The 55,263-nt window shown below is 70.6% G+C and carries 59 protein-coding genes (2 of these 59 cut by a window edge); 18 read left to right on the forward strand and 41 right to left on the reverse strand.

Going from position 1 to position 55,263, the window contains the following annotated elements:
• The 6 genes from ACQPZF_RS40685 to ACQPZF_RS40710 form a co-directional block, all read right to left on the reverse strand.
• Positions 1-41, reverse strand: the 5' end (the start) of a protein-coding gene (locus ACQPZF_RS40685; protein WP_433266372.1) for a hypothetical protein. Its footprint begins 304 nt before the window's first position; 41 of the gene's 345 nt are visible here — the first part of the coding sequence; it begins with the start codon at positions 39-41; its stop codon lies off the left edge, out of view.
• Between the two features lie 36 nt (positions 42-77).
• A complete protein-coding gene (locus ACQPZF_RS40690; RefSeq protein WP_433266374.1) occupies positions 78-455 on the reverse strand; it encodes a sterol carrier family protein in 378 nt (125 codons plus the stop codon).
• 28 nt (positions 456-483) lie between these two features.
• Positions 484-1,290: an ESX secretion-associated protein EspG gene (locus ACQPZF_RS40695; protein ID WP_433266376.1), complete on the reverse strand. Its 807-nt coding sequence runs from the start codon at positions 1,288-1,290 to the stop codon at positions 484-486.
• A 109-nt stretch (positions 1,291-1,399) separates the two neighbouring features.
• Entirely contained in the window at positions 1,400-2,701 is a 1,302-nt protein-coding gene (locus ACQPZF_RS40700) for a PPE domain-containing protein (RefSeq protein WP_433266378.1), read from the reverse strand.
• Between the two features lie 35 nt (positions 2,702-2,736).
• The gene (locus tag ACQPZF_RS40705) at positions 2,737-3,126 is read right to left on the reverse strand and encodes a transcriptional regulator (RefSeq protein ID WP_433266380.1); all 390 of its coding nucleotides are present in this window, start codon (positions 3,124-3,126) and stop codon (positions 2,737-2,739) included.
• A gap of 115 nt (positions 3,127-3,241) precedes the next feature.
• A complete protein-coding gene (locus tag ACQPZF_RS40710) occupies positions 3,242-3,832 on the reverse strand; it encodes a DUF3558 domain-containing protein (protein WP_433266382.1) in 591 nt (196 codons plus the stop codon).
• A 137-nt stretch (positions 3,833-3,969) separates the two neighbouring features.
• Between ACQPZF_RS40710 and ACQPZF_RS40715 the strand changes: the two genes are divergently transcribed.
• Together ACQPZF_RS40715 and ACQPZF_RS40720 are read left to right on the forward strand one after the other, a co-directional pair.
• On the forward strand, positions 3,970-6,672 hold the full coding sequence (locus ACQPZF_RS40715; RefSeq protein WP_433266384.1) for a glycoside hydrolase family 2 protein: 2,703 nt from the start codon (positions 3,970-3,972) through the stop codon (positions 6,670-6,672).
• Between the two features lie 84 nt (positions 6,673-6,756).
• Positions 6,757-7,824, forward strand: coding sequence for a glucose 1-dehydrogenase (locus ACQPZF_RS40720; RefSeq protein ID WP_433266387.1), 1,068 nt, complete (start codon positions 6,757-6,759; stop codon positions 7,822-7,824).
• A 142-nt stretch (positions 7,825-7,966) separates the two neighbouring features.
• Here the strand turns inward: ACQPZF_RS40720 and ACQPZF_RS40725 are convergent, their stop codons facing one another.
• Positions 7,967-10,126, reverse strand: coding sequence for a putative bifunctional diguanylate cyclase/phosphodiesterase (locus ACQPZF_RS40725; protein WP_433266389.1), 2,160 nt, complete (start codon positions 10,124-10,126; stop codon positions 7,967-7,969).
• A gap of 90 nt (positions 10,127-10,216) precedes the next feature.
• On the reverse strand, positions 10,217-11,038 hold the full coding sequence (locus tag ACQPZF_RS40730; RefSeq protein WP_433266391.1) for an SAM-dependent methyltransferase: 822 nt from the start codon (positions 11,036-11,038) through the stop codon (positions 10,217-10,219).
• Between the two features lie 194 nt (positions 11,039-11,232).
• Between ACQPZF_RS40730 and ACQPZF_RS40735 the strand changes: the two genes are divergently transcribed.
• The 4 genes from ACQPZF_RS40735 (at position 11,233) to ACQPZF_RS40750 (ending at position 15,125) form a co-directional block, all read left to right on the forward strand.
• Complete coding sequence (locus ACQPZF_RS40735) at positions 11,233-12,297, forward strand: pentapeptide repeat-containing protein (protein ID WP_433266393.1); 1,065 nt, start codon at positions 11,233-11,235, stop codon at positions 12,295-12,297.
• Position 12,298: 1 nt separating this feature from the next.
• Positions 12,299-13,306 (forward strand): pentapeptide repeat-containing protein, encoded by a 1,008-nt coding sequence (locus tag ACQPZF_RS40740; protein WP_433266395.1) that lies wholly within the window; start codon positions 12,299-12,301, stop codon positions 13,304-13,306.
• 89 nt (positions 13,307-13,395) lie between these two features.
• Positions 13,396-14,241, forward strand: coding sequence for an aldo/keto reductase (locus ACQPZF_RS40745; protein WP_433266397.1), 846 nt, complete (start codon positions 13,396-13,398; stop codon positions 14,239-14,241).
• 80 nt (positions 14,242-14,321) lie between these two features.
• Positions 14,322-15,125: a lysozyme gene (locus tag ACQPZF_RS40750; protein WP_433266399.1), complete on the forward strand. Its 804-nt coding sequence runs from the start codon at positions 14,322-14,324 to the stop codon at positions 15,123-15,125.
• A 42-nt stretch (positions 15,126-15,167) separates the two neighbouring features.
• On the opposite strand, the gene purL is transcribed toward ACQPZF_RS40750, so the two are convergent.
• The 4 genes from purL to ACQPZF_RS40770 form a co-directional block, all read right to left on the reverse strand.
• On the reverse strand, positions 15,168-17,429 hold the full coding sequence (gene purL / locus ACQPZF_RS40755) for a phosphoribosylformylglycinamidine synthase subunit PurL (RefSeq protein WP_433266401.1): 2,262 nt from the start codon (positions 17,427-17,429) through the stop codon (positions 15,168-15,170).
• Positions 17,426-18,097, reverse strand: a complete 672-nt coding sequence (purQ, locus tag ACQPZF_RS40760; protein ID WP_433266403.1) for a phosphoribosylformylglycinamidine synthase subunit PurQ — start codon at positions 18,095-18,097, stop codon at positions 17,426-17,428. Before purQ ends, purL begins: the two co-directional genes overlap by 4 nt.
• Positions 18,094-18,333 carry a phosphoribosylformylglycinamidine synthase subunit PurS gene (purS, locus tag ACQPZF_RS40765; RefSeq protein WP_433266404.1) on the reverse strand — a complete coding sequence of 80 codons (240 nt, stop codon included), beginning with the start codon at positions 18,331-18,333 and terminating at the stop codon, positions 18,094-18,096. Before purS ends, purQ begins: the two co-directional genes overlap by 4 nt.
• A gap of 246 nt (positions 18,334-18,579) precedes the next feature.
• On the reverse strand, positions 18,580-19,113 hold the full coding sequence (locus tag ACQPZF_RS40770; RefSeq protein WP_433266406.1) for a DUF3800 domain-containing protein: 534 nt from the start codon (positions 19,111-19,113) through the stop codon (positions 18,580-18,582).
• Positions 19,114-19,350: 237 nt separating this feature from the next.
• On the opposite strand from ACQPZF_RS40770, the gene ACQPZF_RS40775 reads away from it, so the two are divergent.
• On the forward strand, positions 19,351-20,319 hold the full coding sequence (locus ACQPZF_RS40775; RefSeq protein ID WP_433266408.1) for an NAD-dependent epimerase/dehydratase family protein: 969 nt from the start codon (positions 19,351-19,353) through the stop codon (positions 20,317-20,319).
• On the opposite strand, the gene ACQPZF_RS40780 is transcribed toward ACQPZF_RS40775, so the two are convergent.
• Complete coding sequence (locus ACQPZF_RS40780; RefSeq protein WP_433266411.1) at positions 20,303-21,454, reverse strand: trypsin-like serine peptidase; 1,152 nt, start codon at positions 21,452-21,454, stop codon at positions 20,303-20,305. The two genes, ACQPZF_RS40775 and ACQPZF_RS40780, sit on opposite strands and share 17 nt — an antisense overlap.
• Positions 21,455-21,564: 110 nt before the next feature.
• Here ACQPZF_RS40780 and ACQPZF_RS40785 point away from each other — a divergent pair, with 110 nt between their 5' ends.
• On the forward strand, positions 21,565-22,176 hold the full coding sequence (locus ACQPZF_RS40785; protein WP_433266413.1) for an MBL fold metallo-hydrolase: 612 nt from the start codon (positions 21,565-21,567) through the stop codon (positions 22,174-22,176).
• Here the strand turns inward: ACQPZF_RS40785 and ACQPZF_RS40790 are convergent.
• Together ACQPZF_RS40790 and ACQPZF_RS40795 are read right to left on the reverse strand one after the other, a co-directional pair.
• Positions 22,098-22,880 carry a DUF2334 domain-containing protein gene (locus ACQPZF_RS40790; RefSeq protein ID WP_433266415.1) on the reverse strand — a complete coding sequence of 261 codons (783 nt, stop codon included), beginning with the start codon at positions 22,878-22,880 and terminating at the stop codon, positions 22,098-22,100. The genes ACQPZF_RS40785 and ACQPZF_RS40790 overlap by 79 nt on opposite strands.
• A 178-nt stretch (positions 22,881-23,058) precedes the next feature.
• The gene (locus ACQPZF_RS40795; protein WP_433266417.1) at positions 23,059-23,949 is read right to left on the reverse strand and encodes a phosphoribosylaminoimidazolesuccinocarboxamide synthase; all 891 of its coding nucleotides are present in this window, start codon (positions 23,947-23,949) and stop codon (positions 23,059-23,061) included.
• Between the two features lie 63 nt (positions 23,950-24,012).
• Here ACQPZF_RS40795 and ACQPZF_RS40800 point away from each other — a divergent pair, with 63 nt between their 5' ends.
• The 4 genes from ACQPZF_RS40800 to ACQPZF_RS40815 all read left to right on the forward strand — a co-directional run bounded on the left by ACQPZF_RS40800 (position 24,013) and on the right by ACQPZF_RS40815 (position 26,986).
• Complete coding sequence (locus ACQPZF_RS40800; protein ID WP_433266419.1) at positions 24,013-24,864, forward strand: ABC transporter substrate-binding protein; 852 nt, start codon at positions 24,013-24,015, stop codon at positions 24,862-24,864.
• Positions 24,861-25,694, forward strand: a complete 834-nt coding sequence (locus tag ACQPZF_RS40805) for an amino acid ABC transporter permease (RefSeq protein ID WP_433266421.1) — start codon at positions 24,861-24,863, stop codon at positions 25,692-25,694. Before ACQPZF_RS40800 ends, ACQPZF_RS40805 begins: the two co-directional genes overlap by 4 nt.
• Positions 25,691-26,440 (forward strand): amino acid ABC transporter ATP-binding protein, encoded by a 750-nt coding sequence (locus ACQPZF_RS40810; RefSeq protein ID WP_433266423.1) that lies wholly within the window; start codon positions 25,691-25,693, stop codon positions 26,438-26,440. The genes ACQPZF_RS40805 and ACQPZF_RS40810 overlap by 4 nt, the downstream gene beginning before the upstream one ends.
• A 105-nt stretch (positions 26,441-26,545) precedes the next feature.
• Positions 26,546-26,986 carry a hypothetical protein gene (locus ACQPZF_RS40815; RefSeq protein WP_433266425.1) on the forward strand — a complete coding sequence of 147 codons (441 nt, stop codon included), beginning with the start codon at positions 26,546-26,548 and terminating at the stop codon, positions 26,984-26,986.
• 4 nt (positions 26,987-26,990) lie between these two features.
• Here the strand turns inward: ACQPZF_RS40815 and purB are convergent, their stop codons facing one another.
• The 7 genes from purB to ACQPZF_RS40850 all read right to left on the reverse strand — a co-directional run bounded on the left by purB (position 26,991) and on the right by ACQPZF_RS40850 (position 32,396).
• Complete coding sequence (gene purB, locus ACQPZF_RS40820; protein ID WP_433266427.1) at positions 26,991-28,421, reverse strand: adenylosuccinate lyase; 1,431 nt, start codon at positions 28,419-28,421, stop codon at positions 26,991-26,993.
• A gap of 306 nt (positions 28,422-28,727) precedes the next feature.
• Entirely contained in the window at positions 28,728-29,504 is a 777-nt protein-coding gene (locus ACQPZF_RS40825) for a hypothetical protein (RefSeq protein ID WP_433266429.1), read from the reverse strand.
• Positions 29,501-30,031, reverse strand: coding sequence for an RNA polymerase sigma factor (locus ACQPZF_RS40830; RefSeq protein WP_433266431.1), 531 nt, complete (start codon positions 30,029-30,031; stop codon positions 29,501-29,503). Before ACQPZF_RS40830 ends, ACQPZF_RS40825 begins: the two co-directional genes overlap by 4 nt.
• Positions 30,032-30,075: 44 nt before the next feature.
• Positions 30,076-30,663, reverse strand: coding sequence for a TetR/AcrR family transcriptional regulator (locus ACQPZF_RS40835; RefSeq protein WP_433266433.1), 588 nt, complete (start codon positions 30,661-30,663; stop codon positions 30,076-30,078).
• Positions 30,664-30,676: 13 nt separating this feature from the next.
• Positions 30,677-31,000: a DMT family transporter gene (locus tag ACQPZF_RS40840; RefSeq protein ID WP_433266435.1), complete on the reverse strand. Its 324-nt coding sequence runs from the start codon at positions 30,998-31,000 to the stop codon at positions 30,677-30,679.
• Positions 31,001-31,096: 96 nt separating this feature from the next.
• Positions 31,097-31,861, reverse strand: coding sequence for a hypothetical protein (locus ACQPZF_RS40845; RefSeq protein WP_433266437.1), 765 nt, complete (start codon positions 31,859-31,861; stop codon positions 31,097-31,099).
• 16 nt (positions 31,862-31,877) lie between these two features.
• The gene (locus tag ACQPZF_RS40850) at positions 31,878-32,396 is read right to left on the reverse strand and encodes a SigE family RNA polymerase sigma factor (RefSeq protein WP_433266439.1); all 519 of its coding nucleotides are present in this window, start codon (positions 32,394-32,396) and stop codon (positions 31,878-31,880) included.
• Between the two features lie 152 nt (positions 32,397-32,548).
• Between ACQPZF_RS40850 and ACQPZF_RS40855 the strand changes: the two genes are divergently transcribed.
• Positions 32,549-33,568, forward strand: a complete 1,020-nt coding sequence (locus ACQPZF_RS40855) for a threonine aldolase family protein (RefSeq protein WP_433266441.1) — start codon at positions 32,549-32,551, stop codon at positions 33,566-33,568.
• On the forward strand, positions 33,565-34,158 hold the full coding sequence (locus tag ACQPZF_RS40860; protein WP_433266443.1) for an HAD family hydrolase: 594 nt from the start codon (positions 33,565-33,567) through the stop codon (positions 34,156-34,158). Before ACQPZF_RS40855 ends, ACQPZF_RS40860 begins: the two co-directional genes overlap by 4 nt.
• A 104-nt stretch (positions 34,159-34,262) precedes the next feature.
• On the opposite strand, the gene ACQPZF_RS40865 is transcribed toward ACQPZF_RS40860, so the two are convergent.
• From ACQPZF_RS40865 to ACQPZF_RS40925, 13 genes are all read right to left on the reverse strand, one after another.
• On the reverse strand, positions 34,263-35,009 hold the full coding sequence (locus ACQPZF_RS40865) for a potassium channel family protein (RefSeq protein WP_433266445.1): 747 nt from the start codon (positions 35,007-35,009) through the stop codon (positions 34,263-34,265).
• 39 nt (positions 35,010-35,048) lie between these two features.
• Positions 35,049-35,219 carry a hypothetical protein gene (locus tag ACQPZF_RS40870; RefSeq protein WP_433266447.1) on the reverse strand — a complete coding sequence of 57 codons (171 nt, stop codon included), beginning with the start codon at positions 35,217-35,219 and terminating at the stop codon, positions 35,049-35,051.
• A gap of 37 nt (positions 35,220-35,256) precedes the next feature.
• Positions 35,257-36,402: a pyridoxal phosphate-dependent aminotransferase gene (locus tag ACQPZF_RS40875; RefSeq protein ID WP_433266449.1), complete on the reverse strand. Its 1,146-nt coding sequence runs from the start codon at positions 36,400-36,402 to the stop codon at positions 35,257-35,259.
• A 9-nt stretch (positions 36,403-36,411) separates the two neighbouring features.
• The gene (locus ACQPZF_RS40880) at positions 36,412-37,593 is read right to left on the reverse strand and encodes a transglycosylase SLT domain-containing protein (RefSeq protein WP_433266451.1); all 1,182 of its coding nucleotides are present in this window, start codon (positions 37,591-37,593) and stop codon (positions 36,412-36,414) included.
• Positions 37,594-37,597: 4 nt separating this feature from the next.
• Positions 37,598-37,903 carry a hypothetical protein gene (locus tag ACQPZF_RS40885; RefSeq protein WP_433266453.1) on the reverse strand — a complete coding sequence of 102 codons (306 nt, stop codon included), beginning with the start codon at positions 37,901-37,903 and terminating at the stop codon, positions 37,598-37,600.
• 50 nt (positions 37,904-37,953) lie between these two features.
• Positions 37,954-38,727 (reverse strand): ESX secretion-associated protein EspG, encoded by a 774-nt coding sequence (locus tag ACQPZF_RS40890; protein WP_433266455.1) that lies wholly within the window; start codon positions 38,725-38,727, stop codon positions 37,954-37,956.
• Positions 38,724-40,013 (reverse strand): hypothetical protein, encoded by a 1,290-nt coding sequence (locus ACQPZF_RS40895; protein ID WP_433266457.1) that lies wholly within the window; start codon positions 40,011-40,013, stop codon positions 38,724-38,726. Before ACQPZF_RS40895 ends, ACQPZF_RS40890 begins: the two co-directional genes overlap by 4 nt.
• A gap of 9 nt (positions 40,014-40,022) precedes the next feature.
• Positions 40,023-40,616, reverse strand: a complete 594-nt coding sequence (locus ACQPZF_RS40900) for a DUF3558 domain-containing protein (protein WP_433266459.1) — start codon at positions 40,614-40,616, stop codon at positions 40,023-40,025.
• Positions 40,613-41,065, reverse strand: a complete 453-nt coding sequence (locus ACQPZF_RS40905; protein ID WP_433266460.1) for a hypothetical protein — start codon at positions 41,063-41,065, stop codon at positions 40,613-40,615. Before ACQPZF_RS40905 ends, ACQPZF_RS40900 begins: the two co-directional genes overlap by 4 nt.
• 168 nt (positions 41,066-41,233) lie before the next feature.
• Positions 41,234-42,487 (reverse strand): phosphoribosylamine--glycine ligase, encoded by a 1,254-nt coding sequence (gene purD, locus ACQPZF_RS40910; RefSeq protein ID WP_433266462.1) that lies wholly within the window; start codon positions 42,485-42,487, stop codon positions 41,234-41,236.
• 28 nt (positions 42,488-42,515) lie between these two features.
• The gene (locus ACQPZF_RS40915; protein ID WP_433266464.1) at positions 42,516-43,496 is read right to left on the reverse strand and encodes a TAXI family TRAP transporter solute-binding subunit; all 981 of its coding nucleotides are present in this window, start codon (positions 43,494-43,496) and stop codon (positions 42,516-42,518) included.
• Positions 43,489-45,474, reverse strand: coding sequence for a TRAP transporter permease (locus ACQPZF_RS40920; RefSeq protein WP_433274946.1), 1,986 nt, complete (start codon positions 45,472-45,474; stop codon positions 43,489-43,491). The genes ACQPZF_RS40915 and ACQPZF_RS40920 overlap by 8 nt, the downstream gene beginning before the upstream one ends.
• 125 nt (positions 45,475-45,599) lie before the next feature.
• Positions 45,600-45,890 carry a UBP-type zinc finger domain-containing protein gene (locus tag ACQPZF_RS40925; RefSeq protein ID WP_433266466.1) on the reverse strand — a complete coding sequence of 97 codons (291 nt, stop codon included), beginning with the start codon at positions 45,888-45,890 and terminating at the stop codon, positions 45,600-45,602.
• Between ACQPZF_RS40925 and ACQPZF_RS40930 the strand changes: the two genes are divergently transcribed.
• A complete protein-coding gene (locus ACQPZF_RS40930; RefSeq protein WP_433266468.1) occupies positions 45,889-47,442 on the forward strand; it encodes a Na+/H+ antiporter in 1,554 nt (517 codons plus the stop codon). The two genes, ACQPZF_RS40925 and ACQPZF_RS40930, sit on opposite strands and share 2 nt — an antisense overlap.
• A gap of 126 nt (positions 47,443-47,568) precedes the next feature.
• Positions 47,569-48,678, forward strand: a complete 1,110-nt coding sequence (locus ACQPZF_RS40935; protein WP_433266470.1) for a glycerophosphodiester phosphodiesterase — start codon at positions 47,569-47,571, stop codon at positions 48,676-48,678.
• A gap of 73 nt (positions 48,679-48,751) precedes the next feature.
• Here the strand turns inward: ACQPZF_RS40935 and ACQPZF_RS40940 are convergent, their stop codons facing one another.
• The 6 genes from ACQPZF_RS40940 to ACQPZF_RS40965 all read right to left on the reverse strand — a co-directional run bounded on the left by ACQPZF_RS40940 (position 48,752) and on the right by ACQPZF_RS40965 (position 53,902).
• Positions 48,752-49,903 (reverse strand): LLM class flavin-dependent oxidoreductase, encoded by a 1,152-nt coding sequence (locus tag ACQPZF_RS40940; protein WP_433266472.1) that lies wholly within the window; start codon positions 49,901-49,903, stop codon positions 48,752-48,754.
• Entirely contained in the window at positions 49,900-50,847 is a 948-nt protein-coding gene (locus tag ACQPZF_RS40945) for an ABC transporter substrate-binding protein (RefSeq protein WP_433266474.1), read from the reverse strand. The genes ACQPZF_RS40940 and ACQPZF_RS40945 overlap by 4 nt, the downstream gene beginning before the upstream one ends.
• A complete protein-coding gene (locus ACQPZF_RS40950; RefSeq protein WP_433266476.1) occupies positions 50,831-51,547 on the reverse strand; it encodes an ABC transporter ATP-binding protein in 717 nt (238 codons plus the stop codon). Before ACQPZF_RS40950 ends, ACQPZF_RS40945 begins: the two co-directional genes overlap by 17 nt.
• A complete protein-coding gene (locus ACQPZF_RS40955) occupies positions 51,532-52,368 on the reverse strand; it encodes an ABC transporter permease (protein WP_433266478.1) in 837 nt (278 codons plus the stop codon). Before ACQPZF_RS40955 ends, ACQPZF_RS40950 begins: the two co-directional genes overlap by 16 nt.
• A gap of 43 nt (positions 52,369-52,411) precedes the next feature.
• Entirely contained in the window at positions 52,412-52,492 is an 81-nt protein-coding gene (locus ACQPZF_RS40960) for a putative leader peptide (RefSeq protein WP_376774397.1), read from the reverse strand.
• 120 nt (positions 52,493-52,612) lie between these two features.
• Entirely contained in the window at positions 52,613-53,902 is a 1,290-nt protein-coding gene (locus ACQPZF_RS40965; protein WP_433266480.1) for an adenylosuccinate synthase, read from the reverse strand.
• A gap of 86 nt (positions 53,903-53,988) precedes the next feature.
• Between ACQPZF_RS40965 and ACQPZF_RS40970 the strand changes: the two genes are divergently transcribed.
• Together ACQPZF_RS40970 and ACQPZF_RS40975 are read left to right on the forward strand one after the other, a co-directional pair.
• A complete protein-coding gene (locus ACQPZF_RS40970) occupies positions 53,989-54,666 on the forward strand; it encodes a hypothetical protein (protein ID WP_433266482.1) in 678 nt (225 codons plus the stop codon).
• Between the two features lie 107 nt (positions 54,667-54,773).
• Positions 54,774-55,263, forward strand: partial view of an HNH endonuclease family protein gene (locus ACQPZF_RS40975; protein ID WP_433266483.1) — the 5' portion only. 149 nt of this gene lie beyond the right edge of the window; only the first 490 of its 639 coding nucleotides appear in the window; it begins with the start codon at positions 54,774-54,776; the stop codon falls past the right edge of the window.

The raw sequence follows: 55,263 nt of genomic DNA on the forward strand, positions 1-55,263 counted from the left end.
CCGATCGCAGCCGCGATCACCCCGACCTTCAGCGCCTTCACCCGGCCGAGCTTAGCCACGTCGGGCCCGCCGGACGGCTAGAACCGCAGCACCGGGAGCAGGGCCGACAGGTCCGCCCTGCTCCCGGACGCGGTGACCTTCGCGTCCGCCACCGCCGCCGCCCAGTCGACCCGGCCGACCGCGAGCTCCAGCCACGTCCGGGGGTCGGTCTCGATCACGTTCGGCGGCGTGCCGCGGGTGTGGCGAGGCCCTTCCACGCACTGCACGGCGGCGAACGGCGGAACCCTGACCTCCACGCTGCGCCCCGGCGCCACCTGCTCCAGGGTGCGCAGGCTGAGCCGGACCGCCGCCGCGAGCACCGGCCGTTCGGGCTGGTCCGCGGTGCCCTCCAGCCAGGGCAGCACGGCGGCCACGGCGGCGCGCAACTCGTGGGGGTCGACCGGTTTCGACGGCATCAGGCCAGGTTAGCGGTGTGCGGTGGGGTCAGAACTTGGCCGCGCGCAGCGCCTCACCGAGGAGTTCCTCCACCTGGTGCGCGAGGCGCCGGGAATCCGTCGGCGAGAACGTGCTCCACGGCACGGTCCCGTTGGACGCGCGGCGCTGTTGCAGGTACCGGCCGTCCTCGGTGTCGAAGAACGCCACCACGCGGTCCGGGCGGCAGCGCTTCCCGTACTTGTCCCGGGCCGCCGCGCCGAAGTTGCCGGTGTGCACCAGGCCGGTGAACATCTTCACCAGCGTCGTCGCGTCCTCCTGCCGCACACCGTGGTCGCGCAGCGAGTTCTCCAGGCTCTTGGGCGAGCCGTCGGACTTCTTCACCGCCGCTTCCAGGTCGGCGCTCGGCATGGTCACGGAGTGCCCGGAACCCGCCGGGTGCGCCGGCAGCGTGCCCAGCACCGCGCTCGGCAGCCCGCTGCCCGCCGCGCGGCGGAACGTCAACCGGTTGTCGGTCAGCGTGGCCACCGCACCGTCGTCGCCGTTCGCCACGGCCAGCACCCGCACGCTCTTGCCCACCCACACCCGGCCGTCGACCTCGCGCTCCGGCCGGAAGAACAGCCGCAGCAGGTGGTCCAGCTCGGGGTGCAGGCCGGTCGGCCCGCCGAGCCCGCGCGCGCCGATGCCGTGCCACACCCGGCGTTCCAGCTCGGCCCGCTCCTGGTGGGTCTTGCCCGGTGACGGGACCTTGATCACCAATGGCATGGGGCCGAGGTCGAGGCGTTCCCACAGGACGTCGAACTCCTCGGCGGAAAGGGTGATCGGCTCCCTTTCGGCCTGCCCCCCGAAAATGGTCACTTGCTGCTCCAGGTCGAACAAGCTCCGGCCCCACCCCGACGATGGGGCCCACTTGCCAGTCCAGGCCAGGACCCGCGAGGGACCTGGCCTGGACGCCACACGTCCGAACCTACTGCGGGTTCTCCCCGATCACCGGCGGGGCGACCAGGCGGTCGTCGCCGAACACGTCGTCCGTCTCGACCAGGTAGTCGGCGGCCTTGTGCTCGATGTCGTCCTCGCCGTTCGCGCCGTGCCCGGCGCCACCGGCCATGCCGCCGGCGCCCGGACCACCGGGGCGGCCCGCCGCACCGGGACCACCGGGGCCACCGGGACCGAAGCCGCCGGCACCGGCCATGCCGCCACGACCGGGCATCCCGCTCGGGTTGCCGCTACCCGGACCGCCGGGCATACCGGGACCACCCGGCATGCCGGGACCGGGGCCGAACCCGCGACCGCCGGGACCGCCAGGACCACCGGGACGCGGACCGGGACCGGTGGGCACACCCGGACGGGGACCACCGGGGCCGTTCGGACCGCTCTTCGGCGGCACACCGGGACCGACCGGAGGCTTCCAGTTGGGCGGCGGCGGACCGACCGGGGGCGGCACGGGGCCGACGACGGGCGGCTTCGGCGGCGCGATCGGCGGAGGCGGCGGGGTGGGCGTGGGCGTCGGCGGCGCCCACGACGGGTTGGTGTTGCCACCACCCGGCGGCACGACGGGCGGCGGCGGCGCGACCGGGGGCGGCGTCGGCGTCGAGGGCGGGGCCCAGGACGGCCGCGTGGTGCCGTCGCCCGGCGGGGTCCAGGTCTGCGTGCTGGTGTAGTTCGCGCTGCTCTGGTTGTAGCTGCCCGCGCCGCCGGGCGGCGGGGTGTCGACCACGACCTGCGGCGGCGGGACGAACTCGCCCAGCGTGTCGCTGTTCCACTCGCTGCTGGACTGGTAGTTGTTCATCACCTCGACGGCCTTGGCCTCGGCGTTGTCCTGCGCCGCTTCCTCGGCCTCGTGGTCCTGCTGCTGCTTGATGACGTGCATCATGCCCGCCGGGCCGCCCAGCACGCCGAGGATCTTGTCCCCGGTCGACGGGGCCTCGGTGGTCACCGGCACCGGCTCGGGCATCTCCTTGCGGGCGTCCGCGATGTAGTCGCCCTGGAGCTGCGCGGACGTCTTCATGGTGTCCGAGCCCTGCTTGGCGTCGCCCGCCCACATGGCCAGCGGGGACAGCACGTTCTGCGTCTCCTCGGCGGTGGAGCCCTCCCACTTCGCGCCGAGCTTGGCCAGCGCCGTGTGGATCGACTCGTCGACCTCGGCCAGCGCGTCGGACAGGCCCTTCCAGCCGTCCTCCACGGGCCGGGAGGCGGCGACGCCGGGCCCTTCGTTGATCATGCGGTGCAGATCGGGGTGGGCATATCCGCGCCAGCGGTGGTCACCCATCGTGCTCGCCCCCCTCGGGTGCGTAGTCCGTCACGTCAGTCTTTGTTGATGCGTCCCCAGGACGCCACGTTGTCGCCCTCGACCCGGCGGTAGTCCGCCTCGATCGCGGTGAGCTGGTCGACCACGCCCTGCAACTGCTCGCGGTACGCCAGGATCGCGTTCAACGCGGCGGCGTCGCCGGCCTCGAAGGTCTCCCGGTTGAACGCCTGCGCGGTCTCCTTGCTGACCGGGTCGCCGGCCCAGGGGCGTGCTTCGACGGCGTCTATCGCGTTCTGGATCTGCGGCTCCAGCCGGTTGAGCGCGTCGGTGAACACCTTGCGCGCCTCCGGGATCGCCGTGGGGTCGACGCTGAGCTTCTGCTGCTTCCCGCTGTACTCGGGCGGAGTCTGCGTGGAGCCCCCACCACCACCATCCGCGATGAACACGGCACACCCTCCTCAGTCCTGCACATGCCCCATCGTGTGCATTCGGGACGACTCTAGCTCTGATGCACGACGCGGGTGGTCGGTTCCCTCAGCAAAGGGAGTAGTTCCACTCGTTCTACTTCGCCATGAGATTCGCGACCACCGCGCCCGCGACCTGGGGCACGAGTTGGCACAGCGCGTCGATGTCGGTCCCGTCGAAGCTGCTGACGCCCGCTTGCACCATCTGGCCGTCGGACACGTCGACCGCGATCGTGCACTTGGGCACGCGACCCGCGTTCTTGATCAGGACCGCCGGGAAACCGCCGACTTCGAGTTTCTCCGCCTTGTCCCGCTGAGCGCTCTCGGTGTAGAACTCGATGCCCTCGGTGACGATCACGGTCGTGCCGATGAGGTACTTGCGGTCGCCGCGGTTGAAGTGGCAGGTCACCCAGTTCAGCTCCTCCACGGTGCCTGGGGTCGGCGGCTGGTCCGCGCCGAACTGGGTTCGCTGGGCCTCGGTGAGCAGGGTGCACGGGTCGACGTCCCGGACGTTGATGGTCTTCGGGCGCTTCGCCGGCTCCTTCGCGGTGGACGTCGGCTTGCCCGCCGAGGACGGCTCGCTCGCGGTGGAGCCCGGCGTGGAGCCCGACGTCGGCGAGCCGGTCGTGGTCGACGAGCAGCCCGCGAGGAGCAGTACGGCGGCGAAGAGCGGCACGGCACGGCGCATGAGGCCCAACGTATCGGATCACCGCGCACGGAGCGTCGCGAACGGGGCACTGGCGTCACTCGTTGGCGGCATTGCCGCACGACCTCGTTAAAGGAACCTTCCTTACTAAGAGCCGCCGCCTCGATTGGGGAGGAGCAATGCGCTCACGAGCAGTTCCGCTCGTGGCGGCCTTGGCGCTCGCGTTCGCCGTGCCGGACGCCGTCGCACAGCCCGCCGCACCGCCCGCCGCGCGATTCGCCGCACCGCCGGCCGCATCACCCGCCGCACAGTTCGCCGCACCGCCGGCCGCATCACCCGCCGCACGACTCGCCGCACCGTCCGACTTCACCGTCACCGCGTCACCCGGCTCGGTGACGACCGTCCCCGACTGGCGAATGCAGTCCAGCGCCCGCGCCCCGCAGAGCGGCGGCGTGATCTCGACCCCCGGCTACGCGGACACCGACTGGCTCACCGTGCCCGCCCGGTCCACCGTGCTCGCCGGACTGGTCGCCAACGGCCGCTACCCCGACCTCAACCACGGCGAGAACCTCAAGCAGGTGAACCGGAACGACTTCGCCGTGCCCTGGTGGTACCGAAAGGCGTTCACGTTCGCGCCGGAGAGCGGGACGCACACGTCCCTCAAGCTCGACGGCGGCGTGATCTCCCGCGGCGAGGTCTGGCTGAACGGCACGCTGGTCGCCGGGTCGGACCGGGTCGTCGGTGCGTACCCCACGCACGAGTTCGACGTGACCCCGCTGCTGCGCGCCGGGGACAACGTGCTGGCGGTCCGGGCGTCGTCCGCCGACCCGCAGAACGACCTGGTGATCCACTTCATCGATTGGGCGCAGTTGCCGCCGGACCGCAACCAGGGCATCTTCCGGGACGTGCGGCTGGCCACGTCCGGGCCGGTGTCGCTGCGCTTCCCGCGCGCCACGGCCGACCTGCCGCTGCCGAGCCTGGCGTCGGCCACCGTGACGGTGGCGGTGGAGGCGCGCAACAACACGGGCTCGCCGGTGACCGCGGAGGTGTCCGGGACGATCGGCCTCACGCCGTTCAGCTCGTCGGTGTCATTGGGCGCACGCGAGACGAAGACCATCGTCTTCACACAGACCGTCGACCAACCGAAGGTCTGGTGGCCGTTCCAAATGGGGGCGCAGCCGCTGTACACGGCCTCGCTGGAGGCGACCGTCGGCGGCGTCCGCTCGGATGCCGCGTCGACCCGGTTCGGCATCCGCGAGGTGTCGTCGTCGCTCGTGCAGGGCGCTCGGCAGTTCTTCGTCAACGGCGAGCCGTTCCTGGTGCGCGGCGGCGGGTGGGCGTCCGACCTGTTCCTGCGCACCGACGTGCGCCGGATCGAGGACCAGCTCAACCTGGTGCGCGGCATGGGTTTGAACACCATCCGGCTGGAGGGCAAACCGGAGAACGACGAGCTGTACGACCTCGCCGACCGGCTCGGGATCATGCTGCTCACCGGCTGGGAGTGCTGCTCGAAGTGGGAGAACTACGCGTCGTTCGACGCGGAGGACAACCGGGTCGCCGGCGAGTCGGCGGAGAGCGAGGCGCGCCGCGTCCGCAACCACCCGTCGATGCTGGCCTTCCTGATCGGCAGCGACGCCGCGCCCGGCGCGGGGCTGGAGAAGGTCTACCTGGACGCGCTGGCGCGGGCCGACTGGAACCTGCCGGTGATCTCGTCGGCGAAGGCGTTGGCTTCGCCGAAGCTCGGTTCGCCCGGCATGAAGATGGAGGGGCCGTACTGGTGGGTGCCGCCCAACTATTGGTACAACAAGCAATTGGGCGGCGCGTTCGGCTTCGCGTCGGAGATCGGGCCGGGACCGACCGTGCCGGAGCTGGACGAGCTGCGGAAGTTCCTCACCCCGGCGGACATCGCGAAGCTGACCGACTACAACGCCACGCAGTACCACCTGTCGCCGTCCACGACGTTCAACAAGTTCTCGTTCTGGGGCACGGCGCTGGACAGTCGGTACGGCAAACCGTCTTCGCCCGAACAGTTGGTGCGCAAAGCACAACTGGCGAACTACGAGACGAACCGCGCCCAGTTCGAGGCGTTCGGGCGGAACTCCTCGGACCCGTCCCGGCCCGCGACCGGTGTCATCTACTGGATGCTGAACAACGCTTGGCCGACAATCTATTGGCATCTCTACGATTACTACCTGGCCACAGCCGGGTCGTACTTCGGCGCCAAGACCGCGTTGCGGCCGTTGCACGTCCAGTATTCGTATGACGACAGATCATTGGCGGTCGTCAACACCGGGCTGGCGGACGTGCCGGGGCTGAGCGCGCAGGTGACGCTGTTCAACCTGGACGGGACCGTGAAGGCGGACGAGACCCGGCCGGTGTCGGCGCGGGGCAACGGGTCCGTGCGGGTCGGGACGCTGCCGACGCCGAGCGGGCTGTCCACGACGTACTTCGCGCGGCTGCTGCTGAAGGACGCGAGTGGCCGCGTGGTCGACCGGAACGTCTACTGGCTGTCGACGAAGGACGACAGGCTCAACTACGGCGGCTCGACCTGGTACCACACGCCGCAGTCCGCGTACGCGGACTTGAAGGGGCTCGACAGCCTGCGGCCGGGGACGGTTTCGGTGACGACGTCGTCTTCCGCCGGGGCCACCGAGGTGACCTTGCGGAACACCGGGAGTTCGGTGGCGTTCTTCGTGCGGGCGTCGGTGCGGAAGGGCGCCGGCGGGGCGGAGGTGCTGCCGACGGACTGGAGCGACAACTACGTCACGCTGTGGCCGGGCGAGTCGGTGACCCTCACCGCTCGATACCGACCGTCGGACCTCGGCGGTGCGACGCCGGTGGTGGAGGTGTTCGGGCACAACGTCGCTCGGGTCGTGCGCTGAGCGTTCGGATCGTGCACTGGGCGTTCGGATCGTGCGCTGAGCGTTCGGATCGTGCACTGGGCTTCGGGACCGTAGCCTCGCCCCGTGGCAGATTCGGGGCGAGGCACCATCAGGGCGGCGCGGGTTGTTCCGGGGAAGCCGGAGTCGGCGCGCGTGGTCGACATCGAAGTGGTCGAGCAATCGGGCCCCGGCGCGGGCATCGATGAGGTCGTGGTCGACGGGCTGCTGGTCGGGATGTGCGGGACGGACGTCGAGATCATCCGCGACGGGTTCGGCTCGCCGCCGCCGGGGCGGGACGAGATCGTGCCGTTCCACGAGTCGCTGGGGCGGGTGGTTTCCGCGCCGGACGGGTCCGGGCTCTCGGTGGGCGACCTGGTCGCCGGCGTGGTCCGGCGGCCCGATCCGGTGCCGTGTCCGGCTTGTGCGGTGGATGCCTGGGACTTCTGCTTGAACGGGCGTTACCAGGAACGCGGCATCAAGGAGCTGGACGGGTACGGGATGCAGCGGTGGAGTGTGCCGCCGAAGTTCGCCGTCCGGCTCGATCCGTCGTTGGGCGAACTCGGGGTGCTGACCGAGCCCGCGTCCGTGGTGGCCAAGGCGTGGGCGCAGGCCGAACTCCAGTGGAAGCGCTCTCACGTGGCCGGGCGGTCCGTGCTGGTGACCGGGGCGGGGCCGATCGGGCTGCTGGCGGCGCTGCTGGGCGTGCAACGGGGGTTCGCCGTGCACGTCGTGGACCGCGTGACCGACGGGCCGAAGCCCGACCTGGTCCGGGGGCTGGGCGCGGCCTACTACCCCGACCTGGCGCAGGTCACCGCCGAGGTGGACGTGGCGATCGAGTGCACGGGGGTCGCGTCGCTGATCTGGGAGACGGTGCGTCGGGCCTCCGTCACCGTGCTGACGGGTATCGCGGGCGCGCACGACCCGGTTCCGCTCGATCCCCACGTGTTCGACGACATCGTGCTGGGGAACAAGGCCGTTGTGGGGACGGTCAATGCTGGGTTGGCCGATTATCGGACCGCCGCCGATGCGTTGGCCGGGGCCGACCGGCAGTGGCTGGCAGGCTTGATCACGCGGCGGGTGCCGTTGGAGCGGTTCACCGACGCTCTCGAACGGCAGAAGGACGACGTGAAGGTGGTCATCGACCTCGGCTAGACCTCGGGCTCGCAGGTCCAGCGGGTCGAGCACGGCCAGCGGGTCGGGCAGGTCCGGCGGGTCGAGCACGTCCGGCAGGTCGAGCACGTCCGGCAGGTCGAGCACGTCCGGCGGGCCGAGCCGGGCCGAGGAAAAGACCAGGTCAGCGGCGGAGGAGTTCGTCGATCTCGTCCGGCCTCATGGGCTTGGCGAAGAACCAGCCCTGGCCGGTGTCGCAGCCGATCCGGTGCAGGCGCTTGGCCTGCGCGGGCGTCTCCACGCCCTCCGCCGTCACGCCGAGCTGCAACGCGTGCGCGAGCTGCACGAGGGTCGACACGATCTGCGCGTCGACCGCGTCCTCCTCGTCGGCCGCCCGCAGGCCCTCCATGAACGAGCCGGCGATCTTCAGCTCGTGCACCGGCAGGTGCTTCAGGTACGCCAGGTTCGAGTAACCGGTGCCGAAGTCGTCGATCGCGATCCGCACGCCCATCTCCGACAACGCCCGCAGCGCCTCCAGCGGCTCGTCGGCGGTGCCCATGATGGCGCTCTCGGTCAGCTCAAGCTGGAGGTGGTGCGGCGGCAGCGCGCACTCGTCCAGAATCCGCTTCACGTCCCGCACCAGCTCCGGGTCGCGCGACTGCCGCACCGCGAGGTTCACCGAGACGAACGGCGCGGCGTCGTCGAACTCCTCCAGCCACCGCCGGGCCTGCTCGCAGGCACGGCGCAGCACCCAGCGGCCCAGCGGGACGATCAGGCCAGTCTCCTCGGCCAGCTCGATGAACCGGTCCGGCGCGAGCCGCCCGAACTCCGGGTGCTGCCAGCGCACCAGCGCCTCGACGCCCACCACGGTGCTGTCCTCCAGCCGCACCAGCGGCTGGTAGTCGACGTAGAACTCGTCCCGCTCCAGCGCCGCCGGCATGGTCGCGGACAGGGTGAACCGGGCGACCTCCTTGGCGTTGCGCTCCGGGTCGTACAGCGCCCAGCGCGACTTGCCGTCGGCCTTCGCCCAGTACAGCGTGATGTCCGCGTCCCGCATCAGGTCGGCCGCCGTGGTGCCGGACAGCGCCCGCTCCACGATGCCGATGGACGCCGAGACGGTCAGCTCGTGCCCGCCGATCCGGATCGGGGACTCCAGTTCTCGTAACACCCGGTCGGCGACGTTCACGATGTCCTGGGTGTCCCGCGAGCCCTCCACCAGGATCACGAACTCGTCGCCGCCCATCCGCGCGACCAGCTTGCCGTCGCCGGACACCGAGTGGTCCAGCCGACGCCCGACCTCGACCAGCAACTGGTCGCCGATGTCGTGGCCGAGGCTGTCGTTGATCACCTTGAACCCGTCCAGGTCCAGGTAGCACAGGCCGGCGCGGCGGCGGGCCCGGTTGTTGAACACGCGGCCGAGGCGTTCCAGGAACAGCGCCCGGTTCGGCAGGCCGGTCAGCGGGTCGTGCAGCGCCTGGTAGCGCAGCCGGTTCTGGAGCAGGTGCCGGTCGGTGACGTCCTCGATCATCGCCACCTGGTACTGCGGCTCGCCGTGGTCGTCGCGGACCAGGGACAGCGTCAGGTGCGTCCACACCTGCTCGCCGTCGGCCCGCCGGAACCGCTTCTCCGCCCGGTAGTGGTCGCACTCGCCGGCGGTGAGCTGGTCGTAGAGCCGCCAGACGCTGGAGCCGTCCTCCGGGTGCATCAGGTCGCGGATGTTGTACTGCCGCATCTCCTCGACGCTGAACCCGAGCATGTCCTGCAACGCCTGGTTGACGTCCAGGATGCGGCCCTCGATGTCGGCGATGCCGATGCCGATCGCGGCCTCGGTGAACATCGCGCGGAACCGCGCCTCGGACGCCCGCAGCGCCGCTTCGGCCTGGTCACGGGCGTCCAGCACGGCCGCGCGGATCGCCTCCTGCTCGGCCAGCGTCCGTTCCCGCAGCGCCCGCGCGTAGCCGGCGGACAGCGCGCCCTGCAACGCGGCGAGCCGGGACCGCATCAGCTCGTCCGGGGCGATGCCCAGCTCGCTGAGCAGGTCGTCGCCGAGGAGCTGGATGGTCCGCCCGAGCGTGTCGGTTCCGGTGAAGTGCGCGTCCACCAGGCGCGCGCCGATCTCGTAGCCCGGCGCGGTGCGGAACGGGCTGGCGTGCAGCGCCTGGACCAGGATCTCGGTCAGCGCCTGGAGGTGCTCGGCGACCTCGGCCCGGGTCATCGGGACGTAGCTGCTGCCGATCACCGCGGTGGCCCAGGTCCGCGCGAACGACTCCGCCCCGGCCAGTACGGCGGGGTCGAGGTTCGATCGGCCTGGTGCCGCCACCCGATGGTCAACCTGTTCCGTCATGTCCGTCGGCCTACCGCCACAACGCAGAGGATACGGCCGGTTGCCGCACGAGGTCGACAGCCAAGGTACAGACCATTTCGCACGACACCATCACACCTTCCGCCCCATCGCGCCGAAGCCGAGGAACCGGGAGGAGTTCTCGTCGAGGTCGTCCGGCGACTCGGGGCGCCACAGCGGCAGCCGCGCCACCCCCGGCTCGACCAGCCGGAAGCCCTCGAACAGGGCCTCCACGTCCTGCTTCCGCCGGTACGTCATCTCGCTGACTCCCCGGTTGTAGACGCCCTTGGCCTCGTCCCACGCCGGATCCCAGTCGCCCTCCTCGTACCCGGCGTGCGACAGCGCCAGGTGGCTGCCTGGTGGGAGGGCGTCCCGGTAGGCGCCGACGATGCCGTGCGGGTCCTCCTCGTCCGACACGAAGTGCAGCAGGGCGATCATCAGCACGGCGATCGGCCGGTCGAAGTCGAGCAGGTTCTGCACCTCGGGCGCCTTGAGCACGCCCCGCGCGTCCCGCACGTCCGCCTGGAGCACGTTGACCAGCGTGTTCCCGGTCAGGATGGCCCGGCTGTGCGCGACCGCCACCGGGTCGATGTCGACGTAGACGATCTTCGAGGTCGGGTCCACCGCCTGGGCGATCTCGTGCACGTTGCCCACCGTGGGGATGCCCGAGCCCAGGTCGAGGAACTGCCGGATGCCCTGCGACAGCAGGTAGCGCACCGCGCGCCGCAGGAACGCCCGGTGGTTGAGGATCACGCTCCGGAGCACCGGCACGTCCGCCAGCACCTTGTCGGCCACCACCCGGTCGACGGCGAAGTTGTGCGCGCCGCCCAGCCAGTAGTCGTAGACCCGCGCGATGCTCGGGCGCGCCAAGTCGATGTCGCCCGGCGCCCAGTTCGGCCGCTCCACGCTGTCCACGGGTTCTCCTTCGGTTCCTCACCGTCGCGGTGACCCCACACATCATGGGCCAATCCGGTGAGTTGGCACACCGTCGGATTGCCTACCGTGCTGATTCGACCACCGTTTCGGCGGTCACCGGGAAGAATGCCCGCCTTGTGAACTACCTGTGGATCGGGGGCGCGGTAGGTGTTGCCGTCGCCGGGGTGTTGTTCGTGATTCGGCAACGTGCGGGGAAGAGCCTGCTGCTGCCCACCCTGGTGGGCTCACTCGGGGCGTTCCTGCTGGTCGGCGGTGGACTGCTGGTCATCGACCCGAATGCGCCGAAGAACGAGGCGATCAAAACCGGCGGCCTCGCGGGTGGCGCGCTGGTCGCGTTGTACGCGCTGTGGCTCAACGACCGCCGGCGGCGCACCGACGAGGAGCGGCAGCTCATCGAGGCGAAGCGGCAGGAGTTGGAGGACGCGCGCGCCGAACACGACCGGTCGCGGGTCGCCGACGAGCGGTTCGCCCGTTCGGTGGAATTGCTCGGGCACGACGCCGAACAGGTCCGGGTGGGCGCGATGCACGCGCTGGCCGGCCTCGCGCGGTCCCGCGCCGAGTACACGCAGACCGTGCTGGACGTGCTGTGCGCGTACCTGCGGCGGCCGTTCGCGCCGGAGACCGAGACGGCCTCGCCCGCGCTGACGCAGGAGAGCGAACGGGAGCTGGAGGTCCGGCTGACCGCGCAACGCCTGATCGGCGACCTCCTGCCGCACGACGACGAGGCCGACGCCGAGCACTACGACCTGAACCTGACCAGGGCGTACCTGGAGTACTTCGACATCTCGCACCGCCAGGTCGGCGAGCTGATGATCCGGGCGGCCAAGCTGCACCGGTCGAACTCGTTCCACCACACCGTCGTGCACGGCGGCGCGTGGTTCACCGACGCGGAGAGCTTCGGGCGGCTCTACCTGCACGACGTGGTGTTCCGCGGCAAGGGCTGGTTCAGCCGGTTCCGGTGCCACGACACGGCCGACTTCGCCCGCACCCGGTTCCTCGGGCCGAACAAGCTGGCCGGCGTGCTGTTCACCGGGCGGGTGACGTTCCAGGGCGCCGAGTTCGCCGAGCCGATCGACTTCACCGGCGCGGAGTTCCGGGGCGGCGTCGACCTGCGGCTCGCGCGACCGGCCGTGGCGCGCGTGCACGCGATGAAGGTGTCGCTGGAGCACGAGAACCACCTGCCCGAGGGCTGGGTGGTCGACCGGCGGGACGACCTGACCGGCCTGGTGAGGAGCTGACGTGCGGGGCGGGCGGGTGCTGCTCACGGCGAGCGTGGTGACCGCGGTCCTGGTGGCGGTGGCGACGACCGCCGTGCTGCTGTGGTCGGAGCCGAAGCTGTCCAAGTCGGAGGCGATCAAGACCGGCGGCCTCGCGGGCGGCGCGGTCGTGGCGCTCTACGCGCTGTGGCTCAACGACCGGCGGCGGCGCACCGAGGAGGCGCGGCACGAGCTGGAGAGCGACCGGGTCGCCGACGAGCGGTTCGCGCGGGCCGTGGAGCTGCTGGGCAGCGAGGCCGACCAGGTGCGGGTGGGCGCGTTGCACGCGCTGGCCGGGCTGGCGCGGACCACGCCCTCCCGGTACAAGCAGACCGTGCTCGACGTGCTGTGCGCGTACCTGCGGCGGCCGTTCACGCACGACGCCTACACCGAGCGGTCCGACGACCCGGAACAGGCGTACCACAACGAGGCGGTGAAGGTCCCGGCGGAACAGGACCGGGAGCGGACGGTCCGGCTCACCGCGCAGCGGCTGATCACCGATCTCCTGCCGTGGGGCCAAGACCCCGATCCGACGCTCTACCACCTGGACCTGACCGGCGCGCACGTCGAGTACCTGCGGCTGGAGGGCCGCCGGATCGGCCGCCTGGTCGCCCGGCGGACCCAGTTCTACGGGATCACGGCGTTCCACGACCTCCAGTGCGCGAAGCCGGCGCTGTTCTCCGGCGCGCGCTTCTGGGGCCGGCTGGACCTGCGCGGCGGGCGGCTCCTGGGCGGGATGTCCTTGCAGGCCACGACGTTCCTGAAGGAGGTCGACTTCCGCGACGCGGAGGTGGACCTGTTCCTGCACCTGCCGCCGACCCCTCCCGAGCAGGTCGGGACGCTGAAGGTGGCGAAGGCGACGCGGGTGAAGGAGGACCCGACCGGGTGGACCCTGGCCGGCGGCGAGCACGCGGTCTACGAGCACCGGGCCGAGCAGGCGGTTCCCTCGGTGGCGACGGCGACCGACCCGCCCGAGTCCACAAAGGACTGATCCGGCCGGCCGCCGGCCGTTTGGACAGCGCGAACCGACAGGCGCAGGCTGTGGGTGCCCAGCCGGAACCACGAGCGGAGGACGACGAGATGCAGCAGCGGCGGATCGCGGATGTCGAGGTCAGCGCCATCGGACTCGGCGCGTTGCCGATGTCGACGGATGGCCGCCCGCCGCGCGAACGGTCCATCGCCACCATCCGCGCGGCCGTCGAAGCGGGTGTCACGCTGATCGACACGGCGGACGCGTACTCCGCCGACGACACCGACTTCGGCCACAACGAGAAGCTGATCGCGGAGGCCTTGAAGGGCGTGGACGGCGTCCTCGTCGCCACCAAGGGCGGGCACACCCGCACGCCCGGCGGCGGGTGGGGCCTGAACGGTCGGCCCGAGTACCTGAAGGCCGCGTGCGAGGCGTCCCTGCGCAGGCTGGGCGTCGACGCGATCGACCTGTACCAGTTCCACCGGCCGGACCCGGACGTGCCGACCGCCGAGTCCGTCGGCGCGCTCGCCGAACTGCTGGACGAGGGCAAGATCCGGCTCGCGGGCGTGTCGAACTTCGACCCCGCGCAGATCCGGGAGGCGGACGGGGTGCTCGGCGGGCGGCTCGCGGCGGTGCAGAACCAGTTCTCGCCCGCCTTCCGGTCCAGCGAGCCGGAGTTGGCGCTGTGCGCGGAACTCGGCATCGCGTTCCTGCCGTGGAGCCCGCTCGGCGGCTTCGGCGCGGCCGGCGAGCTCGGCGACCGGTTCGGGTCGTTCGGCGAGGTGGCGCGGGACCGGGGCGTGAGCCCGCAACAGGTGTGCCTGGCGTGGATGCTGGCCAAGTCGCCGACGGTGATCCCGATCCCCGGCTCGTCGCGGCCGGAGAGCATTCGGGACTCGGCCGCCGCGGTGCACCTGGAGCTGTCCGACGAGGAGCTGAAGCGTCTGGACGGGTGACGTCCCGGATGCGGAAACCGGTGTGAGGGCCGACGATCTAGGCCGAAAGCATTATCGGCCTAGGCTCGTCGGGGGAGTCGATGACGAACAGTCTCCACACCTGGACCGCGTGGCTGAGCGCGGCGTTGATCATGCTCGCGGTCGTGCCGGCCCCCGCCCGCGCGCTGCCCGCGGGATCCGCCGACCACTTCGCCGGCTCGCAGATCGCCAAGCACGAGGGCCGGGGACGTTCCGGCGTGCCCCGGCCAAACTCGGCCGGCACCGTGCCGGGCATGGACGTCAGCAGCCACCAGGGTGACGTGGACTGGGCGAAGTCCTGGGCCGACGGCGCGCGCTTCGCCTACGTGAAGGCCACCGAGGGGACGGGGTACCTCAACCCGAACTTCACCCAGCAGTACAACGGCTCCTACCACATCGGCATGATCCGCGGGGCGTACCACTTCGCCCTGCCCGACCGGTCGGACGGCGCGGCGCAGGCCGACTTCTTCGCGGCCAACGGCGGCGGCTGGTCGCCCGACGGGAAGACCCTGCCCGGCGCGCTGGACATGGAGTACAACCCCTACGGCGACACGTGTTACGGGTTGAGCCAGGAAGCGATGGGCGGCTGGGTGAAGGCGTTCGGCGACCGGCTGTTCCAGCGAACCGGCCGCTACCCGATGATCTACACGTCAACGAGTTGGTGGAACCGGTGCGTCGGCACGACGGCGACGTTCGGCTCCACGAGCCCGTTGTGGGTGGCGCACTACGCCGAAGTGCTGGGGCCGCTGCCGAACGGCTGGACCTACCAGACCATCTGGCAGTGGCAGGCGGCGGGCCTGTTCCCCGGCGACCAGAATTTGTTCAACGGCGCCTACGACCGACTTCAGGCGCTTGCTGGAATTTAATGGCCGCTGCTCCGCGGACGGCGGAGCAGCGGCAATCCAAACTCAATCAAACAGGGCGGGGAGGGTGCCTTCCCAGGCGGCGCGCAGCTCGGCCAAGGGCAACTGCCCCAGCTCTTGGATCTCCAGCGAGTCGGACTCCGGGTCCACCACGCCGACCTTGCGCCACGGCAGGCCGCGCGCCGTGCACATGTCGGTGAACCGCAGCTCCTCCGTGCGCGGCACGGCCACCAGCACGCGGCCGGCGGACTCGCTGAACAGCTCGGTGAACAGGTCGCCCTCCAGGAACACCCGCGCACCGGTCTCGCCGATCAGGCAGGTCTCCACCAGCGCCTGCGCCAGGCCGCCCTCGGCCAGGTCGTGCGCGGCGGACAGCATCCCGTCCCGCGACCCGGCCACCAGGACCTCGCCGAGCAGCTTCTCGCGGGTCAGGTCCACCTTCGGCGGCAGGCCGCCCAGGTGGCCGTGCACCACGTGCGCCCACTCCGAGCCGCCGAACTCGGGCCGGGTCTCGCCGAGCAGCACGAGCGTCTCGCCCGCCTCCGCCCCGATCCCGGTCGGGATGCGGCGACGGACGTCGTCGATCACGCCCAGCACGCCCACCACGGGCGTCGGCAGGATCGCCGTCGCGCCGGTCTGGTTGTAGAAGCTGACGTTGCCGCCGGTCACCGGGATGCCGAGCGCGACGCAGCCGTCCGCGAGGCCCTTCACGGCCTGCTCGAACTGCCACATCACGCCGGGGTCCTCGGGCGAGCCGAAGTTCAGGCAGTTCGTCACGGCCACCGGGGTCGCGCCGCTCGTCGCGACGTTCCGGTACGCCTCGGCCAGCGCGAGCTGCGCGCCCGCGTACGGGTCGAGCTTGGTGTAGCGGCCGTTGCAGTCCGTGGACAGCGCGACGCCCCGGTTGGTCGACTCGTCGATCCGGATCATGCCCGAGTCGGCGGGCTGCGCGAGCACCGTGCCGCCGCGCACGTACCGGTCGTACTGCTGGGTGACCCACCGCTTGGACGCCAGGTTCGGCGCCGCGGCCATGGTCTTGACCAGTTCGAGCAGGTCTTCCTCGGCGGGCTTGGGCAGGGCGTCCGGCGTGTCCGCCTGGAGGTCGTCCTGGTCCGCCGGCCGCTCGATCGGCCGGCGGTAGACCGGGCCCTCGTGCGCGACGGTGCGCGGCGGGACGTCCACCACGACCTCGTCGTGCCAGGTGATCACCAGCCGGTCGCCTTCGGTGACCTCGCCGATCTCGGTCGCGATGACGTCCCACTTCGCGCAGACCGCCAGGAACGCGTCCACGTCCTCCGGCCGCACGACCGCGCACATGCGCTCCTGCGACTCGCTGGACAGCACCTCGGCCGGCGTCATCCCGGTGGCGCGCAGGGGAACGCGGTCCAGGTGCACGCGCATACCACCGTCGCCCGCGCTGGCCAGCTCGCTGGTGGCGCAGGACAGGCCCGCGCCGCCGAGGTCCTGGATGCCGACCACGAGCTTCTCGCGGAACAGCTCCAGCGAGCACTCGATCAGCACCTTCTCGGTGAACGGGTCGCCGACCTGGACGCTGGGCAGCTTCTTGCGCTTGCCCGCGGTGTCGTCGAACGTCTCGCTCGCCAGCACGCTGACGCCGCCGATGCCGTCGAGCCCGGTGCGCGCCCCGTACAGGATGATCTTGTTGCCGGCGCCGCTGGCGTGCGCGAGGTGCAGGTCCTCGACCCGCATCGCACCCACGCACAGGGCGTTGACCAGCGGGTTGCCCGCATAGGTCGGGTCGAACACGACCTCGCCGCCGATGTTCGGCAGCCCCAGGCAGTTGCCGTAGCCGCCGACGCCGGCGACGATGCCGGGCAGCACCCGACGGGTGTCCGGCGCGTCGGCCGGCCCGAACCGCAGCGGGTCCATCACGGCCAGCGGCCGGGCGCCCATCGCGAGGATGTCGCGCACGATGCCGCCGACCCCCGTCGCCGCGCCCTGGTACGGCTCGACGTACGAGGGGTGGTTGTGGCTCTCGGCCTTGAACGTGATCGCCCAGCCGTCGCCGATGTCGACGACACCGGCGTTCTCCCCGATGCCCGCGAGCATCTTGGCGCGCATCTCGTCCGTGGTGGTGTCGCTGAAGTACTTCAGGTGCACCTTGGACGACTTGTAGGAGCAGTGCTCGCTCCACATCACCGAGTACATGGCCAGCTCGGCGTCCGTGGGCCGGCGGCCGAGGATCTCCCGGATGCGGGCGTACTCGTCGTCCTTCAGGCCCAGCTCCTTGTAGGGCTGCTCCTGGTCGGGCGTGGTCTCGGCGTTCTTGACGGTGTCCAGGGTCATGCGCTTACCACCGCGTCGAGCAGGGACAGGAAGACACCCAGGCCGTCGTCGGTCGGGCCGGTGAGGGCGTCGATGGCGTGCTCCGGGTGCGGCATCAGCCCGACGACCCGGCCGTTGGCGCTGGTGATGCCCGCGATGTCGTTGCGCGAGCCGTTCGGGTTGCCGCCGGCGTAGCGGAACACGACACGGCCCTCGCCCTCCAGTTCGCGGAGGGTCTTCTCGTCGGCCTGGTAGCCGCCCTCGCCGGACTTGAGCGGGACGAGGATCTCGGCGCCCCGGTCGTACCGGGACGTCCAGGCGGTCTCGTTGTTCTCGACCTTCAGCCACTGGTCGCGGCACACGAAGTGCAGCTTGTCGTTGCGGGTGAGGGCGCCGGGCAGCAGGTGGGCCTCGCAGAGGACCTGGAACCCGTTGCAGATGCCGAGGACGGGCATCCCTTTCCTGGCCGCGTCGACCACTTCCTGCATCACCGGGGCGAAGCGGGCGATGGCCCCGGCGCGCAGGTAGTCCCCGTAGGAGAAGCCGCCGGGCACGATCACGGCGTCGACGCCCTTGAGGTCGTGGTCGGCGTGCCAGAGGGCGACGGCCTCGCCGTCGGCGTACTCGACGGCACGGGCGGCGTCGACGTCGTCCAGCGTGCCGGGGAACGTGATGACCCCGACCCTCATGCGTCGATCCGGGTGACGACCCAGTCCTCGATCACGGGGTTGGCGAGGAAGGTCTCGGCGATCTTGGCGAGAGCGGCGTCGTCGACGTCGTCGGCGACCTCCAACTCGAAGTGCTTGCCCTGGCGGACACTGGTGACTCCGTCGAAACCAAGGCGGGGCAGCGCGTTGGCCACCGCCTGTCCTTGCGGGTCGAGGATTTCGGGCTTCGGCATGACGTCGACGACGACTCGGGCCACGACAGGCTGCTCCCTGGTAGGAGAACTGGCGGTACTGTCAGAGCCTACCTGACCTGGGTGTTCATCAACTTCACAGGTGGCGGGCGGCACATGTTCACCTGATCGGGACACGTCTGGCGCCCGGTGGGGCTGCTAACCTGATCACAGCTTCGGCCCGTAAGCCGAGGAAGTGAGCGCGGTCCCCCTCCGGACGGTCGGCGACCGCGCTTCGCGCTGTCCGGGCTCAATGCTTCGCGCTGACCGGGCTCAGTCCAACCGGACCACCGAGCCGATCACCGGCGAAACCCTGCGCGCCCAATCACCACCCGCGCCATGGCACCACACCGCGATGTCCGCCAACCACAACAACGGCTCACCCGCGCTGTCCAAGTGCTCGTACACGACGCCCGTGTCCCGCGCCCGCTTGCCCAGTGCCCGCCGGATGGTGAGGTCGTCGTGCGCGTTCCGCTCCTGACGGCTGTCGAGGACGAGGCGGCGGCCGTCGATGTCGAGCATGTCGTCGGTCAGCCTCGCCAGGCACTGCTGTCGGGCGTGCTCCTCGCTGTTCCGACAACCGGCCCGGTAGATGTCGACCCGGAACGGCAGCTTCGACACCGTCGCGAGGATCAAGCGACGTCGAGCGGGTTTCTCCTTGTAGAAGTGCAGTTCCCGCTGACCGGGGAAGAGAAGACCACGCAACTGCGCTCGCAGAGCGCTCAGGTCCCTCGGTTGGACGACGGCCGCCGCCAAGTAGTACGTGTCGTTGCGGCGGGATTCGTCGACGAATGCGTGCACTGTCACGACTGCGCATCGGCACCGGCCCACACCGACTGGAACGACTCCGCCCGAACGTGTGTTCGGGGGGAACGGTCGTTCTGCACGAGACCGTTGCCGCCGAGACGGTGCGGCAGCGGCCCGAGGCGGCCTGCGCGGCCGGTGGTGAGGTAGGCCGTGGATTCCGGATGTCGCCGGAGCGCGCATGTTCGCCGTGGGCGGACGCGGTGGCGGGTGGGGCCGTTGCGATCCAGGGTGGGGATCATGCGGATGCTGGTGCTGGGTGGGACGGTCTTCCTGGGCAAGGCGGTTGCCGCGGAGGCGGTGCGGCGGGGGCACGAGGTGGTCTGCGCGGCTCGTGGGCAGTCCGGGCCGGTGGCTGACGGGGCCGTCCACGTCGCGGTCGACCGGAATCACGGGCTGGGGGCGTTGGGCGGCGCGGAGTTCGACGCCGTGGTCGACGTCGCCCGGTCGGTGACGTGGGTTCGGGAGGCGGTTCGCGGGCTGGGCGCCGCGCACTGGACGTTCGTCTCGACCTGTTCCGTCTACGCCGACCACACCACGCCCGGCAGCACCGCCACCCTCCCGCCGCTGGAGGACGACCCCGCCGCGCCGATGACGCCCGAGCGGTACGGGTCGGTGAAGGTGGCCAGTGAGAACGCGGTTCGGGACGTCCGCGGCGATGACGCGCTCATCGTCCGCGCCGGGTTGATCACCGGGCCGGGCGACACGAGCGATCGGTTCGGGTACTGGCCGAACCGCCTTTCACGTGGTGGCCGGGTCGCCGTTCCCGATGTGCCGGACCAGCCCACCCAGCACGTCGACGTGCGGGACCTGGCCGCGTGGATCGTGGACTCCGCCGAGAACCGCACCAACGGCACGTTCGACGCCGTCGGGCCGGCCAATCCGCTGAGCCTCGTGCTCGGGGAGATCGCCGGGGCCGTCGCGCCGCCCGGCACCGAGCTCGTCCGGATTCCGGAGGACGTCCTGCACCGGCACGAGATCGCGCCGTGGTCCGGGCCGAGGTCGCTGCCGCTGTGGCTGCCCGCCTCGCACCGCGCCCTGATGTTCCGGGAGGCCGGCCCGGTGCTGTCGGCCGGCCTGCGGGTCAGGCCCACGGCCGAGACCGCGCTCGACTCGTTGGAGTACGAACGCGGTCTGGGGGCCGATCGTCAGCGCCGCGCCGGTCTGCCGCGAGACGATGAGGACGCGCTGCTCACAGCAGTGGGCTGATCTGCGCCGCGATCAGGTCGACCCGCACGCCCTGGTTGGGACACCCGCCCCAGTGGTGCAGGCCGATCACCTTGTGCGTCTGCCGCGACAGCACCGGGGAGCCGGACGAGCCGCCCTCGGTGTCGCAGCGGTAGGCGATGTCGGACTGGGCCGAGTCGCCCGGCACCCGGACGGCCGACACCTTGCAGTAGCCGCCGGCGTTCTGGTCGTCGCGCAGGGACAGCTTCTTCAGCTTCCCGGCCGGGTGGCCGATGACGTACATCTCCTCGCCGACGGCCGGCACCCGCGGGTCGAGTTCCAGGTGGCCGAACTGGCTGACGGTCGGGAAGTCGGTGACGCTGAACAGCGTGTAGTCCAACGCGATGCTGGTCTTGAGGACCGACGCCACCAGCACCTTCGTGACGGTCGCGGACGTGGTGCCGCCGCACGTCGTGCACTGGTGGTTGAACCACACTTCGATGCCCGTGCCGCTGGTGAAGCAGTGGTTGTTGGTGAGCATCCTGTTGTTCGGCCCGACGCGCCACGCCGTGCACAGCGATCCGCCGTTGCGCAACAGTCTGGCGACCGCGTTTGTGCGGCCGAATTCCGTGGGGTTGCTGGTCCGGTAGCAGAGGGTGTCGCGGTAGTCGTTCGAGCCACAGATGCTCTTCGGCGCGATCTCCGCCGCCGCGGCCAGTTCGGACTCGGTGTAGCCGCGGGTGATCTTGTCGAGTTCCACGCGGGACGCCGGGTGCGCCCGGCCGCCGTCACCGCCGGTCAACGACACCACCGCGCGGTCGCCGGTGATGGACATCGCCCAGAAGCCGGTGGCATCGAGCGCCGCCGTGCCGGATGCGCGCACGTCGGACGTGTAGCGGTAGGTCTCCGTGCCTGCGGGGTCGGACACGGTGAGGACGTCGCCTGCGACCAGTCGCAGACCGGTGAAGTGGGTTTTCACGTACCAGGAGCCAGGGCGGTCGATGGTGGTCGTCGCGATCTCGCCACCGAGGACGGTCCGGACGACCTCGTCCTCGCCTACTTTCCGGGCTTGCTCGAAGTGGATCGGGGACTGCCCGTGGTCGGCCGCATTTGCGGTTCCCGTGAAGACGGGTACAACGAGCAGGGCGGCAGCGAGGAGGCGCAGGGTGCTCCGCACTGTTTTCACCTCACGTTGTGAGCAGAGATGGTCACACCACGTGAGAGTGGCTGACGTCACACGATCGTGTCAGCCGCCGAACGCCGCGAATCACGCAAAGGGGAGCAGGGATGCGGATCATCCACTTCGGACACTCGTGTGTGCTCGTGGACACCGGGACGGCGCGGCTGCTGTTCGATCCCGGCGCCTGGTCGACGGGCTTCGAGGAGGTGACGGGGCTCGACGCGGTGTTCATCACCCATCGACACCCAGATCATCTTGACCCAGATCGGCTGCCTAATCTGCTGGCAGACAATCCGCAGGCAGACTTTTTCGCGGCAGACGAACTCGACGGCGCGACGCCTGCCCGGCCCGGCGACGTGCTGGAGATCGCCGGCGCGACCGTGCACGTGGTCGACGCGCCGCACGAGCAGATCCACCCGGCCGTGGAGGTCCCGGCCAACGTCGGCTACCTGGTCGACCACGGCGCGTTCTACCACCCCGGCGACTCACTGACCGTGCCCGACCAGCGGGTGGACATCCTGGCCCTGCCGACCGCCGCGCCGTGGATGAAGCTCGCCGACGCCGCCGACTTCCTGGCCGCCGTCAGGCCCCGGGTCGCCGTGCCGATCCACGAGGCGATCCTGGCCCGGACCGAGCTGTACTACCGCGTCCTGGCGGGCACCGCGCCGGAGGGCGTCGAGCTGAGGGTGCTGCCGCGCGGCGAGTCCGCCGAGCTGTAGGTCGCGGGCGCGGCCCCGTGGTGCAGGGCCAGGTCGACGGAGTCCAGCACCATGTCCCGCACCCCGACCCGGTCCAGGTCGGCGGCGTCCACGCCGATCCGCACCAGCCCGCCGCGCCGGGCCGCGCGGCCCACGCTGTGCAGGTAGCTCCAGTGCTCGCCGGCCATCCGCACCCGGCCGGCCCGCACGTCGCCGGTGCGCAGGTCGCGCACGCCCGCCATGTCCGCGCACACCGCGAACCGGTGCCGGCGCAACGCGACCAGCGTGCCCGGCGACGCGAGCCAACTCGGCGGCGCGAACACGTCGGTGGCCAGCCCGAGCCGGTGCAGCGCGGCACGGGCCGCGACCAGCCGCAGGCCCGCCTCGTGCGCGGGCAGCGCCGAGAACTCCGCCTTCTTGCGCAACGGCACCGACTTCCCGCGCAACAGCACTGGCTTCCTGCGCACCGACGTCGGGTTCTTGTGCAACGGCACCGCCCGGTGGCACGGGTCGGCGTTGTGGTCGAAACCGTGCAGGACCAGCACGTCCCGGCCGCGCACGCGGTCGCGGACCCAGTCCAGCGCCTCGCCCGGCACGGCCTTGCGCGGGGCGAGGAGCAGCGACAACGGCACCTGCCGCCGGTCCAGCTCGCGAGTCAGGTCGGCGCACCGGGCGAGCGTTCTCGGCCCGATGCCGGACAGCGAAACCACCAGTGTGGCGACCATGTCGTCCAGTGCGCCGCACCGGCGTGTCGCCCGCTTGACGGCGAGGTGACGCGGCGAAACCCATCGCGCGAACTGTTGCGACGCAGACTATTGCGCGCTGAAGACTCGAAGTCTTCAGCTCGCCAACCTTCGGCCCACAGATCATTGGCTCACCAATGCTTGGCCTACCGATGTTCGGCTACCGCCCGCCGATCCAGTCGGCGAAGGACAGGCCGGTGATCCGCTCGTACGCCTCGATGTACCGCGCGCGGGTCGCCGCCACCACGTCGTCCGGCAGTGGCGGCGGTGGTGTGTCGGAAGACCGGTTCCAGCCAGAGGATGGGGAGGTCAACCAGTCGCGGACGAACTGTTTGTCGAAAGATGGTTGGACGCGCCCTGCCTCGTACCCGTCGGCGGGCCAGTAGCGCGACGAGTCCGGCGTCAACACCTCGTCGCCCAGGACCACCGCGCCCGAGTCGTCCACGCCGAACTCGAACTTCGTGTCCGCCAGGATCACCCCACGCGACCGGGCGAACTCGCGGGCTACCCCGTAGACCTCCAGCGTCGCGTCCCGCAACCGCTCGGCGAGCGGCGCCCCGACCGCCGACACGACGTAGTCGAACGAGACGTTCTCGTCGTGCGCGCCGATCTCGGCCTTCGTCGCGGGCGTGAAGATCGGCTCGGCCAGTTCCGACGCCTCCACCAGCCCGGCCGGCAGCGACACCCCGCACACCGCGCCCGACTCCCGGTACTCGGCCATGCCCGACCCGGTCAGGTACCCGCGCGCGACGCACTCCACCTGCACCATGTCCAGCTTGCGCACGAGCAGCGCCCGACCGCGCACCTCGTCCGGGATCCGCTCGTCGTCCCACGCCACGAGGTGGTTCGGCACCAGGTCGGCGAACTTCTCGAACCAGAACACGCTCATCGCGGTGAGCACGCGGCCCTTGTCCGGGATCTCGCTGGACAGCACGTGGTCGAACGCGGAGATCCGGTCCGACGCCACGAGCAGCAGCAGCTTGTCGTCCACCTCGTACAGGTGGCGCACCTTGCCTGCGGCGACCTGCCGGTAATCAGCGAGCTTGGGCACGGCCCGAAGCCTACTTGTCCCAGCTCATGGGCGGCCCTTCCCACCTGCGGCAAGATTCCACCCATGCGCGCACCCGCACTGATACTCACCGTGACCGCCCTCGTCGCGGTCGCCTGCGCCCCGGCCGACCAGACCGCGACCACGCCGACCGCGGTCAACGGCGTCGCCTGCACGAAGGACAAGCTGGCGACCCTGACGCCGGGCAAGATCACCTTCGGCACCGACCAGCCGGCCTACTCGCCGTGGTTCGTGGACGACGACCCGACCAACGGCAAGGGCTTCGAGTCCGCCGTCGCCTACGCGGTCGCCGAGGAGCTCGGCTACGCCAAGGCCGAGGTGGTGTGGACGCGGGTGCCGTTCAACGCGGCCATCCAGCCCGGCAAGAAGACCTACGACGCGGACATCAACGAGTTCTCCATCACCGAGGACCGCAAGCAGGCCGTCGACTTCTCCGCGCCGTACTACGACGTGGCGCAGACCGTGATCACGCTCAAGTCGTCCAAGGCGGCGTCCGCGAAGTCCCTGGCCGACCTCAAGCAGGTCAAGATCGGCGCCCAGGTCGGCACCACGTCGTTCGAGGCCGCCGAACGCCTGTCCACCGAGCAGGACGTGGCCGTCTACAACACCAACGACGACGCCAAGGCCGCCCTGCGGGCCGGGCAGATCGACGCGCTGGTGGTGGACCTGCCCACCGCGTTCTTCATCACGTCCGCCGAGTTGGAGGACGGCCAGATCATCGGCCAGATCCCCGGCGGCGACGGCCGGCCCGAGCAGTTCGGCATCGTGCTGGACAAGGGCAGCGCGCTGACCGGGTGCGTGTCCAACGCCGTCGAGGCGCTGCGCTCCAAGGGCACGCTGGCGAAGCTCGAACAGGAGTGGCTGCGATCGGCGGACAGCGCGCCCGAGCTGAAGTGACGGTCAGCAAGCTCCAGCGGGAACGCTTGGCCTACAAGCGTTCCCGCTCGCGGCGGTCCACCCTGGTCGCGCTGCTGTCGACCGCGGTGTTCGCGGTCGTCGGCTACTTCACCGTCACCCGCGCGCCGGGCTGGCCGAGGGTCCGGGAGTCGTTCTTCAACGTCGAGATCGCGTGGCGCTCGCTGCCCGCGGTGCTCGAAGGACTGTGGCTGAACCTGCGGGTGCTGCTGGTGTGCGGCGTGCTGATCCTGGTGCTGGCGCTGGGCATCGCGGCGGTGCGCACCCTGCGCGGCCCGGTGTGGTTCCCGCTGCGCGTGCTGGCCACGGCGTACGTGGACCTGTTCCGCGGCCTGCCGTTGATCATCCTGCTCTACCTGGTGGGCTTCGGCCTGCCCGCGCTGAGGCTGGCCGGCGTGCCCAACGACTACGTGGTCCTGGGCGGCGCCGCGCTGGTCATGGCCTACACGGCGTACGTGGCGGAGGTGTTCCGGGCGGGGATTGAATCGGTCCACCCCTCCCAGGTGGCGGCGGCGCGGTCGCTGGGCCTGGATCCGCGCAAGACGATGCGGCTGGTCGTGCTGCCGCAGGCGGTGCGCCGGGTGCTGCCGGCGCTGCTGAACGATTTCGTGGCGTTGCAGAAGGACTGCGGACTGATCTCCGTGCTGGGTGCGGTGGACGCGGTGCGGGCGGCGCAGATCGAGCAGGCGAGGTCCTACAACTTCACGCCGTACGTCGTGGCGGGGTTGCTGTTCGTGCTGCTCGCGGTGCCTTCGGCGCGGTTCGCCGACGCCGTGTCGCGACGGGCGGAACGCCGTCAGGGGGGACGATGACGTCACCGGTGCTGAGCGTCCGGGGGTTGGTCAAGCGGTACGGCGCGAACACCGTGCTGGCCGGCGTCGACCTGGACGTGCGGGAACACGAGGTGGTGGCCCTGATCGGCTCGTCCGGCTCGGGCAAGTCGACCTTGCTGCGCTGCGTGAACCTGCTGGAGGACCTGGACGACGGCCAGATCCTGCTGGACGGCGAAGACGTCTCGGACCCGCGGGTGAACGCCGACGTGGCGAGGCGCGGCATGGGCATCGTCTTCCAGGCGTTCAACCTGTTCCCGCACATGAGCGTGCTCGACAACATCACCCTGGCCCCCCGCGTGGTGCACGGCGTACCCCGCGAGGAGGCGGAGCGGCGGGCACTGGAACTGCTGGACCGCGTCGACCTGGCCGACCGGGCGGGCAGCTACCCGGACCGGCTCTCCGGCGGCCAGCAGCAGCGGGTGGCCATCGCCCGAGCGCTGGCGTACTCGCCGAGGCTGCTGCTGCTGGACGAGGTGACCAGCGCCCTGGACCCGGAACTGGTCGGCGAGGTGCTGTCGCTGGTGCGCGAACTGGCCGGCCACGGCCGGACGATCCTGATGGCCACCCACGAGATGGGCTTCGCGCGCCAAGTCGCCGATCGGGTCTGCTTCCTGGACGGCGGGCGGCTGATCGAGACCGGCCCGCCGGAACAGGTCCTCGGCTCGCCGGAACACGAGCGGACCAGGCAGTTCCTCCGGAGGATCATCGAAGCGGGCCGCCTGTGACCCCTCACCGACACACCCGCCGGCCGCACCGTGACGGCCCGCGCGCCGAGTGACCAGCCGACCGGCGCTTGGGGATCGGACCGGCTGCCCCTACCCTGGCTACCCGTGATGGCTCGGAAGGCACCCCGGACGCCCGTCGCGCTCGCCGCGGCGAGCGTCGGACTCGGGCTGCTGCTGGGCGCGTGCGGCAAGACCCAGGCGGCGCCCACGCCAGTGCCGATCCCCAGCATCTCGACGTCGCCGGTGCCGACGTCGCTCCCCGCCGTGGCGTCGATCTCCGTGCGCGCGCTCCCCACGACGACCCGGCCGGTCGTGGAAGCCACCACCGAGGAACCGCCGCCCCCGCCCCCGCCACCCGCCGAACCACCGCCCGCTCCGGTGCAGCCGACCCAGACGCAGGTGGAGCCCACCAAGCCGGACTTCGACGAAGTGGCGCTACAGGGCTTCCCGTGCGAGGAAGAGGGCGCGACCGCCGTCGACCCCGCCGGCCGCCCGCTGGTGTGCGAGAAGTCCCGACGGGGCCGGCTCTACTGGGGCCGTCCCTAGCCGACTAGAGGATCGGCTCCGGCACGTACCCGGCCGCGGCCGGGAACTTGGCGACGACCTCCTCCACCTGGGCGACGACACTCGCGACCTGCCGCCCGGCCACCCCGGTGAACGACAGCCGGTCGTCCAACAACGCCTGCAACTCGACCCGGTCCAGCGGAATCCGCTCGTCGGCGGCCAGCCGCTCCACCAGGTCGTTGCCCGCGCCCTGCTCCCGCATGGCGAGCGCGACGGCGACCGCGTTCTCCTTGATCGCCTCGTGCGCGGTCTCCCGGCCGACCCCCCGGCGGATCGCGGCCATCAGCACCTTCGTCGTGGCGAGGAACGGCAGGTACCGGTCGAGTTCCTTGGCGACGACGGCCGGGTACGCGCCGAACTCGTCCAGCACGGTCAGGAACGTCTCCACCAACCCGTCGAACGCGAAGAACGCGTCCGGCAACGCGACCCGCCGCACGACGGAGCAGGAGACGTCGCCCTCGTTCCACTGGTCACCGGCCAACTCGCCGACCATCGACAGGTGGCCGCGGAGGATGACGGCGAACCCGTTCACCCGCTCACAGGACCGGGTGTTCATCTTGTGCGGCATGGCACTGGACCCGACCTGGCCGGGCTTGAAGCCCTCGGTGACGAGTTCGTGGCCGGCCATCAGCCGGATGGTCTTGGCCAGGCTGGACGGCCCGGCGGCCAACTGGACCAGGCAGGACACGACGTCGAAGTCCAGCGAGCGCGGGTACACCTGCCCGACGCTGGTCAGCACCTTCTCGAACCCGAGGTGCCCCGCGACGGTCCGTTCCAGCTCGGCCAGCTTCTCGTGGTCGCCGCCGAGCAGGTCGAGCATGTCCTGAGCGGTGCCGACCGGCCCCTTGATGCCGCGCAGGGGGTAGCGGGCGATCAACTCGTCCAGGCGGTGGAAGGCGGCCAACGTCTCGTCGGCGGCGGACGCGAACCTCTTGCCGAGCGTCGTGGCCTGCGCGGCGACGTTGTGCGAGCGCCCGGCCATCACAAGATCGCCGTACTCGGCCGCGAGCCGCGCCAGCCGGGCGAGCACCGCCGCCACCTTGCCGCGGACGTGCTCAAGGGACCGGAGGATTTGGAGCTGCTCGACGTTCTCGGTGAGGTCGCGGGAGGTCATGCCCTTGTGGACGTGCTCATGCCCGGCGAGCGCGTTGAACTCCTCGATCCGAGCCTTGACATCGTGCCGGGTGACCCGCTCCCGGGCGGCGATGGACCCGAGGTCAACCTGGTCTACCACCCGCTCGTAGTCGCGTACGGCCCCGGCCGGGACGTCGATGCCCGACTCGGCCTGAGCCCGGAGGACCGCAAGCCACAACTGCCGCTCCAACACGATCTTGTGCTCGGCGGACCACAACGTGGCCAACTCGGCGGAGGCATAACGACCTGCGAGAACGTTGGCGATACGCGGCTTGCTAGTCACGACGCCAGAATAGCCACCCCGGCACGACCCTCAGGCCACACACCCGACCGCACCGCCCGCCCACCACCGCCAAAGCCGTCGCCCGACCGCCGCGCCACCACCGCCGCGCCACCACGAACGTGGCCGCCGGCCCCCACATCAATCATCCCACGGGACACCGACAATTCCGGCCTCAGAAGCTGAGAGCGTCGTGGCGCAGTGTCAACCCCGGGGCGGAAGCGCAGACAGATCCTCGGAACGGCCCCCCAGGACGGACGACGGGCACAGCGAAAGGGCAGCACCCGTCGCCCTGGGAAAAAAGCTCGACTACCAACGAACGACCAGATTGGGATCAGCAGCCAATCGGATCAACTGCTCAGTGGAAACCGGAACCGCGTCCCGAACCTTCCCGACCCGAGCGGGATCGTAATTGAACCCACTGACCTGCACCACCGACCCGTCAGTCCGAAAATGAGCCACCGAATGAGTGACCATGTCATGGTCGACAGAACTGGAAGTGGCGAACTCCAGATAACTGCCATCCGGCTGCCGCCGAGGAGCATCACACTTCACCCCGGCGCAGAACCCGTCCCGGGTGATCAGGAACGGCGGGCTGCTCAACTGGACGGCAACCCCGCTACTGCCCTCCCGATCGATGAAATAGACGAACCCGGTCACATATCCGGCGGCCATCTTCGCCCGGGTATCCGTGAACTCGGCCCGCACCGCGGACACCCCGGGCACGACCTCCTCGAACCGCTGGGCCAGATAAACCGCCAAGGACTCCGTCTGCCCGACCGACGGCTCACCCACCACGCCCGGCGACGCCGAAACCTCGGGAGCCGTCGGCCGACCGGCCGACGGCGGAGCAGTGGTCAACACCGACCCGTGCAGGGCATCAACCCCCCGGGAAGGCGAAAACGCACCGGGCAGCGAAAGCACGGTAGCGGTCAACGCCACCGTGGCCACGCCCACCGCCACCAGCGCCCGGCGTCTTTTCCGCACCACCTGGGCGCGGGAGATCAGGGCATCCGCGTCGAAGTTCAGCGGCGGTTCGTCCACGACCGCCGCGCGCAGGCGTTCCCGCAGTTCCGCCTCGCTCATGAGGCCACCACCGCCCCCTTTTCCAACTCCTCCACTGCCGTCCGCAACGCCACCAGGCCGCGCGCGGTCTGGCTCTTGACCGTCCCCTCGGTGCATCCCATGGCCACCGCGACCTCGGTGACCGGCAGGTCTTCGAAGTACCTCAGCACCAGCACCGCCCGCTGCCGGGGCGGCACGTGCAGCAGGGCGGCGTGCACCAGGTCGCGCGCCCAAAGCTGTTCGCTCGCCTGCTCGGGGTCCGCCGACGAGTCCGCCACGTCCGGCACCTCGCCGTCGCGCTGCTCCACCCGCCGCCACCGTCTGCGCTTCTCGTCCAGCCACGTCCGGAGCAGGATCTTGCGCGCGTAGGCCGACGGGTTGTCGCGCCACTCCACCCGTTCCCACGCCTGGTAGAGCTTGAGCAGGCTGGCCTGCATCAGGTCCTCGGCCGTGTGCCAGTCGCCGCAGAACAGGTACGCGGTCCGCCGCAGCGCGGCGGCGTGGCCCACCGCGAAGTCGCGGAACGCCTGTTCGTCGGCCTTGCGCATGCCCACCCCTCTCGGCCCTCCACCCCACTACACGTGGCGGGAGGTCAGCGGGGTTGCATCGCCTTCGCCAGCATCCGCCTGGCCGCCGCCCGGGGATCGGGGCTGATCTCGATGAGGGCGTTCACCACGGCGCCGTCGACCAGCGCGATCAGCTCCTCGACCCGTTCCCGGCCGACCGGCTGGCCGGAGCGGGCGAAGATGTCGAGCAGGAGCCCGTGGAGCTGGCCGCTGAGCCGGCGCATCAACGGCCGCAGGTAGGGCCGCCGGCCGGTGGCCACCAGCCGCTCGTACCTCAGCAGCACGGCCTCCGCGTCCCGATCGCCGGCGGGTGGGCCGAGCAGCAGGTCCAGCACGAGGTCGATGAACGCGTCCCCGCCGCACTCCGCGGTGTCCAGCTCGGCGAGCCGGGCCTTGCCGTAGGCCAGTTCCGCGCCGCCGTGGAACTCCAGGGCGGCGCTGATCAGCTCGTCCAGCGAGTCGAAGTAGTACGTGGTGGACGCCAGCGGCAGACCGGCGCGCTCGGCGACCGCGCGGTGCCGGATCGCGCCGAAGCCGCCGTCGACCAGGAGGTCCGCGGCGGCTTCGACCAGCGCCTGTCGGCGGCGCTCGCCCTTCGGCGTTGCGGCTGTCATTTCGGGAAAGGTACTAGTGCCCGCCGCCGGCCAGGTTGAGTCCGATGACACCGCTGACGATGAGCCCGATCGACACCATCTTCAGCGTCGACACCCCGTCGCCGAGCCAGATCATCCCGATGACGGCGGTGAGCGCCGCGCCGATGCCGGTCCACACCGCGTACGCGGGTCCGGCGGGCAACTGTTTCATCGCCCACGCCAGTCCCGCGAAGCTGACCAGCGCGAATGCCGCGAACGCGACCGTCCACCACAGCTTGCTGAAGCCGTCGGACAGCTTCAGCGAGACCGCCCAGCCGGCCTCGAACAGCCCGGACACGATGAGCACGGCCCACGCCATGACAGACCACCTCCACTAATCTGGCACGAGCGTACCTAATTAGTGGTACACCCGTTCCAGAATGAGGTGCGGCTCTCCATCGCGCGACTCGGCGGTTCAGAGCTTGGCCGAGATCCGCTGCGCCAGGACCGGCAGCTCCGCCTCGAACGGCCCCGCGGCCGAGCCCTGCGCGGGCTCGCTGAGCACGTACACCGTGCCGGCCGGACCGTCGCTGCGCCCCTCGGCGGTCGACGTCGACGCCAGTGGCTGCTGCCCCGGCGGCACCAGCACCACCGACACCACGCCGTAGACGCCCCGGTCGTCCCGCACCAGGTAACCTGCGCCCCGCGCGCCGGCGGGGCAGTTCGCCACCGCGTGCGAGGCCTGGAGTCCTTCGGCGGCCGGGAGCTCGCTGGCGAGGGCGACGGCGAGCTCCCGGTCCACCTCCTGGCACCCGGAGGCGCCACCGGTCGCCGATGGGCGACCGGTTGTCCCCGACGTTCCGTCCCCCTGCGTAGACGGGTCGCCAGGGATGCTCTTGGGCGGCAAGCCGCCGGTCAGGTCTGGTTCGGCACGCTTCTCGTGCTCCCCGCCGGGCTCGGAAGCCGCGAACGGCGATTGGGTGAGGTTAGGGGACAGGGAGTCCTCAGCGGAACCCGCGGACGTCGCGACCCCGGAGTTCTGCTGCGTCAGCAGGTTGGTGGACACCAGCACACCGCCGAACGCGAGCACCACGGCGAGGGTGGACCCGAGCGCCACCTGCGCCCGCCGCCGCGCGGTCGCCCGCGCCGAACCCGACCGGACGTCGCCCACGTCGAAGGACGCGGGCGGCGCGTCGTTCGCCGCGTCCCGGAACAGCTCCGCGATCCTGCGCTCGTCCACTACCTCCACCTCACCTTCACGACGCGGGCCGCAAATCGTCGAGCGTGTCGCCCAGCGCCTCGCGCAAGGCCTCCAGACCCCGTGAGGTCTGGCTCTTCACGGTCCCCTCGGAACACCCGAGCGCCTCGGCCGCCGCCGACACGTCCAAGCCCTCCAGGAACCGCAGCACGAGCACCGCCCGCTGCCGGGGCGGAACCCGCTTCAAGCCCGCGACCAGAGCTTCACGCGTCGCCACCGAGTCGGCGATCTCCCCGTCGTTCGAAGGCGTCTCCGGGACCTCGTCCACGAAGCGCTCCCGCCGCCAGGGCCGTCGCGACTCGTCGATCACCGCGCGCACCAGGGTCCGGCGGACGTAGGCGTCCAGGGCCTGCTTGTCCCGGACCTTCCGCCACCGGCGGTGCAGCGCGACGAACGCGGTCTGCGCGAGGTCGTCCGCCCGGTGCCAGTCACCACAGAGCAGGAACGCCGTTCGGCGCACGGCCTCCCGGCGAGCTGCGAAGTACTCCGCGAACTCCTGCTCGTCGCGCTGATCCACGCGGACTCTCTCCGCTCGTCGTGCTTGCACCTACCGGACGGAACCGGGGCGTCCTACGGTTGCACGCCCGTCGCCCGAGACTTGCGTCACCCCCATCGTGGTACGCCGGGCACGACTGGGTAAGGGCTTGCCGCATGTGATGTGATCCTTTCGTGACCCAGCTCGCGCCCCTGGACTTCCGCTCCGACACCGTCACCCGACCGGACCAGGACATGCGCCTGGCCATGTCGGCCGCCAACGTGGCCGATGACGTGCTCGAACACGATCCGACGATGCGGGCCCTGGAGGAACGGGTCGCCGACCTGCTCGGCGTGGAGGCCGCCCTGTGGGTGCCGTCCGGGTCGATGGGCAACCTCATCGCGCTCACCGTGCACCTGCGCCGCGGCGACCGGTTCCTGGCCGCCCGCGGCGCGCACGTGCTGGACAACGAACTCGGCACGGCCTCGTGGATCGCCGGCGGGATGCCGCACCCGCTGGAGTGGGAGGCCCCCGGACGGTTCTCGGCGGACGCGGTGCGCGCGGCGGCCGGCGCCGAAGGCCCGTACTACACGCTGCGGACCACGTTGCTGTGCCTGGAGAACACCCACAACGCGGCCGGCGGGTCGGTGACACCGCCCGACGAGCACGCGCTGCTGGTGTCGGTCGCCCGCGAGACCGGACTGAAAGTTCACCTGGACGGCGCAAGGCTGTGGAACGCGGCGGTGGCACTGGGCGTGCCGCCGGCGGCGTTGACCGTGGGCGTGGACACCGTGCAGGTGTGCCTGAGCAAGGGGCTGGGCGCACCGGTCGGGTCCATTGTGGCCGGTTCGTCCGGTTTCGTGGCCGAGGCGCGGCGGGTGCGCAAGATGCTCGGCGGCGGCGTGCGGCAGGGCGGGGTGCTGGCCGCGGCCGGGCTGGTCGGCCTGGACCGGATCGACGACCTCGCCGCCGACCACGTGAACGCCCGCACGCTGGCCGGAGGCCTCCGCGAACTCGGCTGGCAGGTGGACGAGCCGGAGACCAACATCGTGATGGCCGGTGTGCCCGACCTGGAGGTCACCCTGACCGGCCTGCGGCACCTCGGGGTCTACGCCGGGCCGATGGCGGGGAAGGTGCGGTTCGTGACGCACCGGGACGTGAACGCGGCGGACGTGGCCGAGGCGTTGAAGCGCATCCAGTCGGTCAGCTCATGAGCCGGTGGGTGGTCTTCGACTACGGCAAGGTGATCAGCGAGACCCCTGCCCTGGGTGCCCTGGCGGCCCGGCTCGGGGTGTCCGAGGACCGGTTCACGCCGGTCTACTGGGCTTCGCGGAACGCCTACGACCACGGCCTCCCGGATCTGGAGTACTGGCGGTCGGTGGCCGATGGGCTGGGCGTGCCGATGTCCGAGGAGCTGGCGGACGAGCTGACCGGGCTGGACGCGGAAGGGTGGCTGCGGCCGTCGCCGGCGGCGGTGGAGCTGGTGGTCGAGCTGGCGGCGGCGGACGTCCCGCTGGCGCTGCTGTCCAACGCGCCGTCGTCGTTCGGGCGGGTCGTGTCGGCGCAGCCGTGGACGGAGCACTTCCGGCACCTGGTGTTCTCCGGTGACCTCGGGGTCGCCAAACCCGAGCCGGCGATCTGGTCGGCGCTGGCGGCCATGCTGGGCACGCGGGACTGCGTGTTCTTCGACGACCGGCCGGACAACGTGGCCGGCGCCACGGCGGCCGGGCTGACCGGCATCCTGTGGCAGGACGCGGCGCACGCGCGGGAGGAACTGGTGCGGCTCGGCGTCTTACCGGCCTAGACCTTCGCCTCGCCCTCGCCCTGGCCTTGTCTGGATCTGGATCTGGGCCTGGGTCTGGGCCTGGGTCTGGGCCTGGGCCTGGGCCTGGGTCTGGGTCTGGGCCGTCAGCCCTCGGCCCGCGCCGCGCGGAGTTCCGCCCGCAGTTCCGCCAGCTCGGCCCGGACCGACCGGAGTTCGGCCACCGTCGTCTGTTCCGCCTCCACCACCTGCTCCTCGACCCCGCTCAACCGCTCCACCAGCCACGACGCGATCGTCCCGGTGATCACACCGAGCAGCGCGATCCCGCCGATCATGAGCAGCGCCGCGACCAGCCTGCCCTCCCAGGTGACCGGGTAGCGGTCGCCGTAGCCGACGGTGGAGATGGTGGTCAGCGTCCACCAGACCGCGTCGCCGAACGTGGTGATCGTGGCGTCCGGGTGGTGGCGTTCGGCGTCCAGCACGGCCAGCGACGCGCACAGGCCGACCAGCGCCGTGACACCCGCGACGTACACGCCGACCTGGTGCCGGATCTTGCCCGCGAACCGGCGGTTGAGCAGCTTCAGCACGGTCAGCAGCCGCAGCACCCGTAACTGGCGGACGACCGGCAACACGACCGCGAGCAGGTCGAACAAGTGCGAGACGAAGAACTTCCGCTTGTTCGCGGCCAGCTTGAACCGGGCCGCGTAGTCCAGCGCGAACACCAGCCAGACAACCCACAGCACGACTTCCAGGGCGGCGTGCAGCCCCGGCGTCGCCCGGTCGTCGAGCACTTCCCAGGCGTAGGCCACCAGGAACACGACGGCCAGCGCCGTCAGCGGCCACTCGGCGCGCCGCTCCCAGCGGGCCAGGCGACGTTCATCAGTCTCGAACACCGCCCCATGGTGAACGCCCGGCCTGCGGTTATCCAGCGATCAGGGGCCTTTGATGCCTTTCCGACCGTTGCTCTTGATCGCGCCGTACGCCGCGGTGCCGAGGAACAGCACACCGCCGATGATCGCGAGCCAGAACAGGCCCTTGACGACCGCGCCGACCAGCGACAGGACGAGCCAGGCTGCGAGCAGCCACAGGATTATCTTGACCATGTCCCCTCCAACGTGCGGTGTGACGTGCGGGTTCCGGTCAGACCCAGCCCTTGAGCCGGTGCAGCGCTTCCTCGATGTCGGCCGCCGAGCCCGCGAAGGACAGGCGGATGAACTCGTGGCCGTGCACCGGGTCGAAGTCTATGCCCGGAACGATCGCCACACCCGTGTCCGCCAGCAGTTTCCGGCAGAACGCCAGGGAGTCGTCGGTCAGGTGCGAGACGTCGGCGTAGGCGTAGAACGCGCCGTCCGCCGGGGCGACCTTGTCGATGCCCAGGTCCTTCAGGCCTTGCAGGAGGACGTCCCGGTTGACGCGGTAGCCGTCGACCAGGCGGGCGGTCTGGGCGTACGACTCGGGCTCGAACGCGGCGACCGCGGCGTGCTGGGCGAGCGTCGGCGGGCAGAGGGTGAAGTTGCCGGTCAGGCAGTCGACGGCGCGGCGCAGGTGCGGCGGCAGGAGCATCCAGCCGAGCCGCCAGCCGGTCATCGCGAAGGCCTTGGAGAACGAGTTGACCACGATGGCGTCCCTGGACGTCTCCCAGGCGCACGCGAGCGGCGTGCCGTAGCTGATGCCGTGGTAGATCTCGTCGCTGACCAGGCGGGTGCCGTGCTCGGCGCACCACTCGGCGAGGTGCTGGAGCTCGCGCGGGTTCAGCACGGTGCCGGTGGGGTTGGCGGGGCTGGCCACCACGAGGCCGTCCAGCGGGCCGGCCTCGTCCAGCATGGCGGCCGTCGGCTGGAACCTCGTCTCGGGGCCGCAGGGCAGTTCGACCACCTCGCAGCCGAGGGCGCGCAGGATGTTCCGGTAGGCGGGGTAGCCGGGACGGGCCAGGGCCACCCGGTCGCCCGCGTCGAACGCCGCGAGGAACGCGAGCAGGAACGCGCCGGACGAGCCGGTCGTGACCACCACGTCGTCCGGGGTGATGTCCAGGCCGTACTGGCGTGCGTAGTGGCCCGCCAGGGCGGTGCGGAGTTCGACGATGCCCAGTTGCTCGGTGTAGCCGAGGCTCTGCTCCCGGAGCGCGCGCTCGGCGGCGCGGAGGACCGGCTCCGGGGCGGGGCCGGCCGGCTGCCCGGCGGCGAGCGAGACGACGTCCCCGTGCGTCCGCTGCCGGCGTGCGGCGGCGGACACGATCTCCATGACGTGGAACGGCGGCACGTCCGCCCGTGCGGCTACACCAAGCATGTGCCCAGGCTAGTAGCCCTGGTACCCGCCCCCGCCCGCCATCGACTTCAGACCGGGGTGGCCCTCGAAGCCGCCGTAGCGGGAGAACGTGTAGCGGACGCCGGCGATGATGTTGTCCACCGGGTTCCAGATGTCGTCGTGGCCGGCCAGCTTGTGGGCCTGGAACGTCGGGTCGATGCACTGCATCAGGCCCTTCGACGGGGTGCCCTTCGCGGCGTTCGAATCCCAGTCGTTGAGCGCGTGCGGGTTGCCGCCGGACTCCTTCTCGATGATCGTCCAGATCTCGTCGATGTTCTCCTCGGTCACCGGGATGCCGTTGGCCTGGAGGATCTTGATCGCCTCGCGGATCCACTGCTCGACGTTGCCGGGCGGCGGGCCGCTGCTCGGCGGGCCACCGCTCGGTCCGAGCCCGCCCATACCGCCACCACCACCGCCGCCTGAGCCGCCGCCCTGGGAACCACCGCCTTGCGAGCCGCCGCCCTGGGAACCACCGCCTTGCGAGCCGCCGCCCTGCGAGCCGTTGCCCGAGGCTTGGGACGGCTGCGGCTCGGCCGACGACGGCTTGGTCTCCGGTTCGGGCGTCGGGTTCCAGGCGATCGGCTGTCCGGGCGCGGGCACGAACGGCTGCGTGCCGGGGTCGGCCATGGTCGAGAACGCGGGCGTGATCGAACCCGCCCGGCCCTTCAGCGCGCCCAACGCCCCGCTCAGCGCCTGCTCGGCCTGCGCGATCACCGGCTGCGCGTCACCGGCGGCCTCCGCGCACAGCCGCTGGATCGCGCTGTCGACGTCCGCCTGCGGCATACCCTGGTTCTGCGCGCGCAACTGCCGCACCCGGCCGAGCAAAGTCTCACAAATGCGCGTCATCGACGACTTCGCCGATTCCAGCGCCGCCGCCGCCGATTCCAGATCACCCGCCGCGCCGGTCAAGGCGTCGTTCAGCGCGGCGCCGCCCTTGGCGAATTCGCCCAGGTAGGCCACGAATCCGTCGGCGGAGCCGCCTTCCCACGCGCCGTCCAGCCGGCCGACGGACTGCTGGAGCGTGTTGCCCGATTCGGCGCTCTTCGTGGCGGCCTGCCGCCACCGGTTCGCGATCTCCCCGACCGCTTCCGGCCGGGCCTTCTCGACCTTGTCCGCGAGTTGCGCCAACGCCTGCCCGCCGGGCAGCCCCCGGACCTCGTCCACCGCGCTCATCAGTTCACACCGCCCGGAACGAGGCCGCGTTGGCGTCCTCGGTGTCGACCACGGCGGCCTGGACGGCGTCCAGCGCGCGTTCCACCTTGCCCAGCAGCGACTCGGCCGCCGCGAACTCCGCGCCGGCCGTCCGGTCGAGTTCGGCGGCGGCCGAGGAAAGGCCGCCCGAATTCGCCAACTTGCCGAAGATGTCCGGATCGGCGTAATGACCGGAGAACCCGTCACCCACCGCGCCGAATTGTCCCGCCTGCGCGCTCACCGTGCTCCGGCACTGCTCCATCGCCTCGGCGTTGAACTTCGCGACCGCCATATTCCGAATACTAGGGTTTCCGCGCCGCGCGCACCCCGGTTATGACCGGATCAGACCTCTTGGACCAGTTCCCACACGCAGGACGCGAGCCGCGCGTTGTCGATGGGCGTGATGGTGCTCCAGTTCCGCCCGTCCGAGCTGGGCCGGACCTGGTGCAGGTAGCGGCCGGACGGGGTGTCGTGCCACGCCACCACGCGGCCCGCGCGGACCGGCGGACCCCCGTGCTGCGCGCGCTCGGCCCCGAACTGGCCGCGGGTGCCCATCCCGTCGCACATGCCGGCCAACTCCTGGGCTTCGCTCAACGGCAACCCGTGCCGCTCCAGGGCGAGCACGAGCTTCTCGGCGTCCCGGCCGGACTCCTCGGACGCGGCCCGCAGCACCTCGTTGGGCAGGCTGATGGAACGGCCGTAGCCGGCGGGCATGTCCCCGGTGACCGACACGGCGGCCTCGGCGAGCGCGCTGGCCCGTGCCTCGATCAGCCACACCTCGTCACCGTCGACCACGGCGAGCATGGCCGCGTCCCCGGCCGCCGCCGCCAGCCCCTTGATCTTGCGCCGGTCCACCCAGATCCAGAGGTCGACGGAGACCTGCGGATTGGCCAGCAGGGCGAACGAATCCGCCAACTCGGGCGTCAACCGCCGCCCGCTCGCCAACCCGCGTGCCTCCAACGACCCCCAGGCCTGCTCGACGAACCGCGCCCGCTCGGTGTGCGTCACGCCGGGGCTCGGCACGTCCAGCGCGACGTTGCGCCTGGTGAGCCGCTCAGCCTCCCACGCGACGTCGAATTCGAGCGTGGACAGGACGACGGTGCCCGCCGCGGTCACTTCTGCTCGGGCTCGTCGCCGATGACGGACTGCACGACCATCCGCTCATCCCCGAAGACGTCGTCCGAGTCCACGCCGTACTTGCGGATGTGCTCGGCGTCGTCTTCGCCTTCGGCACTCTTGCCGGACGCGGCGGGCTGCAACATCGACCCGGCACCGGCCTTGCCGGCCGCCGAACCCGCCGCCGCCCCGGACCGTCCGGGCGCGCGCTCGTCGGGGTCGATGGCGCCGATGGTCGCGGAAATCCCGGCCTTGCCGGTCAACGCGCCGGGGGGAACACCGCCGACCCCCTTGCCACCGGGCGCCGCCGCCGTGCCCTTGGCAGTGCCCTGCGGCACTTCGCCGGGCTTGCCCGGCGTCGGGTTCCGCACGACCTTGCCACCCCGCGCGGTCGCCGCGGCCGTGCCCAACGCCAGCCCACCGGCAAGCCCGAGCCCGAGTCCGAGCCCGAGGTTCGACCCACCGGCCTTGACCGGCAGCGCGGGCCCGGCGGGAGGCGTGCCGGTCTGGCCCGGCAGCAGCGGGGTGATCCCCGTCGTGCCGCCACCGGGTAGCTGCGGCGGGAGGCCGGGCTGGCCGCCGGGCAGCGGCGTGCCGCCGGGGAGACCACCGGGGAGACCACCGCCGGGAAGGGTGCCCGGCACACCGCCGCCGGTGACGGTGGGCGTGCCGCCGCCGAACTGGTGGACGGGCGCGACGGGCGTGCCGACCGCGCTGGAGGTCGTGGTGACCTCGAAGTTCGGCGGCTTGTTGATGCTCTGGTACTGGTTGAGCGAGTCGCGGCTCGCCTCGACGTACTGGTCCAGGCCGCGGATGACCTGTTCCCGCGCCGCCTGGGTTTCCTTGACCTGCTGGGCGTGGTCGGTCTCGTACCCGACGAACCCCAGCGTGTCGTCCAAGAGGTTCGTCTCGGTGTCCCCGCGCAGCGCATCGGACTCGGGCAGCCCGTTGCGGGAGTTGCTGTAGTTGGCGCTCTGCTCCGCGGTGGCCTGCGAACTCCGCTGGCCCGCGTCGTCTGCCTCGCCCGCGTAGTCGGCCTGCGCGGTGATGGTCTTGCCCGCGTTCTCGCCCGCCGCACCCTGCCACTCGATGCCGAGCTTGGCCAGCTCGCGGCGCAGCACCTCGTCGGTGTCCGCGAGGCTCGCGGAGAGCCGGCGCAGGGCGTGGGACGCGTCGCTGAACTTCTGCGCGGCATCACCCTGCTTGAACTGCTCGACCAGGCCGGCCAGGGCAGGGTTGTCATACCCCTCGAAGCGGTGGTCGCTGATCTGCCGGAAACCGGTCATGACTCCCCCTTACTTCAAGGTCTGCAATGTCGTGAGCGCGAACTCGGCGCCCTGCGCCACGTTGCGGCACATCTCGTCCTTCGACGGCTTCTTGCTGCCCACCGGAAGGAAGTCGACATAGAGCTGTTGGCCATCGGCGACGTCGACGGCGACCGCGCAGTCCGCCTCGACACCGCTCAGGCTGATCTGCTTGGCGGCGAAGCCGGCGACCTCCGACTCACTCACGTCGGTGTTGCCCTTGCCGGTCCAGTAGTCGATGCCCTTGTCGGCGATGACCGCGACGCCGTAGTTGGTGCTGAGGTCACCGCGGAACTCGCAGGTGGGCACCTCGCCGGTCTTGACGATGTCGGTGTCGTTGCGGCTCGACCTGGTGACCTTGAGCTGTGCCATCTGGTCCGCGGTGAGCAGCTTGCACGGGTCGACGCCGTCGACCTTCAACTCACGCGGACGCGCCGCGCCGGTCGACTCGGTCGTCGTGGTGGCGGCTGCCGCGGTGGTGGTGGTCTCCGCCCCGGCCTTCCCGCCCTCCGTGCCGGTGCACGACGCCAGCACCGCACCGACGGCCAGCACGGGCACGAGGACGCGCAGAACTCGGAGATTCACTTAGCCGCTCCGAACGAGGCTTTCACGTCGTCTTCGGTGAACCCGTACTGCGTGGCCACGTCGCGAAGCTGCGTGGCCAGGTTGTCGAGGCTCTCGATGTACTGCTGGACGCGGCCCGCGTAGGACTCGTCGCCGTCGACCAGGCGCGAGTTCCACGCGTCCGCGATGTCCTGGTTGACCTTGTCGCCGTCGTCCAGCTCCACCCGCAGTTCGCGGTACGCGGTGGCGTAGCTGTCCAGCAGGGCTTCCCGCTGAGTGGTGATGATCTTGCCGGCCTGGAGGACGGTGTCCTTGGTGACGTTGAACTTCTGGCCCGCACCCGGGGCGGATGCCATGGTGGCGTTCAGGCGCTTCTCCGCCGCGAACATGTCGCCGACCGCGCGCCCGATGGCCCCGCCCACGCCGGCGACGGCTCCCAGTAGGCCGTTCTCCTCTGCCACGACGCCCATCCCCCGTACGGTCGGTAACGGATTGGTCCCGGTTCGCAGGCTACCAACGACCACGTGAGCCGGGTCTGAGGTTGGACGAACTCAGGCGCCGCGCGGTTCCGTCCTCGCTCGGATGTCGTAGCGGAGGGAGGTGCGCGGGCGTTCCACCGCGCACCTCGCGAAAAACCTTCAGACTTCGATCTCCCCGTTCGCCGCCCGCAACGCGATGTCCGTCCGGTGGTGGGAGCCGGTCAGGTGCACGGTCTCCACGCGTCGGTAGGCCTCGGCTCGGGCTTTCGCCAGGGACGGTCCGGTGCCCACGACGGACAGCACCCGGCCGCCGGTCGAGACCACGGCCCCGTCCTCGCGGCGACGTGTGCCCGCGTGCAGCACGCCCTCGGCGTCACCGCCGGTCACCACGTCACCTGTCCGGGGGCGACCTGGGTACCCCTCGGCCGCGACGACCACCGTCACCGCGTAACCGTCAGCCCATTCCAGCGGCTCGACGGAACTCAACGTGCCCTGCGCCGCCGCCAGGAACAGCCCGGCCAACGGCGTCCGCAGCAGCGCCACGACGGCCTGCGTCTCCGGATCGCCGAAGCGGCAGTTGAACTCGATCACCTGCGGCCCGGACGAGGTCAGGGCCAGGCCCGCGTACAGCAGCCCGGTGAACGGCGTGCCGCGCGCGGCCAGTTCGTCCACCACCGGCTGCACGCAGGTCGACACGATCGTGGTCACCAGGTCGGGAGGCGCCCACGGCAGCGGCGCGTAGGCGCCCATACCGCCCGTGTTCGGCCCGGAGTCGTTGTCGCCGACCCGCTTGAAGTCCTGCGCGGGCAGCAGCGGCACGACCGTCGAGCCGTCCACTAGGCAGAACAAGGACACCTCGGGACCGTCCAGGAACGACTCCAGCAGCACCGGGTGGCCGTGGTCGAGCAAGGTCATCGCGTGCGCACGCGCGACCGCGCGGTCGGATGTGACGACCACGCCCTTGCCTGCCGCGAGCCCGTCGTCCTTGACCACCCAACGGGGGCCGAAGTGGGTCAGGGCCGCGTCCAGGCGGGCCGGGTTGTCGACGACCTCCGACGTGGCCGTGGGCACGCCCGCAGCGGCCATGACGTCCTTCGCGAACGCCTTGGAGCCCTCGATGCGGGCCGCCTCGGCGGACGGGCCGAAGCACGGGATACCGGCGGCGCGCACGGCGTCCGCCGCACCCGCCACCAGGGGCTGCTCCGGCCCGACCACGACGAGGTCGGCGGTCCACTCCTTGGCCAGCGCGGCGACCGCCTCCGGGTCGCCCGCGTCGACCCCGTAGATCTCCGCCAGGCCCGCGATGCCGGCGTTGCCGGGCGCGCAGGCCAGCGCGATCACCGAAGGATCCCGCGACAACGCGAGGACAAGGGCATGTTCACGGGCGCCAGACCCGATGACCAGGACACGCACGGTGCGCCAGCCTAGATGACCCGGCCGGTCAGCCGCCGAACGCGTCCAGCGAACCGGCGTGCAGCGGCACGGGATCGGTCAAGGCGGCCTTCTCCTTCACGATGTCCCGCGCGGCCGGGTGGATCTTCTCCAGCTCGGCCTTCTTGTCGAACACCAGTTTGGTGATGGCGCACGCGTCGCCGTCCGGGAAGTCCGCCCGCACGAGCAGGACGTTCGGCACGACGACCGTCGGCACGTCCGCGGGCTGCCCGTAGGTCGCGGCCGGGATCACGCCCTTGTCGTAGACCGAGTTCACCTCCTTCAGCTTCGGCAGCAGCGGCGTGATGTCGATGAACCTGACCTGGTCCTTCAACGACGTGGTGAGGTCGGTGATCTGCGCCGTCGGCAGGCCGCCGGACCACACCAGCCCGTCGAGGCTGCCGTCCTTCATGCCGTCGGCGGTCTTGGCGAGGTCGAGCCGCTGCGCCTCGACCTCCGTCTCGGGGTTCAGCCCGGCGGCGGTCAGCAGCCGGTTGGCGATGACCTCGGTGCCGGACTTCGGCGACCCGGTGGAGATCCGCTTGCCCTTCATGTCGGCGATCGAGTTGATGCCGCTCGACGCCCGCACCAGGACCTGCGTGTAGTTCGGGTACAGCCGGGTCAGCGCCTGCACCTGCTGCGCCTTGCCCTCGAACGCGCCCTTGCCGTTCACCGCGTCGGCGGCGGTGTCGGCCAGCGAGAACGCCATGTCGTAGTCGCCGGCGACGAGCTGCTGGATGTTCTGCACCGACGCGCCGGTCTCGGCCGCGGTCGCCTTGAGCTTCGTGTTGTCGCTGATCAGCTTCGCGAGCCCGCCCCCGACCACGTAGTAGACGCCGCCGGAGTTGCCGGTCGCGATGGTGATCCGCCCGTCGGCCGCCTCACAGGCGGCCCCGGAACCACCACTGTCGTTCGCCGCCCGCTTCCCACCACACCCGGCCGCGACCAACGCGACCGCGAGGATGGCGACAGGGACCTTCCAGCTACGCATCTTGTTGTTCCTTTCCCCGCAAGAAAGTCTTCGGCAAGAGCAGGTGCACGGCCACCGCGGCGCCCAGGAGTCCCAGCCCGACGGCAACGGTGACCGGCTGCAGGTAGAGCAGGAGAACGGCGGCAGGCAGGCACAGCACCCGCTCCGGCCACCGCGCGGGACCGAACAGCCACCCACCGGTGAGCGCCGCCAACGCCGCGACCCCGACCGCCGACACGGCGAAAACCCATACCGCGTCGACCAAAGGCGCACGCAGCAACAACGCCGCCCCGTTGTCGGTGAGCACAAAAGCAAGCGGCACAAGGAAAGCGGGCAACGTGTACTTCCACGTCCGCCACATCGTCTTCATCACGTCGCCACCCGTGATCGCCGCGGCAGCCACCGCGGCCAACGCGGTCGGCGGCGTCACCTCGGACAACACCGCGTAGTAGAAGATGAACATCGCGGCTTCTTCCCGCGCCACCCCGAGTTCGATCAACGCGGGCCCGATCACGACCCACGAGATGATGAACGACGCGGTGACCGGCACGGCAAGCCCGAGCACACTGACGGCGACCGCCGCCAACACCACCGTCACGAACAGGACGACGGTCGGGTTGGTCGACACGAACCCGGCGATGCGCACCAACGCGGACGCAAGCTCCTGCCCCAACCCGGTCTTGGTGATGGTCGACGTGATGACACCGGCAGCAGCACACACCGCGATGACCGGCAACGCACTACGCACCCCAAGCGACAACGAGTCCGCAATCGCCCGAAGCCAAGCGCGCACGTCACCCCGTTGTGCCACAAGGGCGAACACCGCAGCGACCCCGGTCGCGTAGACGACGGCCGAGTACACCGGGATGTCCAACGCGAGGAAGACGACGATCACACCGAGCGACAGGAAGTGATACCCGCCGCGCTTGAGCAACACCCGGGGACTGGGCGCGTCGATGTCGACGGCCTTGGCCCCGAATCGCCGCGCGTCGATCTCGACGGCGAGCGCGATCCCGAGGTAGTAGAGCAACGTGGGCAGGATCGCCCAGATCAGGACTTGGAGGTAGGAGGTCTCCAGGTACTCGGCGATGATGAACGCCGCCGCCCCCAACGTGGGAGGAGAGAGGATCGCCCCGATCCCCGAAGCGGCGAGCAGACCGCCCGCGTTCTCCTTGGGATAGCCGGCCTTCTTCAACATCGGCCACGTCACAGCCCCCAACGAGACGGTGGTGGCAGTGCCGGACCCGGACACCGTGCCGAGCAGGAACCCGGCCGTCGCCGCGGTACGCCCCGGCGCGGTCCGCGACTTGCGGAAGGCGGAGAAACTGATGTCGACGAAGAAGGCCCCGGCCCCGGACGCGTTGAGCACGGACCCGTAAATCGTGAAGAGCACGATGTACGTGGCGGCCACGTCCAACGGCGTCCCGTAAAAACCGGTGGCATCGTTGTAGAACCCGTTGATGATCTGCCCGAAATCAACCCCGGCGTGGGAAACCTCCCAAGACGGCGGCAAGTACCCACCGTAGTAGGCAAAAGCGATGAACCCCAGACACACGACCGGCAACACCCACCCGGTCGTGCGACGACACGCCTCCAAGATCAATAAGAGGAGGACGGTGCCCGCGACAACGTCCAGCCCGGTCAACTGCCCTTGCCGGTCGAGAAAAGCGTCGAACCCGCCGAACAGCGGATACGAGCCGACCAGAAACGCCGCCCCGGCCAACACCCAGTCCACCGGCCCGGGATCCTCCCGCCCACCGCGCTTCCCCCGGTAACAGAGGAAGACCAACGGCAACGTGACGGCAAGAAAGATCACAAGATAGTACTGGCCACCCTTGCTGAACGGCCAGAAAACCTGCTTGAGGACCAACAGGGCAACCCCAAGCCCAACTACCCAAACCCCCAACTCCCACCGCCGCGATAAAACCCGCGACGGCCGCTCTTCGTCGTATTCGGCAATCAACTCGGCAACATCGGCCTGCTGCGACTTGGTCGACACGCGCACCCCTTCGTGTCGCGTCCGGAACCTGTGCAACCGAAGCTACTTGTGTCACCGGTCACAGCCATAGCCCCACCGTCTAAAGGGACTGTAAAGAAGCGCCACCGAAGACCAGCCGCGACGCCTCACACCACCCGAGCATCCTCATAACACCACCGCCAGTCCTCCCCGGGCTCGAACGACCGCATCACCGGATGCCCAACAGCCCGAAAATGCGCCGAAGCGTGCCGCCGAGGACTGGAATCACAGCAGGCCACGTGCCCACAAGACAGGCACATCCGCAGGTGGGCCCAGTTGCGCTCCCCAGCAGCCAGGCAGTCGGCACACCCGTCAAGGGCGTCCGGGGAGACCGACACAGGCAGGTCGGCGACGTGAGGACAGGTCATACCCGCCATCATCACGCAAGATTGCGCCATGCACGGACCGGAACTGCTCCTGCTCCTCGTCGGCGCGCTGCTCGTCACAGCGGTCGCCAAACGGCTGTCCGCGCCGGCCCCACTGGTCCTGGTCGCCACGGGCCTCGCGGTCTCCTTCATCCCCGGCCTGCCGGAGTTCGCACTGGAACCGGAGCTGATCCTCGTCCTCGTCCTCCCACCGCTGCTCTACTCGGCCGCACTGGACAGCTCGTACCACAACATCCGGGCCAACCTCCGCCCGATCGGGCTCCTCGCGGTGGGCCTGGTGGTCGCCACCACGGTCGGTGTCGGCTGGGTGGCCCACCTCGCCCTCCCCGGCCTCTCCATCCCGGCCGCCCTCGTCCTGGGCGCGGTGGTGGCCCCGCCCGACGCGGTAGCGGCGGCGGCCATCGGGCGGCGGCTCAACCTGCCGAGACGCACGATGACGCTGCTCACCGGCGAGAGCCTGATCAACGACGCGACCGCGCTGACGGTCTACAAAGTCGCCATCGCCGCGACCCTCGGCACCACCGCCACCTGGGTCGACGGCACCCGCACGTTCGTGATCGGCGCGGGTGGCGGTGTCGTCATCGGGCTCGCCATCGGCGTCGGCGTGCGGTGGCTCCGCGACCGTCTGGACGACGGTGTGATGGAGAGTTCGCTCGGCATGCTGGTGCCGTTCGGCGCGTACCTGTTCGCCGAGGAACTCGGCTCCTCGGGCGTTCTGGCCGTGGTCGTCGCAGGCCTGTACATCGGCCACCAGGCACCGAAAAGCTCCTACTACACACGTCTGCAGGACACGGCGGTGTGGCGTTCCGTAGACGTGCTCCTCGAATCCTTCGTCTTCGCGCTGATCGGCCTACAGCTCAAGAACATCGTGCTGGACGTGGACATCACACCGGACCTGGTGGGAGCAGCCGCGGCGGTGCTCGGCGCGACGATCGCGGTCCGGTTCCTGTGGATGTACCCGGCCGCCTACATCCCGCGCTTCCTCTCCAGGCGCATCCAGGAGAAGGAGCCGGCTCCGGGCTGGCGGGGCATCACGGTCCTGTCCTGGGCCGGTATGCGCGGCGTCGTCTCGCTGGCCGCCGCGAGTGCGCTGCCGCACGAACTGCCGGGGCGCGACGTGATCGTGTTCTGCGCGTTCGTGGTCACGGTCGGCACGCTCCTGCTCCAAGGGCTGTCCCTCCCCTGGGTGATCCGCAAGCTGGGTGTGGAGGGCGACGAGGAACGGGAGGACGCGCTCGCCGAAGCGCAGGTGCAGCACGCGGCGGCGCAGGCCGCCGTCAAACGCCTGGACGAGGTGATCGAGAGCGGCGACCAGACCCCGGACCACATCGTGGAACGGCTCCGCGTGCTGGCCGAGCACCGGGGCAACGCCGCCTGGGAGCGCCTGGGCCGCCAGGAGGACGAGAGCCCCGCCGCTTCCTACCGCCGCCTGCGCCGGACCATGCTGGACGCCGAGCGCGAGGTCTTCGTCGAGGCGCGCGACGAGGGCCGGATCGACGACGAGGTGTTGTTCCGGGTCCTGCGCGAATTGGACCTGGAGGAAGCAGCCATATCCAGGGAGTGACGATCGAGTGAGCACCCACCACCCGTTCACCATGACGTGGTTTGCACTTCACCCTACGGTGATCAGCGCGTCGCGGAGCGCAACCAGGCTCCCGCGGGTCTGGTTCGCGGAACAGGGAGGTCGGCGATGGTGCGGACGAGGATCGTCGGGGCGGCGCTCGCGGCGCTCGCAGTGGTCGGGGCGGTGACCATGCCGTCGGCGTCGGCGCACGACGACACCGCGGCGGCGGCGCACAAGCCGAAGGGCCCGATCGTGATCGGCCACCGGGGCGCGTCGGGCTACCGGCCGGAGCACACGCTCGGCGCGTACGAGCTGGCGGCCCGGATGGGCGCGGACTACATCGAGCCCGACCTGGTGTCCACGAAGGACGGTCAGCTCGTCGCGCGGCACGAGAACGAGATCGGCGGCACGACCGACGTCGCCACCAAGCCGGAGTTCGCGGCGCGCAGGACCACCAAGGTCATCGACGGCGCGTCGGTCACCGGCTGGTTCACCGAGGACTTCACGCTCGCGGAGCTGAAGACGTTGCGCGCCAAGGAACGCATCCCGGAGATCCGGCCGCGCAACACCCTCTACGACGGCCGCTACGAGATCCCGACGCTCCAGGAGGTCATCGACCTCTCCCGCAAGCTGTCCCGCGAACTCCACCACGAGATCGGCATCTACCCGGAGACCAAGCACCCCACCTACTTCCAGGACGTCAAGCTCGCCCTGGAGCCCCGGCTGGTCGACGTGCTCAACCGCAACGGCCTGAACCGGCACGGCGCGAAGGTCTACGTCCAGTCCTTCGAGGTGGCCAACCTCAAGGCGCTGAAGAAGCACCTGCGCGTGCCGCTGGTGCAGCTCGTCAACTCCTCCGGCGCTCCCTACGACTTCGTCAAGGCCGGTGACAAGCGCACCTACAGCGACCTCGTCACGCCGGACGGCCTGCGCGAGATCCGCACCTACGCCGCCGGCATCGGCGCGGCCAAGGACCGCGTCATCCCGCGCAACGCCCAGGGCTTCCTCCAGGCCCCGACCACGCTGGTCCGGGACGCGCACGTGCGCGGCCTGATCGTGCACGCCTGGACGTTCCGCAACGAGAACACGTTCCTGCCGGCCGACTTCCGCACGTCGACCGACCCGGCCGCGTACGGCCGGGCCTTCGACGAGTACGCGAAGTTCTACGCGACCGGCCTGGACGGCGTGTTCGCCGACAACCCGGACACCGCCGTGGAAGCCCGCCCGACCCGCTGACCCCGGGCAGCGAGGTCGCGTCGGTAGGTCGAGGCTCATTTCCCGGCGATCACGCTTTTCGATCGCCGGGAAATCAGACTCGAACTGCCGACTCCCAGGCGACCTCGCCGTCGCGACGGAGTCGCGACGATTCAACACAGCCGCGCCTTGCCAGCTCCGGGCGCACGCCTTCGCCGAACCAGTAGGCCTCTTCCAGGTGGGGATACCCGGAGAGCACGAACTCCTCCACCCCCAACGCGTAGTACTCCTCGATCAAATCCGCGACCTCAGCGTGACTACCGACAAGAGCAGTTCCCGCACCACCACGAACCAGCCCGATCCCTGCCCACAAACCGGGGTGGATCTCCAGCCCGCGCACACCCTTCGACAGATCACCGCCGTGCAGCGCGACCATCCGCTGCTGCCCCACGGACTGGCTGGCCCGCAACTGCGCCTGCGCCCGCTCCACCTGCGCGGGATCCAGCGCCGCCAACAACTTCTCGGCTTCCCGCCACGCCTCGGCCGACGTGTCCCGGCTGATGGTGTGCAGCCGGATCCCGAACCGGATCGGCCGGTCCCCGGCCAGCGCACGCACCCGCGCGATCTTCTCCGCCACCTGCGCCGGCGGCTCGCCCCAGGTCAAGTACACATCCGCCCGCCGGGCCGCCACCGGCAGCGCGGCGTCCGACGACCCGCCGAAGTAGATCGACGGCACCGGTGAGGGCGCGGCCAGCAGGGTCGCCCCGGAGACCTGGTAGTGCGTCCCGGCGAAGTCCACCGGCCGCCCCGACCACACCGCCCGCACGATGTGCAGGAACTCGTCCGTCCGCTCGTACCGCTGGTCGTGGTCGAGCCAGTCCCCGAACCGCCGCTGCTCGACCGCGTCCCCGCCCGTGACGACGTTGAGCAGCAGCCGGCCGCGCGAGATCCGCTGGTAGGTGGCCGCCATCTGGGCCGCCAGGGTGGGCGATATGACGCCGGGCCGGAACGCCACCAGGAACTTCAGCCGCTCGGTCCGCGCGATCAGCGCGGCGGTGGTCAGCCAGGCGTCCTCGCACCACGTGCCGGTCGGCGTCAGCACCCCCGTGAACCCGTTGCGCTCCGCCGCGACGGCGATCTGCGCCAGGTAGTCGATGTCCGGGTCGCGCTGAGCGGCCCCGCCGAGGGACCGGTTGGCGTGGAAGCGCTCCACCACCGTCCGGCCGTCACCCGAGGTGGGCAGGAACCAGTGCAGCACAACGCTCATGACAGTCCTCCCTGGAAGCGCGTGTCCACGAACTTCTTGAAGTCGACCTTGCCGGGCAGCGTGCCGTCCGCCGTGAACGCGTCCGCCAACTCCTGCTCGGACGCGATCACCGCGTCGTCCAGCGCCACCGGCAGGTCCGCGCCGCGGTCCACGGCCGCCCGCGCCACCTCGGGCTTCAGCCCGGTCTCCGCCGCCCACGCCCGCGCCCACTCGTCGCGATGGGTGTCCGCCCACCGCTGCGCCTTGCCGAACCGGGTCAGGAACTCCTTGATGGCGGCGCTCTTCCCGGGGTCGTCCACCGCCGCGCGGCCCGCCACCTGGAACGTGTACCCGTTCGCCTTGCCCTGACCGTCCGTCAGCACCCGCGCGTCGGCCTCCAGCAACGCCTGCGACGTATAGGGATCCCACACCGCCCACGCGTCCACCCGCTTCTGCTGGAACGCCGCGTAGGCGTCGGACGGCTGGAGGAAGTTCAGCCGCACGTCCTTGGTGGTCAAGCCCGCCGCGCTCAACGTGAGCAGCACCTGCCCGTGCGCCGAACTCCCCTTGGCCACCGCGATGCTCTTGCCCCGCAGGTCCGGCACGCTCCGCAGCGCCGAGCCACCCGGCACCAGGATCGTGTCGCTCTCCACGTTCCCCTTGGCGGAGTAGACGATCGCGATCCTGGCGTCGGCCGCCGCGGCGAAGATCGGCGGCGTGTTGCCCACCCCGCCGATGTCGATCGCGCCCGCCGACGCGGCCTCCAGCAGCGGAGGGCCGGACGTGAACGTGGACCACTCGATCTTGTACGGGAAGTCGTCCAGCAGCCCGGCGGCCGTCAGCAGCGTCTTCGAGTTCCCCTTCTGGTCGCCCACCTTGAGCACGACCTCGCCGGACGACGCCGCCGCGCCGCACCCGCTCGTCACCAGCGCCACCAAGGCCAACGCGCTAAGCAGCTTCGACATCATCCACTCCCAGATCGGCGAGCACGTCCACCCGCAAGTCCACAAAGGACGCCCGTCGCCGGGGGCGCGGCAGGTCGATCCGGTGCTCGGCGACGAGCCGGCCCGCCTCCAGCACGACGACGCGGTCGGCCAGCGCCAACGCCTCGTCCACGTCGTGCGTCACGAACAGCACGGCGGGCCGGTGCTCCCGCCAGAGCTGCTCCACCAGCCGGTGCATCGCCGACCGGGTCAACGCGTCCAGCGCGCCGAACGGCTCGTCCAGCAGCAGCAACTCCGGCTCGCGCACCAGCGCCCGCGCCAGCGACACGCGCTGCGCCTCGCCACCGGACAGCGTCAACGGCCACGCGTCGGCGTGGTCGCTCAACCGCACCTCCGCCAACGCCTTCTCCGCCACCCGGCGCGACCAGTCCTTCGGCCGGCCGGACCCGGGCAGCCCCAACGAGATGTTGCGCCACACCCGCCGCCACGGCAGCAGCCGGGGCTGCTGGAACGCCACGGAAACCCGCTCCGGCACCGAGAACGCGCCCTCGACCTCCGCGTCCAGCCCGGCCAGGATCCGCAGCAGCGTCGACTTGCCGCACCCGCTGCGCCCGAGCAGCGCCACGAACTCGCCCGGCGCGATCTCCAGGTCCAGCCCGTCCAGCACCCGCCGCGACCCGAACTCCTTGACCAGACCGCGAATGCTCACCGCGCCCGCCACCGCAGCACCCTCCTCTCCAGGCCGCGCACCAGGGCGTCGGTGGTCAGGCCGAGCAGCGCGTACACCACCAGCCCCACCACGACGACGTCCGTGCGCAGGAACTCCCGCGCGTTGTTGATCAGGAACCCGATGCCCGCGTCCGCGTTGATCTGCTCGCCGACGATCAGCGAGAGCCACGCCGTGCCGAGCGCGATCCGCAGGCCCACCAGGGTCTGCGGCACGGCGGACGGCAGCACGACGTGCGCGACCCGCTCGAACCGCGTGAAACCCAGCACCCGCGCGGCTTCCAGCAGCGCCGGGTCGGTCTGCCGGATGCCCGCGTGCAGGTTGAGGTAGAGCGGGAACGCCACCCCGGCCGCGACCAGCGCGAGCTTGGGCTCCTCGCCGATGCCGAACCACAGGATGAACAGCGGGATCAACCCGAGGTGCGGCAGCGTGCGCAGCATCTGGACGGGCGGGTCGACCAGCCGCTCACCCCAGCGGGACAGGCCGGACGCCAGCCCGAGGACGCCGCCGACCAGCGCGCCGAGCACGAACCCGACCGCGACCCGGCTCAACGACACCAGGAACGCGTCGACCAGCGAGCCGTCCAGCACCAGGTGGTAGCCGGACTCGAACACGGTCAGCGGCGAGGCGAGCTTGTCGGGCGGCAGCACGCCGGTGCTGCTCGCCGCCTGCCACAACAGGATCAGGCCGACCGGGCTCAGCCAGCGGGCCAGGTCGGGCAGTCTGCGTTGTTTTCTGGGCTGTTGCCGAACGGGTGTGCGCGAGGTGGTGGCTGTTTCCGGGCGCGCGACAACACCCGCGGTGGAAATCGACACGATTTCTCCCGAGGACACCGAAAAAAGGGGGGACGAGTACGGGTCAGCGCGTGCGACAGATCGCGCTCGCCTGCCGCCGGAGGTCGACGTGCAGGCGGGCCACCAGGATTTCACGCCCGCTCATGGACCCGAGTTTTCGGTGCGGGACAGGAGAAGTCAACGGGCGGACAGCACCGTCCCGAATGATGAAAGTGCCTCCGGTGCCGACAACATCGGCTCCGGAGGCACTTCGCACGAAGCTATTTCACGCCAACATGTCGTGGCGCACGATCGTCTGGTCCCGACCCGGACCCACGCCGATCGCGGAGATGCGGGCGCCCGAGATGGACTCCAGGTGCTCCACGTACGCACGGGCGTTCGCGGGCAGTTCCTCGAACGTCCGGCAGTGGCTGATGTCCTCGAACCAGCCCGGCAGTTCCTCGTACACCGGAATGGCGTGGTGCACGTCGGTCTGCGTCATCGGCATGTCGTCCACGCGCTCGCCGTCGACCGTGTAGCCGACGCACACCGGCACCTTCTCCAGGCCGGACAACACGTCCAGCTTGGTCAGGAAGTAGTCGGTGATGCCGTTGACCCGGGACGCGTACCGCGCGATCACCGCGTCGAACCAGCCGGTCCGCCGCGAACGCCCCGTGGTGACACCGAACTCGCCACCGGTCTTGCGCAGGTGCTCGCCCATCTCGTCGTGCAGCTCGGTCGGGAACGGACCGGAGCCGACGCGGGTCGTGTACGCCTTGAGGATGCCGATCACGGTGGTGATCCGGGTCGGCCCGATGCCCGAGCCCGCGCTCGCGCCGCCGGAGGTCGGGTTGGACGACGTGACGAACGGGTAGGTGCCGTGGTCGACGTCGAGCAGGGTGCCCTGCGAGCCTTCCAGCAGCACGGTCTCGCCGCGTTCCAGCGCCTGGTTGAGCAGCAGCCGGGTGTCGGCGATGCGGGAGGAGAACTTGGCCCCGTGCTCCAGCACGCTGTCCACGACCTGCTCGGGGTCGAGCGCCTTGCGGTTGTAGACCTTGACCAGCACCTGGTTCTTGAAGTCCAGCGCGGCTTCCACCTTCTGCCGCAGGATCTTCTCGTCCAGCACGTCCTGCGCGCGCACGCCGACGCGGGCGATCTTGTCCTGGTAGCACGGCCCGATGCCGCGGCCGGTGGTGCCGATCTTCGCCTTGCCCAGGTAGCGCTCGGTGACCTTATCGATCGCCACGTGGTAGGGCATGATCAGGTGCGCGTCGGCGGAGATGAGCAGGCGGGACGTGTCCACGCCCTGGTCCTGGAGGCCGGCCAACTCGTCCAGCAGCACGCCGGGGTCGACCACGACGCCGTTGCCGATCACGCTGGTGACGCCGGGGGTGAGGATGCCGGAGGGGATGAGGTGCAGGGCGAACTTCTGCCCGTCGGGCAGCACGACGGTGTGCCCGGCGTTGTTGCCACCCTGGTAGCGGACCACCCACTGGACGCGCTCACCGAGCAGGTCGGTGGCCTTGCCCTTGCCCTCGTCGCCCCACTGGGCGCCGATCAGCACTACGGCCGGCATGTGAAACTCCAAGCGGTTCGACGGGTAAGAGCGGAGCCTACGACGGCGCAGCCGTCACTTGCCGGTGGTTGAGGGTAGACCAGGAGATGAACGTGCGCGGAATCGTGTTGGCCTGCGGAAACTCGCAGTCGCCGGTGATCACTGACGGTGACCGGTTCGAGGTGCGCCAGGTGCCCGCCAGGCCGGGAAAGGCCGAGGTGGACCCGGTTTTCGCGGATTTGGGTGATGGACGTCTCATCGTGCACGGCACCGACGCCGACCTGAACGCGGTGGTGCTGCGGCTGCTCCGGACGGAGCGGCTCGACCGCGTCGCGGTCGGGTACGTGCCGGCCGACCCGGACTCGGACGTGGCCCGGGTGTGGGGCCTGCCGACGGACCCCGGCCGCGCGCTCGACCTCGCACTGTCGGGTGACCCCGACCGGGTGCCACTCGTCCGGGACGACGTGGGCGGCGTGCTGCTCGGGCTCGGCTCGCTCGGCCCGGTGCGCGGCGTCGGGTACGCGGACGACACGGTGGTGCTGCGCGGGCAGGCGAGCCGGCTCGAAGTGACGCCCGACCCGGACAACGGACTGGGCCTTCTGGTGAGCGTGATTCACAAGAGGCTTTTCACGCGGAAGGTGCGGACCACCGAAGGGCGTGCGTTCCAACTCGGCTGCCTGCCCGTGCAGGTGACGCTGGACGGCGTCGCGCACCCCCGACCGATGGGCAAGTGGACCTGGTACCGCCACACGGAGGATCTTCGGCTGGTGAGGGGATTGCAGTAACAAAGGGTTTATCCATAAGCCATTCGAGTGTCACTCCGAAGCATTGAGAAAGCCGGATAATTAGCCCAAGGTAATTCCGACAGCTTCCAACTAGGAAGGTCGGAATTATGTCAACGGTCAACAAAGCCGCGCGATTCCCGATCCCCCTGCTCCTGGCTGGTGCGCTCGCCCTCGGCCTGGCCACGCCCGCGGCGGCCACGCCGCCCGGCATCCCCAGCGCCGCCACGGCGAACTCCGAACTGGCGTCGCTGACGGTCGCGACGGAGGGCTCGATGACGGGCTACTCGCGCGACCTGTTCCCGCACTGGAGCACCGTTTCCGGCGCCTGCAACACCCGCGAGACGGTGCTCAAGCGCGACGGCACGAACGTGGTCACCGACGCCAACTGCGCCGCCACGTCCGGCCGCTGGTACAGCCCGTACGACGGGGCGACCTGGAGCGCGGCGTCCGATGTGGACATCGACCACATCGTGCCGCTGGCCGAGGCGTGGCGGTCCGGCGCGGCGTCGTGGACCACCTCCCGCCGGCAGTCGTTCGCCAACGACCTCGCCGGGCCGCAGTTGATCGCCGTGACGGACAACGTGAACCAGGCCAAGG

Source organism: Actinosynnema sp. CS-041913 (assembly GCF_050942485.1).
Lineage (GTDB): Bacteria > Actinomycetota > Actinomycetes > Mycobacteriales > Pseudonocardiaceae > Actinosynnema.

What these genes read in the sequence shown, in the direction of transcription:
- ACQPZF_RS40690 (WP_433266374.1), bottom strand. Translation starts at nt 455, where the DNA reads ATGCCGTCGAAACCGGTCGACCCCCACGAGTTGCGCGCCGCCGTGGCC.
- ACQPZF_RS40700 (WP_433266378.1), bottom strand. Translation starts at nt 2,701, where the DNA reads ATGGGTGACCACCGCTGGCGCGGATATGCCCACCCCGATCTGCACCGC.
- ACQPZF_RS40710 (WP_433266382.1), bottom strand. Translation starts at nt 3,832, where the DNA reads ATGCGCCGTGCCGTGCCGCTCTTCGCCGCCGTACTGCTCCTCGCGGGC.
- ACQPZF_RS40715 (WP_433266384.1), top strand. Translation starts at nt 3,970, where the DNA reads ATGCGCTCACGAGCAGTTCCGCTCGTGGCGGCCTTGGCGCTCGCGTTC.
- ACQPZF_RS40725 (WP_433266389.1), bottom strand. Translation starts at nt 10,126, where the DNA reads ATGACGGAACAGGTTGACCATCGGGTGGCGGCACCAGGCCGATCGAAC.
- ACQPZF_RS40745 (WP_433266397.1), top strand. Translation starts at nt 13,396, where the DNA reads ATGCAGCAGCGGCGGATCGCGGATGTCGAGGTCAGCGCCATCGGACTC.
- ACQPZF_RS40750 (WP_433266399.1), top strand. Translation starts at nt 14,322, where the DNA reads ATGACGAACAGTCTCCACACCTGGACCGCGTGGCTGAGCGCGGCGTTG.
- purL (WP_433266401.1), bottom strand. Translation starts at nt 17,429, where the DNA reads ATGACCCTGGACACCGTCAAGAACGCCGAGACCACGCCCGACCAGGAG.
- purQ (WP_433266403.1), bottom strand. Translation starts at nt 18,097, where the DNA reads ATGAGGGTCGGGGTCATCACGTTCCCCGGCACGCTGGACGACGTCGAC.
- ACQPZF_RS40775 (WP_433266408.1), top strand. Translation starts at nt 19,351, where the DNA reads ATGCGGATGCTGGTGCTGGGTGGGACGGTCTTCCTGGGCAAGGCGGTT.
- ACQPZF_RS40785 (WP_433266413.1), top strand. Translation starts at nt 21,565, where the DNA reads ATGCGGATCATCCACTTCGGACACTCGTGTGTGCTCGTGGACACCGGG.
- ACQPZF_RS40790 (WP_433266415.1), bottom strand. Translation starts at nt 22,880, where the DNA reads ATGGTCGCCACACTGGTGGTTTCGCTGTCCGGCATCGGGCCGAGAACG.
- ACQPZF_RS40800 (WP_433266419.1), top strand. Translation starts at nt 24,013, where the DNA reads ATGCGCGCACCCGCACTGATACTCACCGTGACCGCCCTCGTCGCGGTC.
- ACQPZF_RS40810 (WP_433266423.1), top strand. Translation starts at nt 25,691, where the DNA reads ATGACGTCACCGGTGCTGAGCGTCCGGGGGTTGGTCAAGCGGTACGGC.
- ACQPZF_RS40825 (WP_433266429.1), bottom strand. Translation starts at nt 29,504, where the DNA reads ATGAGCGAGGCGGAACTGCGGGAACGCCTGCGCGCGGCGGTCGTGGAC.
- ACQPZF_RS40830 (WP_433266431.1), bottom strand. Translation starts at nt 30,031, where the DNA reads ATGCGCAAGGCCGACGAACAGGCGTTCCGCGACTTCGCGGTGGGCCAC.
- ACQPZF_RS40835 (WP_433266433.1), bottom strand. Translation starts at nt 30,663, where the DNA reads ATGACAGCCGCAACGCCGAAGGGCGAGCGCCGCCGACAGGCGCTGGTC.
- ACQPZF_RS40840 (WP_433266435.1), bottom strand. Translation starts at nt 31,000, where the DNA reads ATGGCGTGGGCCGTGCTCATCGTGTCCGGGCTGTTCGAGGCCGGCTGG.
- ACQPZF_RS40860 (WP_433266443.1), top strand. Translation starts at nt 33,565, where the DNA reads ATGAGCCGGTGGGTGGTCTTCGACTACGGCAAGGTGATCAGCGAGACC.
- ACQPZF_RS40870 (WP_433266447.1), bottom strand. Translation starts at nt 35,219, where the DNA reads ATGGTCAAGATAATCCTGTGGCTGCTCGCAGCCTGGCTCGTCCTGTCG.
- ACQPZF_RS40875 (WP_433266449.1), bottom strand. Translation starts at nt 36,402, where the DNA reads ATGCTTGGTGTAGCCGCACGGGCGGACGTGCCGCCGTTCCACGTCATG.
- ACQPZF_RS40880 (WP_433266451.1), bottom strand. Translation starts at nt 37,593, where the DNA reads ATGAGCGCGGTGGACGAGGTCCGGGGGCTGCCCGGCGGGCAGGCGTTG.
- ACQPZF_RS40885 (WP_433266453.1), bottom strand. Translation starts at nt 37,903, where the DNA reads ATGGCGGTCGCGAAGTTCAACGCCGAGGCGATGGAGCAGTGCCGGAGC.
- ACQPZF_RS40895 (WP_433266457.1), bottom strand. Translation starts at nt 40,013, where the DNA reads ATGACCGGTTTCCGGCAGATCAGCGACCACCGCTTCGAGGGGTATGAC.
- ACQPZF_RS40905 (WP_433266460.1), bottom strand. Translation starts at nt 41,065, where the DNA reads ATGGGCGTCGTGGCAGAGGAGAACGGCCTACTGGGAGCCGTCGCCGGC.
- ACQPZF_RS40915 (WP_433266464.1), bottom strand. Translation starts at nt 43,496, where the DNA reads ATGCGTAGCTGGAAGGTCCCTGTCGCCATCCTCGCGGTCGCGTTGGTC.
- ACQPZF_RS40930 (WP_433266468.1), top strand. Translation starts at nt 45,889, where the DNA reads ATGCACGGACCGGAACTGCTCCTGCTCCTCGTCGGCGCGCTGCTCGTC.
- ACQPZF_RS40925 (WP_433266466.1), bottom strand. Translation starts at nt 45,890, where the DNA reads ATGGCGCAATCTTGCGTGATGATGGCGGGTATGACCTGTCCTCACGTC.
- ACQPZF_RS40935 (WP_433266470.1), top strand. Translation starts at nt 47,569, where the DNA reads ATGGTGCGGACGAGGATCGTCGGGGCGGCGCTCGCGGCGCTCGCAGTG.
- ACQPZF_RS40940 (WP_433266472.1), bottom strand. Translation starts at nt 49,903, where the DNA reads ATGAGCGTTGTGCTGCACTGGTTCCTGCCCACCTCGGGTGACGGCCGG.
- ACQPZF_RS40945 (WP_433266474.1), bottom strand. Translation starts at nt 50,847, where the DNA reads ATGTCGAAGCTGCTTAGCGCGTTGGCCTTGGTGGCGCTGGTGACGAGC.
- ACQPZF_RS40960 (WP_376774397.1), bottom strand. Translation starts at nt 52,492, where the DNA reads ATGAGCGGGCGTGAAATCCTGGTGGCCCGCCTGCACGTCGACCTCCGG.
- ACQPZF_RS40965 (WP_433266480.1), bottom strand. Translation starts at nt 53,902, where the DNA reads ATGCCGGCCGTAGTGCTGATCGGCGCCCAGTGGGGCGACGAGGGCAAG.
- ACQPZF_RS40970 (WP_433266482.1), top strand. Translation starts at nt 53,989, where the DNA reads ATGAACGTGCGCGGAATCGTGTTGGCCTGCGGAAACTCGCAGTCGCCG.